This window comes from Micromonospora sp. DT178 (genome assembly GCF_049841695.1).
In the GTDB taxonomy this organism is placed as follows: Bacteria; Actinomycetota; Actinomycetes; order Mycobacteriales; family Micromonosporaceae; genus Micromonospora.
On sequence record NZ_JBNCKV010000016.1, the window covers coordinates 1 to 54,685 of the forward strand.

The window sequence follows — 54,685 nt, forward strand, 5'->3', positions numbered from 1 at the left end:
CCCCACCCGCGCGGCGCGCCCCGGGGGGTTTCTCTCGCCCCCCCCCTTTGGTCGGGGGGGGGGGGCCGTTTCCCGGCCCCCGCCCCTCGACGCGTTCCGCGCCACCGCGCCACCGCGCCACCGCGCCACCGCGCCACCGCGCGCCGGCCGGTCGGCCGCTCAGTCGACCCAGCCGCCGGCCGGGCCGCTCAGCCGCCCGCCGGGGGCCGCCCGGCCGACGGGGCGAAACCGGGCAGCCAGCGCTCCAGGATGCCCCGGTAGGGCGCCTTCGCCTCCAGCTGGCAGAGCACGCCGATCGAGCCGAGCGTCACCCGGTGGATGAGCAGGTACGACGGCGGCAGGTTGAGCTGCCGGCTCAACTGGTACGCGGGGGAGCGGGGGCTGGCCAACCGGGTCGCCTCCGTGCGCAGCCAGGCCCGGGTGAACCGGAACTCCTCGGCGGCGATGGGCTCCAGCATCGGACGCAGGAAGTCGAGCACCGCCTCGGCGTCGATCTCCTCGGTGGGGCCGATGAAGCCCTCCGAGCGCAGGCCCGCCACCACCTCGTCGGCGTCGCCCCGCAGCGCCAGCGCGGCGATGCGGCCGATCGGCTCGGGCGTGCCCTCCGGCATCCGGGCCACCGCGCCGAAGTCGATCACGCCGAGCCGGCCGTCCGCCAGCAGCCGGAAGTTGCCCGGGTGCGGGTCGGCGTGCAGCAGCCCGGCCCGCTGCGGCGCGGACAGGTGCAGGATGGCCATCAGCCGGCCGGCCTCGTCGCGCTGCTCCTCCGTGCCCTCGCGGATGATCTCCGCCAGCGGGGTGCCCTCCACCCACTCGGTGACCAGGACCCGGGGCGACGCCGAGACCACCGCCGGGATGTGGATCTCCGGATCGTCCGCGTACGCGGCGGCGAAGGCGCGCTGCGACTCGGCCTCCAACTCGTAGTCGAGTTCCTCGGTGATCCGTTCCCGCAGCTCCGCCAGGAGCGGCTTGACGTCCAGCCCGGGCTGGATCGCCCGGAACATCCCACCGAGGCGGGAGAGCTGCTTGAGGTCGGCGAGCAGGGCGTCGCCGGCACCCGGATATTGGATCTTGACAGCCACGTCGCGGGACTGCGGCGCGCCGGAAGGCCCGTAGCCCGGCTCCCGCCACACCGCCCGGTGCACCTGGCCGATGCTGGCCGCGGCGGCGGGGGTGTCGTCGAACTCCACGAACCGGTCCCGCCACTCCGGGCCGAGCTGCTCGGCGAGCACCTTGTGCACGCTGGCCGCCGGCAGCGGCGGCGCCGCTTCCTGGAGCTTGGTGAGGGCCTGCCGGTAGGGGGCGGCGATCTCCTCGGGCAGGGCGGCCTCGAAGACCGACAGCGCCTGGCCGAACTTCATCGCACCGCCCTTGAGCTGCCCCAACACGCTGAAGAGCTGCTCGGCGGTGCGTTGCTGGATCTCCGCGGAGATGACGTCGGAGGCGAGCCCCGTGACGCGCTTACCCATGCCGAGGACGGTCCGACCGGCGAAGCCGAGCGGCAGAGCGGCGAGCTTGGCGGTCCGGGACACGGCCCGGCGCGGGATGTCGGTCACCCGGCCATTGTTACCGACTCCGGGGGCCCACGGCTGCTCTGCCGCCGGGCTGGGTGCCCGTCCCCGCCTTCGGGGGCGTCACCGGCGTCGTCGCGAACATCCGCAGGAGGGGTGCGGCGGCCACATCCGGCGGCGGAACCGCCCCGCCCCGGTGATCTCCACCGCGCAGCCCAGGGTCTCCGGGGTGCCCCCGTCGAGTTGGGCCAGCGCCTCGGCCGCCGCGTACGCCCCGGCCGCTAGCAGGGTCGCGGTGGCGCACGCCTGCTCGCCGGCGCCCGTGGCGAGCTGGGCGGCCAGCGCCGGCCAGTCCGGGTCCCGGTCCGCCCGGTGCAGGTCGAGGCAGTTCAGGCAGGGACCGGCGGGCGGGCGGACGAGCGGGCCGACCACGGGCACGCCCTCCCGGAGGCCGAGCAGCAGGTGCGGCTGGCGGCGCTGGGCGTGACCGGCGGCGAGCAGGGCGGCCGGCCGGTCCGTGCCGAGCTGGACGACCAGGTCGACCCGGCCCCGCCGCAGAGGGCCCGTGCCCGTGCCGGGGGCGGCCCGCTCGACGGCGTCGCGTACCGCCCGGGCGAGCGGACGGCCGAGCGCGGCGGCCGGAATGCCCGTGCCGACCAGGTCCGCCGGCCGCACCGGGCCGGCCAGGTCCGGGTGCACGTGCCCCACCCCGGCCTGGGCCAGCGCCAGGGCGACCGGGGCGCCGAGGCGGCCGGCGCCGCTGACCACCACCCGGGCGGCCAGCCGCCGGCGCAGCACCTGGGCGGGCGTGCCGGGCAGCCGCGCCGCGGCCAGGGCGAGCGCCCCCGCCTCGGCGGTGAGCCGGGCCCGGGGTGGGCCGGCCAGGTCCTTCGGCAGCAGGGTGTGCGCGGGTACGACCAGGCCCGCGGCCCGCAGGGCGTCGAGCAGGGCGCGGGCCTCGTCGGGGGCCACCTCGGCGGCGACGGCGTGCGCCAGGACCAGCCGTTCGCTGCGGGTGCCGTCGAGCAGGTCGAGCAGGCGGGCGGCCCGGGGATCGGCGATCTCTAGTAGCACGGCGCGGCCCGGCTCGACGCCGAGTTGGAGAGTGTGGCGGTCCCGCCAGAGTCTGGTGAGGCCCGGCAGCAGGGTGGGACGGGGCAGCGTGGCACGGCGCATGACACCGATCGTGACCGTGTCCGTGCTCACCGTCGATCGTTGTCCACAGGTGCGCGGTGCCCTGTCCAGGGCTGTCCACAGGAAATTCCGGGATATCCACAACTTGCCGGTAACCATGTCGGCGAGCCGACAGTGCACGACCGGGTACGCCGGCGGATCAGGTGTGGTGATGCCGGAGGGGGCGGCCGACGGCCGCCCCCTCCGACGCATCCGTGCGGGTCAGACCTTCGCCTTGCCCAGGATGCGGTTCACTGTTGTGCCGCAGACCGGACACTTGCCCTTGGCCATGTTCATCCCGGTCTTCGAGACCTCGACGCGGCCCTCGAAATCCCGCTTCTCCTTGCACTTGACGCAGTAACCGTTGTAGGTCTGGGCCTGGTCGGCCACGGTGCCCTCCTCGTCTCGTCCGCCGGCCGATGCCGTCCCGGCGGGGGTTCCCGGCGGCGGGCCACTCGGGCACCGGCGCTGGGGTCGTTCTCCCACGGCCACGCTCGTGACCGCTGGTCCGCGGACCCTACCCAGGTGTGGGCGGTTCCATGTCAGCTGTGCTTCGTCACTGTGAGCAAGTCGACGTCGAGAGTGTGCATGGCGAATTACGTCGGATAAGTCAGTTTGGCGGGGACACGCCGACCGAATCCGGTCAGATGCCCCGTGCGGGGCACCCCGAGCTGCGCCCGCCACGGAGATCACCTAACGTGGAGGGGACGCCCAGCCGCATCCGACGGAGGCCACCGGTGCCACGCCCTCCGCACCCTCGGACGGCCGCCACGAAGGGTGACGGCGACGAATCGTCGTGACCCGGCAAAGATTTTTTGGGACTCCTCCCGACCAATCACCATTTTCCGGGCGAGTGTCGGGGTGTTGACCCTTGCGGACCCCTGGTCAGTACGCATTAGCTTTCCTTCGTGACAGGAATCCGAGGCTGCGCGGCCCGCTGATGGCAGGGGTGCGGAAGCCGGTCGTCGAGGTGCGGCGCAGCCAGCGTCGGCGACGCACGGTGTCCGCGTACCGCGACGGTGAACGGGTCGTCGTCCTCATCCCGGACCAGTTCTCCCGGGCCGAGGAGAGCGAGTGGGTCGACCGGATGCTCGCCCGGCTCGCCGCCCGGGAGGGGCGCCTCGCCCGGTCCGACGCCGAGCTGCTCGCCCGGGCCACCCGCCTGATCAAGCTCTACCTCGCCGAACACGGCACGCAGGCCGTACCGACGAGCGTCCGCTGGGTCACCAACCAGAACGGCCGGTGGGGGTCCTGCACCCCCGACGACGGCACGATCCGCATCTCGCACCGCGTCCGGGACATGCCCGACTGGGTCATCGACTACGTGCTCATGCACGAGCTCGCGCACCTCATCGTGCCCAGCCACAACGCCCGGTTCTGGGCCCTCGTCGCGCGCTACCCGAAGTCCGAGCGGGCGCGCGGCTACCTGGAGGGCGTCGCGGCGGCCTCCGGCACCCCGCTGACGGACTGACCCCTCGCCACCTCCTGCCGGCGCTGCCGGCGCCGTTGGCAAGATCTTGGTAGGAAACGGCCCATCCAGGGGCCCGTTCCTACCAAGATCTCGACGCCGCCTCCCCGCGCCCGTCGCTCGTGGCCCGTGGCTCGTCCGGTTAGGGTCGTGGGGTGGCCCGACGTGTGGTGGTGGCGTTGCTCGGACCGGTGACCTGGGCGCCGCCCGGTACCGACCCGGTGGACTGGCGGGCCGCGCTCGCCGAGGACGTGGTCGACCTGCTCGCCACGCTCAACGAGGTGGAGACGGCCGTCGCCGTCACCCCGGCGGACCGGGGGCTGGCCGACGCGGTGGTCTGGCCGGACACGGCCGTGTACGAGGTTCCCGAGGCGACCCCGAACGCCGTCTTCGCCGCCCTCGCCGACACCGGCTACGACCAGGTGGCCGTGATCGCCGGCGACGCGCCGGACGTGCCGGGCCTGACCATCGGCAAGCTGCTGCGCCCGCTCACCACCCGGCCGGTCGCGGTCGCCCCGGTCGAGGGCGGTGGACCGGGGCTGCTCGGCGTGGCAACGCGGCTGCCCGTACCGACGTGGCTGCCGGCGCTGGACCTGGACACCGCGCGGCCCGCGGCCGTGCGCGCGGCGGCGCCGCGACCCGGCGACCTGGCGGTGACCCCGGCCTGGCGACGCCTGCGTGGGCCGGACGACCTGGCCTTCCTCGACCCGGCGGTGGAAGGCTGGGAGACCACGCGCGCCCTGCTTTCCGGCACCGCACAGCCCCGCTGAGCTGCGGACGGCCAACCCGGCGGTCCGCCCGCGACGTCGACGGCGACCCGGTCGTGGCCGACGGCGACCCGGTCGTGGCGGCCGACCGCGCACCGGAAGCAACCCGCGCCGACCGGGACCTGGCCGGGCACCCGGCCACGACCCGTCGATCGCCGGCAGGGGCCGCCCGACCCGGGCGGGTCGAGCGGCCTCCGCCGTCGGGCAGGTCAGGGCGGGCGTCGCCGTCCTTGGGCAGGTCAGGGGCGGGCGTCGCCGTCCTCGGGCTCGTCGTCCGGGCGCCGCTGCTCCGGCTCGCCGGGGGCCTTCTCCTCCGGGCCGCCCGGCGCGCTGAAGTCGAAGCTCTCCAACTCGCCGAGGTCCCACTCGGACATCGCGAAGGCGACCGGGTCGGCGAAGTCGTCGTCGGAGGGGAGCAGGTCGGGGTGGCCCCACAGGGCGTCCCGGCCGGAGATGCCCCGGTGCTCGGTCAGCGCCGCCCAGAGGGCCGCCGCCTCGCGCAGCCGGCGCGGACGCAGCTCCAGGCCGACCAGCGCCGCGAAGGTCTGCTCGGCCGGGCCACCGGCGGCCCGGCGGCGGCGGAACGCCTCGCCGAGGCTCACCACGTTGGGCAGCCGGCCGCTCGCCGCGCTGTCGACCACGTGGCACACCCAGCCCTCGACCAGGGCCAGGGCGGTCTCGAGCCGGGCCAGCGACGCCTTCTGCGCCGGGCTGTCCTCCGGCGTGAAGATGCCCTCCAGCGCGATGGCCTGCATCGACTCCGGGTCGGTCGGGTCGACCCGGCCCATCGCCTCCTCGATCGCCTCCCGGTTGACCCGGATGCCGGCGGCGTACATCTCCACGGCGTTGAGCACGTGCCCGCGCAGCCATGGCACGTGCTGGAAGAGCCGCTGGTGGGCGGCCTCACGCAGGGCGACGTAGAGGCGCACCTCGTCCTCGGGCAGCTCCAGGCCCTCGCCGTACGCCCGGATGTTGGCCGGGATCAGCGCGGCCGTGCCGGCCGGGCCCAGCGGCAGCCCGATGTCGCCGGCGGAGAGCACCTCCGCGGCGAGCGAGCCGAGCGCCTGGCCGAGCTGACCGCCGAAGAGCGCGCCGCCGAGGGTGGCGACCATCGACTGCATCGGGCCGAGCTGGGCGCGCGCCTCCGGCGGCACCAGGTCGCCCATCGCGCCGACCATCCGGCTGGCGACCGGGTCGCAGAGCTTGCGCCAGACGTCGAGCGTCTTGTAGATCCACTCGTTGCGGTTCCAGGCCAGCGAGGTCTGGATGCCCGAGGGCAGGGCGGAGGCCGGCTCCAGCCAGAGGTCGGCGAGCCGCAACGCCTCCTCCACCGCGTTGCGCTCGAAGGGCGACACCGCCGGGTCGCCCGCGGCGGCGAGTTGGCTGGCGGCCACCTGCCGGGCCAGGTCCCAGTTGACCGGCCCGCTGCCCGACGCGGAGAGCAGGTGCTGCAACTGCGACATGAACTGCTGCATCTGCGCGGGATCGTTGGGGTCTGGTGGTTGCCCACCCGGGAGCGCGAAACCGAACGGAATATCAGGCACGACGTCTACGGTACGCGCGCCGCGCCCCAGGTAGCTGCCGCTGGCGTTGCGCTGAGGGCGAAGTCGCGATTCACCCGCCGGAGGCCCCGATCCCGGTCGGTACGCTCTGCCGCATGAGACGTCGCGGCGTGACCGTCCTGCTCGGTGCTCTGCTCACCGCTCTGCTCAGCATCGGCGTGCTCGGCGCGCCCATCCCGTACGTGGTGCTCGGCCCGGGGCCGACCGTCAACACGCTCGGCAAGGAGAACGGCAAGGAGGTCATCCAGGTCACCGGCCGGGAGACGTCCACCTCCGCCGGCCAGCTCCGGCTGACCACGGTCGGGGTGCAGCCCTCGGTCAAGCTGCGCTCGGCGATCCAGGGCTGGTTCTCCGACGACGAGGCGGTGGTGCCGCGCGAGCTGGTGTACCCGCCCGGGGAGACCCGCAAGGAGGTCGAGGAGCGCAACGCGGAGGACTTCAAGGTCTCGCAGACCAGCGCGGAGACCGCGGCGCTGCGCGAGTTGGGATACCCGGTGCAGGTGGTGGTCAAGACCGTCGCCGCGGACGGCCCGGCGGCCGGCGTGCTCAAGCCCGGCGACGTGCTGACCTCGGTCGACGGGGAGCCGGTCCCGTTGGCCGCGCGCCTCACGGAGCTGATCAGGGCGAAGCCGGCCGGGACCGCGTTGGAGATCGGCTACACCCGCGAAGGCGCCGCCGCGACGGCGAAGGTCACCAGCCGGGAGCAGGACGGGCGGCCCCGCGTCGGCGTCGAGATCGAGCAGCAGCAGCCGCACCCGTTCACCCTGAGCATCGACCTGGAGGACATCGGCGGGCCGAGCGCCGGCCTGATGTTCGCCCTCGGCATCGTGGACAAGCTGACCCCGGAGGACCTGACCGGCGGCAAGGTCATCGCCGGCACCGGCACGATCGACGACTCCGGCCGGGTCGGCCCGATCGGCGGCATCGCCCAGAAGCTGGTGGGCGCGAAGGAGGCCGGCGCGGTGGCGTTCCTGGTGCCGGCGGCGAACTGCGCCGAGGCCGTACGCAACCCGCAGCCCGGGCTGCCGCTGCTGAAGGTCGGCTCGCTGGACGAGGCACTGACCACGCTGGAGACGCTGCGCGCCGGGGGTCAGCCGACTCGCTGCTGACCACGGGCGCGGGCGTTCCCGGCGTACGTGGCGGGCCCGCACCGGCCGCCCGTCCGTCGACGCTTCCGCCGCGCGGCGCGACGCCGTGTGACCTTGGACCGACACGTTCAGGAACACCCCGTACTCTGGGTGCCTGGTCGGAGCCGATCACATCGAGCGTGCGGAGCCAACAGTGGTCATGAAGAGCAGCAGCCCCCTGCCGAGGATGAGCCGACGCGGACGCGTCACGATCGGTGTCCTGGTCGGGGTGTTCGTGCTCTTCACCCTGCTCGGCTGGGGTGTCCAGGCGTGGACGGACTGGCTGTGGTTCGACGAGGTCCGCTACACCGGGGTCTTCACGGGGGTGCTGACGACCCGGCTGCTGCTCTTCTTCGTCGTCGGCCTGGGCATGGCGTTGTTCGTCGGCGGCAACCTCTGGCTGGCCCAGCGGCTGCGTCCCCGGATGCGCCCGCACTCGCCGGAGCAGGCCACCCTGGAGCGTTACCGGATGCTGCTGAGCCCCCGGCTCGGCCTGTGGATCGCGCTGGTCGCCGCCGTGGTCGGCCTCTTCGCCGGGCTGTCGGCGCAGAGCCGGTGGAACCAGTGGCTGCTCTTCCGCAACGGCGGGGACTTCGGCGTGAAGGACCCGGAGTTCGGCATCGACGTCGGCTTCTACGTCTTCCAGTTGCCGTTCCTGCGCTACCTGCTCGGGGTGGGCTTCACCGCGGTGGTGCTGTCCGTGATCGGCGCGCTCGCCGTGCACTACGTCTTCGGCGGCGTCCGCCTCCAGGGCGTCGGCGACCGGATGACCAACGCCGCCCGGGCCCACCTGAGCACGCTCGTCGCGGTCTTCGTCCTGCTGAAGGCGCTCGCGTACGTGCTGGACCGGCGCGCGATGCTGCTGGAGTACGGCAACGGCCCCGTCTACGGCGCCGGCTACGCCGACGTCAACGCGCTGCTGCCGGCCAAGGAGATCCTCGCCTACATCTCCATCGTCGTGGCGATCGCGATCATCGTCTTCTCCAACGCCTGGATGCGGAACCTGGTCTGGCCGGGCATCTCGCTCGCCCTGCTGGGCGTCTCCGCCGTCGCCATCGGCGGCATCTACCCCTGGGCGGTGCAGACCTTCGAGGTCAAGCCCAGCGCGAAGGAGAAGGAGGCGCCGTACATCGAGCGGAGCATCAAGGCCACCCGCTCGGCGTTCGGCCTGGAGGCGGCCACCACCACGCCGTACGCGGCGAGCAACCTGACGCCCCCGGCGACCCTCGCCACGGACACCTCCGTGGTGCCGAACATCCGGCTGCTCGACCCGCAACTGGTCTCCGAGACGTACACCCAGCGCCAGCAGGTCCGGCAGTTCTACGACTTCGGCGAGAAGCTGGACGTCGACCGCTACGGGGTCAACGGCAAGGTGCAGGACTACGTGGTGGGCCTCCGCGAGGTCAACTACCGGCAGCTGACCCCCCAGCAGAACACCTGGATCAACCGGCACACCGTCTACACCCACGGCTACGGGCTCGTGGCGGCGCCCGGCAACCGGGTGGTCTGCGGCGGGCAGCCCTTCTTCGTCTCCGGCTTCCTCGGCGACCCGCAGGAGCAGCAGAAGGAGCAGGGCCAGCAGACGACCGAGCAGTGCGCCTCGCAGACCGAGCAGATCGCGGCGAAGCAGCCCCGCGTCTACTACGGCGAGCGGATGGACGCCAGCGACTACGCGATCGTCGGCCAGACCGACCCGGCGCGGAAGGCGGAGTTCGACCGCCCGGTCGGCGAGGGCGGCGAGTCCTACACCTACACCGGTGAGGGTGGCGTCGAGATCGGCTCGTTCACCCGGCGGCTGCTCTACGCGATCAAGGAGCAGGAGTCGAACTTCCTGCTCTCCGACGCGGTCAACGACAACTCGAAGCTGCTCTACGTGCGTAACCCCCGCGACCGGGTGGAGAAGGTCGCCCCGTTCCTCACCCTCGACGGCGACCCGTACCCGGCGGTGGTGGACGGCCGGATCCAGTGGATCATCGACGGCTACACCACGGCGGCGACCTACCCGTACGCCGAGCGCGTCAACCTCCAGGAGCAGACGGCCGACGAGCTGACCGGGCGGGGCACCTTCCAGCTCGCCCGCGAGAACGTCAACTACATCCGCAACTCCGTGAAGGCCACCGTCGACGCGTACGACGGCACGGTCCGGCTCTACGAGTTCGACGAGACCGACCCGGTGCTCAAGGCGTGGAACAAGGCGTTCGGCGGTGACCTGGTGGTGCCGAAGTCGGAGATCCCGGCCGAGCTGGCCGAGCACTTCCGCTACCCGGCCGACCTGTTCAAGGTGCAGCGCAACCTGCTGACCCGGTTCCACGTGACCGATCCCGGCGCCTTCTACTCGGAGACGGACTTCTGGCAGGTGCCGAACGTGCCGGACGCCCCCGACACCGGCCAGAAGCAGCCGCCCTACTACCTCTACACGCAGTTCCCCGGCCAGGAGTCGGCACGCTTCCAGCTCACCTCGGCGGTCACCCCCAACGGCCGGGAGAACCTCGCCGCGCTGATCTCCGGGTCGTACGTGGACGGGCAGCCGAGGCTGGAGGTGCTCGACCTGCCCGACCAGACGCGGGTCTCCGGCCCGGTGCAGGTGCACCAGTCGATGACCAACAACGCGAACATCCGGCAGCAGCTCAACCTGCTCCAGTCCCAGCAGGCCCAGGTGCAGTACGGCAACCTGCTCTCCCTGCCGTTCGGCGACGGCATGCTCTACATCGAGCCGGTCTACGTGAAGACCGCCGCGCAGAACGCGCCGCCGCTGTTGCAGCGGGTGCTGATGTCCTACGGCGACGGCGGCTCCTACGTAGTGCTGGCCAACAACGTGGCCGACGGCATCAAGCAGCTCGTCGAGCAGGGCAAGCAGGCCGCCGCCCCGGGTGCCCCGCCGCCCGCCGGTGGTACCCCGCCGCCGGCCGGGGGCACGCCGCCGGGTGGGACCGCACCTCCGCTGACCGGCGAGCTGGCCGAGGCGGCGAACCGCGTCCAGACCGCCATCGCGGAGGTTCGGGCCGCGCAGACCTCGGGCGACTTCGAGCGGTACGGGCGCGCGTTGAAGGCGCTCGACGAGGCGCTCACCGCCTTCCAGCAGGCCCAGCGGGCCGCCACCGGTGCCACCCCGGCCTCTCCGACGCCCGGCGCCAGCGCCCCGGTCTCCCCGGCACCGGGCGGCAGCGCCACACCCACCCCGGGCGGCTGACCCGCACCACCCTCGCGGCGCCCCCGGCCGACGGACCGATCCGGTCCCGACGCCGGGGGCGCTGTCGCGTTCGCGACCACCGGCCGGGCGCCCGCAACCCGCCACCCCGTGGCGCCGTCTCTCCTGCAAGATGCGGGTTCGACCGGGGAGCGTGGGTCGGAGACATGAGAGACGCGACGAGCTTCGACGAGTTCTACCGGAGCACCTCCCGACGGATGCTCCGCTACGGCTACGCCGTGGCCGGTGACCACACCGAGGCACAGGACCTGGTGCAGGAGGCGTACGCCCTGGTCGGCGGGCTGGCAACCGGCACCGGGCTGGTGCTCGCCGAGGAGCGCGACCCCCTGCCGCCGCCCGCCGCCGCCCCGCCGCCGGCGACCGTACCGGCCTCACGGACCGCGTCCGCCCCGCCGACTACGCGTACGCCGGCGGCCACGCCGGGACGCACCGGCGCCGCGCCGCCCCGGGCGCCCGGCAACGTCCCGGACCGGGCGTTCTTCGTCCAGGCGGCCGCGAACCGGACGGGCATGGAACCGGTCTTCCGGGACACCGACGCGCTGCCGGCGCTCTGCGACGCCCGCTACCGCAGCGCGACGCCGGGATCGTGCAGCGCCGCACCCGCAACCTGGCATACAAGCTGCCGCAGACCCCGCTGGGGTACGTCCCGGACGGCAGCTACACACACACCGTCACCCTCTACCGGCCGGGCCGGGCCGACGACTTCCTCCGCGAGCTGCGGGCGGCGGTCCGGGACTGCCCCGCGCAACCCGGGGTGGGCGGCGGCAACGCGTCGACCTCCCGACCGCGGCTGCTGGCCGACGACGGCTTCGGGGACGGGTCGGTGCTGTTCGAGATCCGCACGCCGGCCCGGGACGTCGACGGCAACCCCGCGGGCGGCGACGAGGTCCGGCTGGTCCGGGCGATCCGGGTCGGCGACGTGGTGACCGTGCTCTGGGAACAGGGCTGGGAGGGCACCTCCTCGACGCGGTCGCAGGTCGACGCCGACAGCCGGCGGGCGGTGGACGCGATCAAGGGTTGGCTGCGCTGAGGCGTACGCTCGCCCGGGCCCGCCGGACCCCGAACCCGTCCGGCCGGCGGGACGCGGGCCCGGGTGGCCGTCCCCGGGGTCGTTTTGCGGCGACGGGGGTCGGTGGGATACGGTATACGAACCGACGCGGGGTGGAGCAGCTCGGTAGCTCGCTGGGCTCATAACCCAGAGGTCGCAGGTTCAAATCCTGTCCCCGCTACCACATCGGAACGGCCCCGGACTTCAATCCGGGGCCGTTCCGCATTTCCGGGCCACCCACTGCCCGACGATCCTCCGCCTGGTTCTGGTTCTGGTTCTGGTTCTGGTTCCCGGCTCCTGGTGCCTGGTTTCTGGTTCCGGCTCCGGGTGCTGGCTCCCGGTCTCTGGCCGCCTGCCGCTGGGTTGTGTTGTAGCCGGACGGATCGCGTGACGCCGGTCACTCCGTCTGATCGCTGACACGGGTGGACGTCTGGGGCACGGCGCATCCACCGCCACAACCACGAGCGCCGGTCCAGCGAACGGGTGATCAGGACGTCATGGACCCTAAAAAGCCTGGATAAGGTCCATGACGTCCTGATCACCAGGCGCTCGCGCGAGAGAAGGCGACGCACTAGCGCCAAAGGAGGTAGCTCGGAAGCGGACCGAGATGTTTCATCACGGCCCCCGCGGTCGGACGCGGCGGGAGCCGGGCTGGGGCGTCGGTGCCGAGGTCGGGTGCCTCGCGCCGGCCTCCGGTGCAGGTTTACGCTGGTCAGGGCGGGATTCACTGTGGGATCGGGGGTCCGCTGATCATTCTGGCGCTGAGTGCGCTAGAGTTAACGAGCCGACGCGGGGTGGAGCAGCTCGGTAGCTCGCTGGGCTCATAACCCAGAGGTCGCAGGTTCAAATCCTGTCCCCGCTACCACGTCGGAGAGGCCCCGGAGATTGTCTCCGGGGCCTCTCCGCATCTCGGCCTCCGGCGTCGACGTGTTGCGCCGGTCGATGCCCCCGTCGACGTGCGCCCGGACGCGGACCGGCCGGTGGAACGGTGCCGGGGCGGGCCGGCCGGCCGGCGGGAGCGGCTGGCCCGGGACATCCAGGACTCCGTGCTCCAGGTGCTCGCGGCGCCGGGCGCAGGCCGGCTGGTGGAACGGCGCCGGGGGCGGACCGGCCGGCGAACGGCTCCAGGCCTGGGCTGGCCGGAGGAACGCTCCGGGCGCGCCTGGGCGCGGCGCGGGTTCCTCGTCGACCGACGTGCCGAGGTTGCGGTTGTCGGCGAAGATGTGGGCATGTCTGTTTTCGGTAAGTGGTGGGGCCGGTTCACCGCCGTCCTCGGTGCGGTCGTGTTGTCGGTGTTCGTGCCCGTCGCGGCCTGGGCGTCCACCGGTACGGGTGAGCTCGTGGTGGAGGCCGCACGGCGGCGACGCGGTGGCGGCTTCGGCTTCATCGGCCTGCTCTGCTGCCTGGTCGTGGTCGCCGGCGTCGTCTTCCTCCTGATGCGCATGATGCGCAACCGCCGGGGCGGCCCGCCGCGCTGACGCGGCCGCCAGCGCGACGGTGGCCCGCCAGCGCGACGGTGGCCCCGCCGCGCTGAGGTGGGGCGCCTGCGTGACGGTGGCCCGCCTCGGTCGAGGCGGAGCATCCGACCGGCATTCCTGTCGGGGCAGCCTCGCGGTGACCGGCCCTAGCCGGCCAGCGCCGCGTTCGCCTGGGCCATGAAGCGGGCCGTCGCCGCCCGGGGGCCGGTTTCGCCGCCGCGTATGCCCTCGGCGGCCTCCAGCAGCAGCGCCCGTACCCGGGAGTGGCCCTGCGGCGGTGGGCTGGGCGCGGGTCCCAGCCGGGCGGCCAGTGCGGTGCCGAGGGCCGCCGCGCGCCGCTGCGCCGGATCGGTGATGCTGCCCTCGACGTAGCTGCGTACGGCGAGGCTGGGGCTGAGCCCACGCTCGTGACCGAGCACGCTCCCCGCCTCGCCGTTGCCGGTCAGGAAGTTGATCACGTCCGCGACCAGGGCGGGGTGCCGGGTGCCCCGGAAGGCCGCCCAGTACATCGACGCCCGGTGCCACTGCGCCTCCGGGGGACCCGGCATGGCGGCCAGGCCGAGTTCGGCGTCGGTGAGGCGCTGGAGTTCCGGCAACTGGTGCGACCAGGCGAACGAGGCGGCCGTGGCGCCGGTGACCACGAGCTGCCGGGTCGGCTCGCCGCCGTCGGCCTGCTCCACCAGGGCGGCGCTCGGGGTCGCCCGGCCGGACCGGGCCCGCCGCCACAGCTCGAACCACTCGATCAACGCGTCGGCGTCGAAGCCGAGCTGTCGACCGCGGTAGAACTCGCCGCCCTGGCCGCGCAGCCAGAGCCAGAAGGCCCGGGAGTCGCCGGACGGGTCCATCGTGCCGGCCACCCGGCCCTCGCTCACCCGGGTGACCCGCCGCGCCCAGGCGACGTACTCCGTCCAGGACATTCCCGTGCTCGGCTCGGGCAGCCGCAGCCGGCGCAGCAGCGTGCGGTCGTAGACCACGGCGGCGGCGGTCTGTGCCGCGGCGACGCCGACCGTACGGCCGTCGACCTGCCCGTAGCGGACCAGGCCGGGGGGCAGGGTGCGCAGGTCGAGGCGGTGGTCGGCGACGTACCCACTGAGGTCCAGGACGATCTCGCGGCGGGCGTACTCGGTGAGCATGCTGTCGTCGAGCTGGATCAGGTCGGGCACGTTGCCGCCCGCGGCCTGGGTGGCCAGCCGGTCGTAGTAGCCGCCGGCGCCCTGCCAGGTGACCCGGAAACCGACGCGGGGATTGCGGTCGGTGTAGAGCCGCAGCACCCGTTCGGTGAGTTCGGCCCGCTTCGCCCCGCCGTACCAGAACACCGACAGCTCGACCGGTCCGGTCTCCACCGGGGCCGCGCGGCCCTCGGTGCACCCGGTGAGCCCGCCGGTCGCGAGCACCGGCGCGCCCAGCATCGCGGCGAGCACCCGACGCCGGCCCGGGTCCGCTCCGGCGCGGGACAGCGGGGATCGGGCGACGGGCACGAAGAACTCCTGGCGGACCGGTGGGGTGGGCGGCCGGATCATTCACGCAGGCGCGCGGAAGGGTGTCAACGTACGTCCGGCCACACCAGCACACCCCAGGCGTACGCATCGATGCCCGCAGCCACCGGCGGAGGCCGTACGCGGCCCGCATGGTGTACTAGGGCGCGTGGAACTTCTGCACTCGGGCAAGGTCAGGGACGTCTACGCCGACGGCGAGGACCTGATCCTGGTCGCCTCCGACCGCATCTCGATCTACGACGTGGTGCTGCCGACGCCGATCCCCGACAAGGGCAAGCTGCTCACCGCGCTCTCGCTGTGGTGGTTCGAGCAGCTGGCCGACCTGGTGCCGAACCACGTCATCTCCGCCACCGACGTGCCGGCGGAGTTCGCCGGTCGGGCGATCCGCTGCCGGCGGCTGGAGATGGTCGCGGTGGAGTGCGTCGCCCGGGGCTACCTGACCGGCGGCGGCCTGAAGGAGTACCAGCGCACCGGCGCGGTCTCCGGCGTCGAGCTGCCGCGCGGGCTGGTCGAGGCGTCCATCCTGCCCGAGCCGATCTTCACCCCGTCGACCAAGGCGCCGGTGGGTGAGCACGACGAGCCGATCACCTTCGCCGAGGTGGTGGACAAGGTCGGCGCCGAGACCGCCGAGCGGCTGCGCCGGATCACGCTCGACGTCTACCGCCGGGGCGCCGAGCTGGCCGCCGACCGGGGCATCCTGATCGCCGACACCAAGATCGAGCTGGGCTGGGCGCCGGACGGCACGCTGACCGTCGGCGACGAGCTGCTCACCTCCGACTCGTCGCGGTTCTGGCCGGCGGAGTCGTACCAGCCGGGCCGGGCGCAGTTCTCCTACGACAAGCAGTACGTCCGGGACTGGGCGGTGGAGAGCGGCTGGGACAAGCAGGCCCCGGCGCCCGAGGTGCCGGCCGAGGTGGTCGAGGCGACCCGGGCCCGCTACGTCGACGTCTACGAGAAGCTCACCGGCAACCGCTGGGACTGACCCCGGGGCCGCCACACCCGGGGGTGCGACGACGCGGCGGCGGAGACACAGAGGGCGGCCCCGCACACCCCGGCCGGGTCGTGGCGCCCGGCGGGGCGGTTCGCGGTCGGCCGGGCGGCGCGGCGGTCAGTGCGGGGCGGCGGTCAGTCCACCCAGTCGAGGGTCCGCTGGACGGCCTTGCGCCAGTTGCGCAGCTCCCGCTCCCGGTGCGCCGGTTCCATCGTCGACTCCCACTGCGCGTCGGAGCGCCACTGGGCGCGCAATGTCGCCAGGTCCGGCCAGAAGCCGACCGCCAGGCCGGCCGCGTACGCCGCGCCGAGGCAGGTGGTCTCGGTGATCCGGGACCGGACCACCGGCACGTCGAGCACGTCGGCGAGGAACTGCATCAGCAGCACGTTGGCCGTCATCCCGCCGTCGACCCGCAGCCGGCGCAGCGCCACGTCGGAGTCGGCGTTCATCGCGTCGACCACCTCGCGGGTCTGCCAGGCGGACGCCTCCAGCGCCGCCCGGGCCAGGTGCCCCTTGGTGATGTAACCGGTCAGCCCGGCGATCACCCCGCGCGCGTCGCTGCGCCAGTGCGGGGCGAACAGCCCGGAGAAGGCCGGCACGACGTAGCAGCCGCCGTTGTCGTCGACGGTGCGGGCCAGCTCCTCCACCTCGGGCGCGCTGGAGATCAGCCCGAGGTTGTCGCGCAGCCACTGCACCAGCGAGCCGGTGACCGCGATCGCCCCCTCCAGCGCGTACGCGGCGGGCTGGCCGTGGATGCGGTAGGCGACCGTGGTGAGCAGGCCGTGGGTGGAGGGGACCGGGCTGGCGCCGGTGTTGAGCAGCAGGAAGCTGCCGGTGCCGTAGGTGCACTTGGCCTCGCCCGGCTGGAAGCAGGTCTGCCCGAACAGGGCGGCCTGCTGGTCGCCGAGCGCGCTGGCGACCGGCACCCCGGCCAGGACGCCGGTGGCCTCCCCGTAGACCTCGGCGGAGCTGCGGATCTCCGGCAGCATCGCGGCCGGCACCCCCATCGCGTCGAGCAGCTCCGGGTCCCAGTCGAGGGTGGTCAGGTCCATCAGCAGGGTGCGGCTGGCGTTGGTGACGTCGGTGACGTGCCGGCCGGTCAGCTTCCAGACCAGCCAGCTGTCCATCGTGCCGAAGAGCACCTCGCCGGCCTCGGCGCGCCCGCGCAGCCCGTCGACGTGCTCCAGCAGCCACCGCAGCTTCGGCCCGGCGAAGTAGGTGGCCAGCGGCAGCCCGGTGCGGGAGCGGAACCGCTCCTCGCCGTACGCCTGATCCAGCTCGCGCAGCAGCGGCGCGGTGCGGGTGTCCTGCCAGACGACGGCGTTGGCCACCGGCCGGCCGGTGGCCCGGTCCCAGACGAGCGTGGTCTCCCGCTGGTTGGTGATGCCCACGGCGGCGAGCCCGGCGGCGTCGGTGCCGGCGGCGTGCAAGGCCTCCCGGACCACCCGCTGGACGTTGTCCCAGATCTCCTCGGCGTCGTGTTCCACCCAGCCCGGCCGGGGGAAGATCTGCCGGTGCTCCCGCTGGGCCACGGAGACGATCTCCCCGGCCCGGTCGAAGACGATGCACCGCGAGGAGGTGGTGCCCTGGTCGATGGCGGCGACGTACTGGGGGGTCACGGCAGCACCGTACCCGGCCCGGCCGCTCTTCGCCGGCCGGCGGCGGGCCCCGGCGGGGAACGGGTCCCGTTCCCGTCCGTACGATGTGCGGACGTGCGTGACATCGCCGTCTTCAGTGGTACCGCCCATCCCGAACTCGCCGCCGAGATCTGTGCCCACCTCGATGTGCCGCTGCACCCGGTGCGGGTCTCCCGGTTCGCCAACGACTGCCTGGAAGTGCAGTTGCAGGCCAACTGCCGGGAGCGGGACGTCTTCCTGATCCAGCCGTTGGTGCCGCCCGTGCAGGAGAACCTGGTCGAGCTGCTGCTCATGATCGACGCGGCCCGGGGCGCGTCGGCCGGCCGGATCACCGTGGTGCTGCCGCACTACGCGTACGCCCGGTCCGACAAGAAGGACGCGCCGCGCATCTCGATCGGCGGGCGGCTCGTCGCCGACCTGCTCACCTCGGCGGGCGCGGACCGGGTGCTGGCGATGACCCTGCACTCGCCCCAGGTGCACGGCTTCTTCAGCGTGCCGGTCGACCACCTGCACGCGCTGCGCGAGCTGGCCGACCACTTCACCCGCTACGACCTGAGCAACACGGTGGTGGTCTCGCCGGACCTCGGCAACGCCAAGGAGGCGGCGGCGTTCGCCCGGCGGCTCGGCACCCCGGTGGCCGCCGGGGCGAAGCAGCGGTTCAGCGACGACCGGGTCAAGATCAGCGCGGTGATCGGCGACGTGACCGACCGGGACGTGATCGTGCTGGACGACGAGATCGCCAAGGGCAGCACGGTGATCGAGCTGATGGAGCACCTGCGCGAGCTGAGGGTCCGCTCGATCCGGCTGGCCTGCACGCACGGCCTCTTCTCCAGCGGCGCGTTGCGGCGGCTGAGCGAGCAGGAGGGCGTGCTCGAGATCGTCTGCACCAACACCGTGCCGATCCCCGCCGACAAGCGGGTGCCGAAGCTGGAGATCCTGTCCGTGGCACCGGCCCTGGCCGAGGCGATGCGCCGGATCCACAACGGCGAATCGGTCAGCGCCCTCTTCGCCTGACCGGCCCCGGGCGCCAGGCCCCCACGTACCGTCGGCGCGGGGGTCAGTCGCGGCGGTGGCGGCCGGTGTGCTGGGGGGCCACGGCGGCGGCGCTGATGCGGACCGTCGTGCCGCGCGCGCCGGTCTCCACGTCCATGCTGTCGCTCAGTTCCCGGGCCAGCCAGAGGCCCCACCCGCCGGCGGTGTCGGCGGCGGGGCGGCTCCGGTCGCCCAGCCGCTGCGTGCTGATTCCCTGCCCGTGGTCGGCGACCTCGCAGAACAGGTGGCCCGACTGCCGCCACAGCCGCAGCCAGCCCCGGCCGCCGCCGTGCCGGACCGCGTTGGTGATCAGCTCGTTGACCGCGAGCACGAAGTCGTCCAGGCGCTGCCCGCTCAGCCCCGCCGCGTGCGCGCAGGAGGTGACCGAGTGGCGAAGCTCGGTCACCTGGGCCTGGTCGAAGGCCTCGGCGATGAGGAGGGAAGGTTCGATGGGCACAACCGTACGCTGTGCTCCGGGTTCCGCATTCGTCATGGCCCCGTCCCGACAGCGGATCGTGGATGTTTCGCGGCTTTTCCACCGTACGTCAGGGTTTCTCCGAGCGCATCCGGCGGCCCACGGGGCCGTCCTGACGGTTGTGGCATCGTGACGGGCGTGTCGACGCCGCCCGGTGGTTTCGAGGTCCCGCTCTGGCGGGCCATCGCCGTGTTCCGGGTGGCCTCCCTGGCGTACGTCTGCGTGCTGGCGCTCCGGGACGCCGACCGGTACGCCCACCCGCTCGCGGCCGGCGGCCTGGTCCTGCTGATGGCGGCCTGGACCGGCGTGACCGCCGTCGGCTACGCCGACCCGGCCCGCCGGGGCTGGCCGCTGCTCCTGGCGGACCTGGGGGTCGTCGTCGGCATCATGCTGGCCACCCCGTGGGTGATCGGGCGGACGGCGCTCGCCGCCGGCGTGCCCAGCCTCGCGGTGGCCTGGCTGGCCGGACCGGTGCTGGCCTGGGCGGTCTCCGGCGGCCGGCGCCGGGGCACGGTCGCCGCGCTGGTGCTCGGCGCGGCGGACCTCGCCACCCGCGAACGGATCGGCCAGTCGTCGCTCACCGGGGCGATCCTGCTGCTGCTCGCCGGCGTGGTCGTCGGGCACGTCGCCCGGCTGGCGGTGACCGCCGAGGAGCGGCTGCACCGGGCGGTGGAGCTGGAGGCCGCCACCCGGGAGCGGGAGCGGCTGGCCCGGGACATCCACGACTCCGTGCTCCAGGTGCTCGCGCTGGTGCAGCGGCGCGGCGCCCACCTGGACGGCGAGGCCGGGGAACTGGCCCGGCTCGCCGGGGAGCAGGAGGCCGCGCTGCGCGCCCTGATCGGCGGCGCCGCGCCGGTCGGGTCCGCCGCGCACGGCGGGTCCGTGGATCTGCGTGGGCTGCTCGGCCGGTACGCCTCGGCGACGGTCTCGCTGTCCGCGCCGGCCACCCCGGTGCCCCTGCCCGGGCGGGTCGCCCACGAGCTGGCCGCCGCGACCGCCGCCGCCCTCGACAACGTGGCCCGGCACACGGACGGGCGGGCCTGGGTGCTCGTCGAGGACGAGGGGGCGACGGTGACCGTGTCGATCCGCGACGAGGGTCCGGGTTTTCCGGACGGCCGGCTGGAGGAGGCCGCCGCCGAGGGTCGGCTCGGTGTCGCCCGGTCGATCCGGGGCCGCCTCGCCGACCTCGGCGGTACGGTGCGGATCACCTCGGCGCCGGGCGTCGGCACCGAGCTGGAACTGACCGTTTCGCGGGAGGGCCCGTGAGCGCGAGGAGTGAGCCGGGTTTGCGAGCCCCGCAGTCGCGAACGAGGGAGGCACAGCCGTGACAGGCGTACGGGTGATGGTGGTGGACGACCACCCGATGTGGCGGGAGGGGGTGGCCCGGGACCTCACCGAGGCCGGCCACGTCGTCGTCGCCGCCAGCGGGGAGGGCCGGCAGGCGCTGCGGGTCGCCGCCGCCGCCCGGCCGGACGTGGTGGTCCTCGACCTGCAACTGCCGGACGTCTCGGGAGTGGAGGTGGTCCGCGGATTGCGCGCCGTGCTGCCGGAGGTGCGGGTGCTGATGCTCTCGGCCAGCGGCGAGCAGCAGAGCGTGCTCGACGCGGTGAAGGCGGGCGCCACCGGCTACCTGGTCAAGTCGGCCGCCCCGGCGGAGTTCCTGGAGGCGGTGCGCCGGACGGCGGCGGGGGAGCCGGTCTTCACGCCCGGCCTGGCCGGGCTCGTCCTCGGCGAGTACCGCCGGCTCGCGGCCGACCCGGGCGGCGCCGACCACGCCGCCGGACCCGACGCCCGCGGCGCCGGCCCGGCACCCCGGCTCACCGACCGGGAGACCGAGGTGCTGCGCCTGGTCGCCAAGGGGATGTCCTACAAGCAGATCGCCGAGCGGCTCGGGTTGGCCCACCGCACCGTGCAGAACCACGTGCAGAACACGCTCGGCAAGCTCCAGCTGCACAACCGGGTCGAGCTGACCCGGTACGCGATCGAGCGGGGCCTCGACGACTGAGGGCCGCCGGGGAACCGCCCCCGAAGGGTTCCCCGACGGCCCCCGGGCCGGCTCAGACCGAGTGCGGCGGACGCGTCTCGTGGATGGCCAGCTCCTCGGCGCTCGCGCCGCCGCCGGCCGAACCGGCGTCGTACGCCACCGAGTCGGTCTCCTGGTCGGTGTGCGCCCCCTCGTCCGGTTCGACGAGCCGGCCGACCTGGCCGTCGCTGACGCCACCGAGCTTGCCGTGGTCGTAGAGGGACACCGGCGAGTCCGGGTCGGAGGTGGGGCCGGGGTCGAGCACGTCCGCGTCGAGCTGGGCCTGCGCCGCCGCCTCCTCGCTGTCGGCCTCGGCGGCGATGTCCGGGTCGACGGGGCCGGCGAGCGGGTCGTCGGCCGGGCGTTCGTGCTGCTCCCGGTCGAGCTTGTAGTCCAGCGACTCGCCGTCCAGCTGCTCCTCGGCGGTGTTCCCGTACCGGTCCACCGCGACCGGCGTCCGGTCGCCCGGCAGCTGGGCGGGGTCCGGGCCGTCCGCCTCGCGCCCGGTCAGGACGTCGTCGTTGGCGGTCGAGTCGTCGTCGGCGGTGTCGGGCAGGCCCTCCGCCTCGGGGTCGGACACGGGGGTCGGGTACTCGTCGTCGCGCATGGCTGATCACTACCCACTGCCCTCCCGGCATAACCGGTGCCGCCCGTGGCCATCCGGGCGGAAGCGGCACGTCGGGGGACGGCGGGGCAGGAATCGGTGCGGCGGTCAGCCGTGCGGGGCGGGGGTCTCGTCGTCGGCGTGCAGCACGCACCAGACGACCTTGCCGTCCGGCACCCGGCTGCTGCCCCAGCTGCGGGCGACGGTGTTGATCAGCAGCAGCCCGCGCCCGCCCGCGGTGTCCAGCGGCGCGTGCCCGGTGAACGCCGGCTGCCGCGGCGAGTGGTCGCGTACCGCCAGGTGCAGCGCGCCGTCGCGGGGGGCCAGGCGGACCGTCATTCCGGTGTGCGCGTGGGCGACCACGTTGTTCACCATCTCGGTGACCGCGATGCAGGCCGGCTCGGTCAACTCGGACAGGCCCCAACGCCCGCACCCCTCCGTGACGAGCTGCCGTGCCTGCCGGGCCGCCCCGACGACGGGGGGAAGGTAGGTCTCGACCACCGCGGCCGGCGGCGCGGCGGCCAGCCCGGCCAGCGCCCCGGCCAGGGTCGGCCAGGCCGGCACCCCCTCGACGTCGCCGGTCGGATCGCAGAGCAGCAGGTCGGCGGCGGGCCAGTCGCGCACCTCCCGGTGCACCTCGGCGAAGACGTCCCGGGCCGCCGGATCCGCCACCCGCAGGGCGGTGAGGTCGGCGACCACCGGGCCGGGCTGGCCGCAGAACCGGGCGAGCAGGCCGTCGCGCACCACGTCGACACCGGAGCGGTCGAGTGTCCCGGTCAGCCGGAGCACCCCGGATGTCTCGTCCGCATCCACCCGGCAGCGCGCGTCGGTCGCCATGATCGCCTCATTGTGCACCGTCGGCCCCGACCGCGCACCCGACCGCTCCGCCGCCGACATCAGCGGTCCGTTCGCGCGCGGCGGGTCATCGCCGCCACCGTCCCGACGGCCGTCCCCGCCGCCGCCAGCCCGAAGGCGGCGGTCATCCGCACCAGGTGCCGCCGCCGGCCGTGCCAGCCGCCCTCGCGCCGCGCCGCCGCGTCGGGGTGGAAGACGTTGCCGGTGCTCTCGGGCCGTGGGGCGGGCCCGAACTGGGTGCGGTGCGTGTACCAGCCGAGGACCCGCTCGGCGAACGCCGGGGCGAGCCGCCACTGGAGGCCGATCAGCCGGGCGGCCCCGCCGGCGTACGCCTCGCGTCTCGGGCGGCGCAGCAGCCGGACGATCGTCTCGGCCACCACCTCCGGCGGGTAGACCGGGGGTGGCGGCACCAGCTCCCGGCCGCTGTGGTTGGCGGCGTGCCGGAAGAACGGGGTGTCGATGGTGGCCGGCAGCACCGTGCAGATGGAGATGTCGCCCCGCCCGGTGACCCGCATCTCCTGACGGACCGTGTCGGCCAGCCCGCGGATGCCGTGCTTCGCGGCGTTGTACGCCGACTGGTAGGGCATCGCCACCTCGGCCAGCACCGAGGCGTTGTTGATCAGTACCCCGCCACCCGCCGCGCTCAGCTGGGGCAGGGCGGCCCGGATGCCGTACGCGGCGCCGAGCAGGTTCACCTCCAGCACCCGGCGGAACTCCTCCACCGGGATCTCGTCGAAGAGCCCGACCGCGCCGACCGCGGCGTTGTTGATCCAGCCGTCGATCCGGCCGAACTCGGCGACCGCGCGGGCGGCGAGCCGCTCGACGGCCGCCGGGTCGGTCACGTCGGTCGGCACCACCAGCGCCCGTCCGCCCAGCTCCCGGCACCGTACGGCGACCTCCTCCAGCGCCGTTTCGCTGCGGGCGGCCAGCACCACGGCGGTGCCGCGCCGGGCGAGGGCGTACGCGGTGGCCGTGCCGATGCCGCTGGAGGCACCGGTGAGCACGACGGTGGCGTCGGCGAGGCTGCGGGTCAGAGGCATTCTTCGCCCGTACCCCCGTCGGCAGGGGTCATGCGGCCGACGCCGGTCGGATAGTCGTGGCCCCGGGCACGGCCTGTCGGCGTCCCGGAACAGTTGCCGTCGCGCAAGCACCCGCCGGGCTCTTCCCGATCTGCCAGGTTTCGGCTCCCGGGGGTTCGGTTAATGGGACCCTCTGACCGAGGACCACCGCTTGAGAAGATCGCATGGAGGTGACCCATGCGCGTCGGCCTCGTCTGCGCGCACGCCGGCCCACCCAGGGGCACCGACGGCCTGACCGTCGGCACCCACCAGCACATCGCCCGGGTCGCCGCCGAACTCGCCGCGCGGGGCCACGACGTCCGGGTGTACGAACGCCGCGACGACCCCGGTCTGCCGGAGACGACGACGGTCGACGGTTACCGGGTGGAGCGGGTGCCGATCGGCCCGGCCGCCCCGCTGCCCACCGCCGAACTGGTGCCGCACGTGTCCGCGTTCGGCGCCTGGCTGGCCGACCGGTGGACGGGCGACTGGCATCCCGAGGTGGTGCACGGGCACTACTGGGTCGGCGGGCTGGCCGCCGCGCACGCGGTCCGCGAGACGGACATCCCGGTGGTGCAGACGTTCCACTCCCTCGGCGTCGAGCAGCTGCGTCACCTCGGCCGGCAGTACGACGGGCCGGGGGAGCGAATCCCGCTGGAGCGGGCGCTGACCCGGGCGGTGGACATCGCGGTCGCCCAGTGCAACGACGAGGTCGACGAGCTGACCCGGATGGGGCTGCAACGCGCCTCCGTGGCGATGGTGCCGGCCGGCGTAGACACCGCGCAGTTCCACCCCGACGGCGAGGCCGCCCCCCGCGACCAGCGGGCCCGGATCCTCTCCGTCGGCGGGCTCTCGCCCGGGCACGGTCAGGAGGACCTGATCCGGGCCATACGCCTGGTCGGCGACGCCGAGCTGGTGATCGCCGGTGGCCCACCCGTCGGGCAGCTCGGCAACCACGCCGAGGCCCGGCGGCTGCGCGAGCTGGCCGAGCGGAGCGGGGTGGCCGACCAGGTGAAGCTGGTGGGCGCGGTGCCGCACGAACAGATGGCCACCTGGTACCGCTCGGCGGACGTGGTCGCCTGCACCCCGCACTACTCCTCCGCCGGCCGGGTGTCGCTGGAGGCGATGGCCTGCGGGGTGCCGGTGGTCGGCTACTCCATGGGCGGGATCGCCGACGCGGTGGTCGACGAGGTCACCGGCCGGTTGGTGCCGCCGGGCGACGTCCGCGCGCTGGGCGTGACGCTGCGCCGGCTGCTCGCCGACAACGCCGGGCGGTTCGCGTACGGGCACGCCGCCGTGGACCGGGTGCGGTGCAGCTACACCTGGGAGCGGACGGCGGGCGCGCTGGAGCGCCTCTACGAGCGGGTGGTGACCCGCCGCAAGCCGGTCGAGGCGGCCTGACCCGGGTCGCCTGCGCTACCTGGAGCAGCTGGAGTTCCACCTGGTGCACGAGGCGCGGCCGACTCCGCCTGTGGCTCAGAGCGGGCGACCGGGCGCTCCGGCGCCCACCATGCCCCGGTCCCGTTCCCCGGCGACCGCGTGGTGGTGCTGAGGCTCGGCGTACCGGGTGAGACCGATGACCGCCGCCAGGGTGACCAGGAACCCGACCGCGGCGAGCCACTCCCGCCCGGGCCAGATCTTGTCGTTGAGCAGCAGCAGGCCGACGATCGCGGCGGGCACCGCCCCGGCGGCGTCCATCGCCGCCACGGCGGCCGTGGTCGAGCCGCGCTGCATGGCCAGGCCGAGCAGCAGCTGACCGACGATCGAGTGGACGATCAGCAGGTAGAGCAGCGGATCCTGGACGAACGCCTCCGGCGTCGGGGCGGAGGCGAGGGGCCGGGCGGCCACCGCGGCGGCGGAGAACGCCAGCCCGGCCAGCGCGCCGAGCGCCACCGAGCCGGGCGCCCCGTGCAGGCGTACGGCGAAGAAGCCGATCACGGCGATCACGCCGAGCGTCGCCGCCAGGGCGATCATGCCGGCGGTGCCGAGCGGCTTGGCGGGCGCGGGCTCGGCGGAGAGCACCAACGCGGTGATCCCGGCGAACAGCAGCACCAGCAGGGCCACCTCGGCGGCCGGTAACCGCCACTTCAGCACCAGCACGCCGAGCAGGGCGGTGACCCCCAGCCCGGCGGCGACGCTGGACTGGACCAGGAACAGCGGCAGGTCCCGGCGGGCGAGCAGGGCCAGCACGAACCCGGCCACCTGGCAGCCGAGCCCGACCAGATAGGTGCGGTGCCCCGCCAGCCGCAGCAGCAGCCCCGGGTCGAAGGTGTGGTGCACGGTGGTGCGGGCGGCGGCCACCGACTGGAGCAGGTTGGCGACGCCGTACGCGACGATCATGGCCGCGAGGAAGCACCAACCGGAGGAGACCACCTGGCGAGGATAGAGGCTGCCGGAGGTCAGTGCTCGGTTGGCCGACCCAGCCGGGCGAGGATGTCGGCGTGCAGCGCGCCGTTGCTGGCCACGGCGCTGCTCTCGGTCCCGGCGTCGCCCGAGGGGGCGGGTCGGCCGGCCAGGTCGGTGAACGTCCCGCCCGCCTCGGTGACGATCGGCACCAGCGCGGCGACGTCCCACAGCGACAGCTCCGGCTCCACCATCACGTCCAGCGCGCCCTCGGCCAGCAGCATGTAGCCGTAGAAGTCGCCGTACGCCCGGCTGCGCCAGGTGTCCCGCATGAGCTGGAGCATCGCGTCCAGCCGCCCGGCGGACTCCCACGCCGTCAGCGACGAGTAGCAGAAGCTCGCGTCCGCGAGGTCCCGTACCGCGGAGACCCGGATCGGCACGCCACCGGCGGCGTCCGGCCCCGCGTACGCGCCCTCGCCGAGCGCGCCCCACCAGCGGCGGCCGAGCGCCGGCGCGGAGACCAGCCCGACGACCGGGCGGTCGGACTCCATCAGCGCGATCAGGGTGGCCCACACGGGCACGCCGCGGATGAAGTTCTTCGTGCCGTCGATCGGGTCGACCACCCAGCGGCGGCCGTCCGGGCCGCTGGCGGGCTCCTCGCCGTACTCCTCGCCCAGCAGACCGTCGCCCGGCCGGTGCGCGGCCAGCAGCGCCCGGATCTCCCGCTCCACCGCGGTGTCCGCGTCGGAGACCGGCGTCAGGTCGGGTTTCGCCTCGACCCGCAGGTCGAGCGCGCGGAACCGGGCCGTCGAGACGGCGTCGGCGGCGTCGGCGAGCAGGTGGGCGAGGGCGATGTCGTCGGCGTACCCGGGCATGCCCCAGACGGTAGCGATGCTCGGGTCAGGACCCGGCGAGCGGGTCGCCCGGATTCCGCTGGTCGGGCTCCCGCGCGTCGCCCTCACCCGACCGGGAGGCCAGCAGCCGGCGGTACGAGGCCAGCCGCCGCGCGTCGGCCTTGCCGGCGGCGACCCAGGCGTCCAGCCCGCAGTCGGTCTCGTCCGGCGTGTGCGGGCAGTTGGCGGGGCAGTCGACGGTCCCCTCGACCAGGTCGGGGAAGCCGTGCAGCAGGCTGTCGGCGGAGACGTGCGCGAGCCCGAAGCTGCGCACCCCCGGGGTGTCGACGATCCAGCCGGCGGCGGCTCCGGGTCGCGGCGCGGCGGCGGACGCGCCGCGCCGGCGTCGCCGCGAGTCGTCCTCGTCGCCGGGTAGCCGGGGCAGGCGCAGCGCCACCGCGCTCGTGGAGGTGTGCCGGCCCCGGCCGATCGCGCTGACCGTGCCGACCGCCCGGGCGGCGTCCGGCACGAGGCGGTTGACCAGCGTCGACTTGCCCACCCCCGAATGCCCGACCATGACCGAGATCCGCCCGGCGAGCAGGCTGCGCAGGGCGTCGAGGTCGGACTCCGGGCGGATCAGCACGTACGGCAGTTCCAGCTCGGCGTAGTAGCCGAGCACCGCCTCGGGGCCGGCCAGGTCGGCCTTGGTGAGGCAGAGCAACGGCTCGATGCCGGCGTCGTACGCGGCCACCAGGCACCGGTCGATGAAGCCGGTGCGCGGCGGCGGGTCGGCCAGCGCGCTGACGATGACCAGCTGGTCGGCGTTGGCGACGACCACCCGCTCCAGCCGCCCCTCGGCGGTCGTCTCGTCGTCGTCGGCCGTGCGCCGCAGCACCGACGTCCGCTCGGCGATCCGGACGATCCGGGCCAGCGCCCCGGCCGCGCCGGAGGTGTCCCCGACCAGGCCGACGCGGTCGCCGACCACCACCGACTTGCGCCCCAGCTCCCGGGCCCGCATCGCGGTGACCAGGGGCGCGTCCGGCCCGGCGTCGGGCGGCACGCAGGTGTAGCGGCCCCGGTCGACGGCGATCACGAAGCCGTCCACCGCGTCGGAGTGCAGGGGGCGCGTGCGGGTACGCGGGCGCGACGACCTGCCCGGACGGACCCGGACGTCGTCCTCGTCGTACTCCCGCCGCTTGGTCGCCAGGACCCGCCCCCCTCGTGTCAGCTCTTGCCGGTCACCATCGCCGACCATAGTGCCGGAAACTCGGGCATGGTCTTCGAGGTGCACGCCACGTCGCTCAACTCGATGCCCGGCACGGCCAGGCCGGCCACGGCGGCGGCGTGCGCCATCCGGTGGTCGTGGTAGGTCTCGAACACCCCGCCGTGCAGCGGCCGGGGCCGGATCTCGAGCCCGTCGGGGGACTCGGTGATGTCGGCGCCGAGCGCGGCGAACTCCCGCGCCAGCGCGGTCAGCCGGTCGGTCTCGTGGCCCCGGATGTGGCCGACGCCGGTGAACACCGACGGCGAGTCGGCGAGCATGGCCAGCGCGGTGAGCGCCGGAGTCAGCTCGCTGACGTCGGAGAGGTCGGCCTCCAGGCCGTGCACCGTGCCGGTGCCACGGACCGTCAGCCCGGCGGTGGAGAGGGTCACCTCGCCGCCCATCCGCTGAAGCAGCGTGCGGAGCTGCTCGACGGGCTGGGCGCTGCTGCGCGGCCAGCCCTGGAGGGTCACCTCGCCGCCGGTGACCAGGGCGGCGGCGAAGAACGGCACGGCGCCCGACAGGTCGGGCTCGATCTGCCAGCCGCGCCCCGTGAGCGGGCCCGGCTCGACCACCCACACGTCGGGGGTGCCGTCGTCGACCGCCGCGCCGGCGGCCCGGAGCATCTGCACCGTCATCCGCAGGTGCGGCGCGGAGGGCACGGGCGGGCCCACGTGCCGGACCACCACGCCCCGGTCGAAGCGCGGCGCGGCCAGCAGCAGCCCGGAGACCAGTTGGCTGGAGGCGGAGGCGTCGATCACCACGTCGCCGCCGGCCACCCGCCCGGCGCCGAGCACGGTCAGCGGCAGGCTGCCGGTGGCGGGGGCGTCCACGCGCGCGCCGAGAGAGCGCAGCGCCCCGATCAGGGGGCCGAGGGGCCGGGTGCGGGCCTGCGGGTCGCCGTCGAAGGTGATCCGCCCGTCGGCCAGGCCCGCCACCGGCGGGACGAAGCGCATCACGGTGCCGGCGAGGCCGACGTCGACGTGCGCGGGGCCGACCAGCGGGTGGGGGCGGACCAGCCAGCGCTCGTCGTCGCTGATCGACATGTGCGCGCCCATCGCGCGCAGCCCGGCGGCCATCAGCTCGGTGTCCCGCGCGCGCAGCGGCCCGGCCAGGGTCGACGGGCCGCCCGCCAGCGCGCTCAGCACCAGGGCGCGCGCGGTCATCGACTTGGACCCGGGCAGGCGCAGCGTCGCCGCGACCGGGTCGGAGGCGGTCGGAGCGGTCCACGGCTGCGGCGGCCGGGTCGCGATCAGGTTCCCCACGGTTACATTCTGCCGCGTCCGTCGGCGGGCGACGCCGGCCGGCACGCGTCCTCCCGGTCAGCGGGACAGCCGGGCGGCGCGCGGCGGGCTAGCGTGTGCGGCATGTGCGGGAGGTACGCGACGACCCGGAGCGCGGGCGACCTGAGCGCGCTGTTCGAGTCCCAGGACGAGACCGGCGGCGGGGTCGGTCCCGACCACAACGTCGCGCCCACCGACCCGGTGCCGCTGGTGCGGGTCAGCCCGGAGGGGCACCGCGCGCTGTCGGTCGGCCGCTGGGGGCTGGTCCCGTCCTGGTCCCGGTCGCCCAAGGGCGCCGCCCGCATGATCAACGCCCGCGCCGAGACGGTCGCCACCAGCCGGGCGTACGCCGGGGCCTTCGCCCGCCGCCGCTGCCTCGTCCCCGCCGACGGCTGGTACGAGTGGGTCCGCTCGGCGGACGGGCGCAAGCAGCCCTACTACATGACCCCGTCGGACGGCTCGGTGCTCGCCTTCGCCGGCATCTGGTCGGTCTGGGACGGCTCCGGCGGTCCGCTGCTGACCTTCAGCGTGCTCACCACCGCCGCGCTGGGCGAGCTGGCCGAGGTGCACGACCGGATGCCGCTGCTGCTGCCCCGCGATCGCTGGGCGGCGTGGCTGGCCCCGACCGACGCGCCGGAGGGCCTGCTCGCGCCGCCCCCGCCCGACTGGCTCGCGACGCTGGAGATCCGCCCGGTGGGCACGGCGGTCGGCGACGTGCGCAACGACGGGCCGCAGCTGACCGAGAGGGTGCCGCCCGCCCGGCCCGCCGCGCCGGAGGAAATGACGCTCTTCTGACAGTCCGACACATTGTCGGGTGTGATTTGCCAGAGTTGCGGGCGAAACGTCGCCCTGGCGTTCACCCATATTCGCCGTGAAGTCTTGTCCCGGTGTCCGGAAGTGCGATACAACACAGCGCCGGTAGTGGGTGTCGATTCGCACGGGGCGGACGACGCGCACCGATCTTGCCGGTCCCACGGGGGAGGTGGGTGGATGACACGGGCACGTATGCCCCGGCCGCACGAGGTGGCCGCCGCACGACGGGATCCGCGGCTGTTGCGGGCGTTGCGGGAGCGGCGACAGGACGAGGCGTGGCGCACCAGGGGAACCTGCCAGAACGTCGACCCGGAAACGTTCTTTCCGGCGCCGAACGAACCGGCCGACGCGGCCGTCGCGCTCTGTCGCAGCTGTGACGTGCAGGGTTCCTGCCTGGCCTGGGCGCTTGACGTGGGGGACTGCCACGGCGTCTGGGGCGGCACCACACCGCGCGAGCGGCGGGCGATGCTGGTCGCCTGGCGCGACGAGGTGCAACCGGATCCGGACGCCGCCCGCGAGGCGGGTCCGCCGGTCCGGGACCGGCTGCTCACCCTGGTGCCGCTTAGCTGACCGTCGACTGAACCGGTCGCAGCCGGCCCGCCACCTCGGCGGGCCGGCTGCCCGTCGTGTCCCGGACGCCGCAGAATGGGCCGATGCCCCAGGACGACGACCTTTCCACCCCGCGCGGGCCCGCCCGGGTCGACACCGACCTGCCGGCGGGTGCGCCGAGCGCCCTGCTGGTGCTCGGCCACGGCGCGGGCGGTGACGTCGACGCCCCCGACCTGCGTGCGCTCCGGGACGCGGCGGTCGGCGCCGGGCTGGTGGTGGCGCGGGTGACCCAGCCGTACCGGGTCGCCGGACGGCGTGCGCCGGCGCCGGCGGGGCACCTCGACGAGGCGTGGACCGCCGTGCTCGCCGTGTTGCGGCAGCGGCATCCCGGCGTACCCGTGCTGGTGGGCGGGCGGTCCAGCGGCGCGCGGGTGGCGTGCCGCACCGCGCCGGCGGTGGGCGCCGCCGGGGTCGTCGCGCTCGCGTTCCCGCTGCATCCGCCGGGCCGCCCGGAGCGGTCGCGCGCGGCGGAGTTGGCGACCGGCCTGCCGACCCTCGTGGTCAACGGCGACCGCGACCCGTTCGGGGTGCCGGAGCCGGTGCCGGGGGTGCGGGTGGTGACCCGCCCGGGGGAGCGGCACGACCTGCGGGGGGACCCGGCCGGCACGGCCGCCGTGGTGCGCGACTGGCTGCGCGGGCAGGGCTGGGCGCGCCGCTGAGCCGCGCGGCGGGCCGTGTCCGCCTGCCGCGGCGGGTCGTTGCATCGGATGGCGCCGGACGCCCGGTTCGGGCGGGCGGCGCCGGTCCTCCCAGGCCCTTCCTGGTCCCAGCGTCGGCCTGCGCCGGCGCCGGGACCAGGAACGGGGAGGTCAGCGGAATGTCCCGCCCCGTCGGGGGCGTTGCACCCCCGGGGACGACATTTCTGGCGAGGGGGGAGACCGGTGCCGACCGAGACGCGGGTCCGGGAACGGGACGAGCGGGGAGCACGGCAGTTGCGACGGCTGCTGGGCGGCCCGGACTGGCCCGCGGTGGTGCCGCCGGTCGGCCCGGCCGCGGTGAGTACGAGCACACCCGCCGGAAGTGAATCTGCGGGCACGTCCGTACGCGTATCCTCGGCGGGACAGCATCCGACGCGAGGGGATGTGCGGTTGACCACCGAGAAGACGGACGAGCGCAGGGCCCGCTTCGAGCGGGACGCGATGCCCTTCGTCGATCAGCTCTACGCTGCCGGGCTGCGGATGACCCGCAACCCGGCGGATGCCGAGGACCTGGTCCAGGAGACCTACCTGAAGGCGTACGCCGCCTTCCACCAGTTCGAGCAGGGCACGAACCTGAAGGCCTGGCTCTACCGGATCCTGACCAACACCTACATCAACTCCTACCGCAAGCGGCAGCGTCAGCCCATCCAGGCGCCGACCGACGAGATCACCGACTGGCAGCTCGCCGAGGCCGAGTCGCACACCTCCAGCGGGCTGCGCTCGGCCGAGACCGAGGCGCTGGACCGGTTGCCGGACAGCGACGTCAAGGAGGCCCTCCAGCAGTTGCCGGAGGAGTTCCGCCTGGCCGTCTACCTCACCGACGTCGAGGGCTTCTCCTACAAGGAGGTCGCCGACATCATGGGCACGCCGATCGGCACGGTCATGTCGCGTCTGCACCGCGGCCGACGTAATCTGCGCAAGCTGCTCGAGCAGTACGCCGCCGAGCGGGGCTTCAGCGCCGCGGCGTCGAAGAAGGGCTCGACCGCTTCCGCCGGCCGGGAGGTCTGACATGAGCTGTGGAGATCCGCACGAGACGGATTGCCGCGAGGTCATCGCGGAGGTCTACCTCTACCTGGATCTGGAGTGCGCCGAGGAGCGGCGCACGCTGATCCGGCACCATCTCGACGAGTGCGGGCCGTGCCTGCGCGAGTACGGCATCGAGCAGGAGGTGCGGGCGCTGGTCGCCCGCTGCTGCGGCAACGAGACCGCGCCCGACCAGCTGCGGGAGCGGCTGCGGCTGCGCCTCACCGAGCTGGTCGTCTTCGAGAGCACCGAGTCGAAGGAGCTGGCCGACTGAGGTCGGGCGGATGCGGTTGGTGCCCGCTCAGAGACATCAAACGCCGGTGGCCCGGGTCGTGACGACCCGGGCCACCGGCGTCCGCGCTGACTGGTCGACGCCGGGCCGTGGGGCCCGGCCGCCGGTCAGGAGTTGGGGCGCTTGCCGTGGTTCGCGCCGCTCTTCTTGCGGGCCTTCTTCTTGCGGGCCTTCTTCGCCATGGTGACCTCCTCGTGATGGTCGGATCCCGCCTGCGCGCGATCTCGGCGCCGGTGCACGCACCGGTCCTCCCGGCGCCGGGGTCCGACCCGCTGATGCTAGTGCGGCCGGCACCCGCCGTCGTCCGCCGGGGCCGCCGCCGTACGCCACGCCGCACGACACGCCGGAGGACCGCCACCCGCCCCGCCGGATCGCCACCGGCCGGGGCGCCCGGGGTGGGTCCGACCCGGAGTCGATCATCCAGCCGGCCCGGGCCGCTCCACGCCCGCCGGAGGTCGCCCGCATGATTGGATACGTCGGCAGGCAACCGCGAGAGGGAGGGCCCTGAAGATGGCCGAGGAGATCCGCGCCGAGATGGTGGCGAACGTCTGGAAGGTCGTCGCGTCGGCCGGGGACACCGTGTCCGAGGGGGACACGCTGGTGATCCTGGAGTCGATGAAGATGGAGATCCCGGTCGTGGCCGAGTCCGACGGTGTCGTCAAGCAGCTCGCGGTCAACGAGGGCGACGTCGTGCAGGACGGTGACCTGATCGCGGTGATCGATTGACCGGCCTCTCGGTCCGCCGGGCCGGGCCGGCCGACTTCGCGGCGGTGGCCCGGCTGACGGTCGCCGCGTACGAGGCGGACGGCCAGCTCAAGGGCGAACACGGCTACGCCGCCGTGCTCGCCGACGTGGCGTCCCGGGCCCGCGACGGCGAGGTGCTCGTCGCCGTCGACGACGCCACCGGTGAGCTGCTCGGCTCGGTGACCTTCGTCCTGCCCGGCACCCGCTACGCCGAGCTGTCCCGGGCGGGTGAGGCGGAGTTCCGGATGCTGGCGGTGGACCCGGCCGCGCAGGGGCGGGGCGTCGGCGCGGCGCTGGTCGAGGCCTGCGTGTCGCGGGCGACCGAGCTGGGCTGTTCCGCCGTGGTCATCTGCGTCCGCAGCGGCTTCGCCGACTCCGCCCAGCGGCTCTACCGACGTCGCGGCTTCGTACGGACGCCCGAGCTGGACTGGGCGCCCCTGGACGGGGTGCGACTGCTCGGCCTCCGGCTGGAACTGACCGACGCCTGAGGCGCCGCCACCGCCGGCGACGACGGTTCACCGGCGCCTGAGGCGCTCCCAGAGGCGACGCAGGCGGGGCCGCGGCCGGGGGACCGGGGCGGTGGCCGTCAGTGCGGTGGCCAGGGCCGCCGTCTCCGGGTCCAGGGCCGGGCTCGCCAGGGACAGGTGCGCCAGCGACGGCGCGATCGGCACCGGGCGGGTCCGGGCGACCGCCGCCACGTCGGTCAACCGCTCGCTCACCACCCGCGCCACGTCGGGGCGTACCGCCGGGTCGACCCAGGCGGCGGTGACCAGGGCGAACAGGGCCGCCTCGGTGACCCAGTCCTCGACCCCCCAGACGAGGTCCAGCAGGACCCGGCGCCGGGTCGACTCCGCCCACGGCTCGTCGGTGCGGTGGTGCAGCAGGCCCAGGCACGCCCACACCTGGACGCAGCGCACCCAGAGCGAGGGGTCCTGCCCGAGTACCCGGCCCAGCGCGGTCGGCGGCGCCTCCGGCGGGTGCGCCAGCAGGCCGAGGAGGTCGGCCAGTTCCAGGGTGGCCAGGCCCACCGCCGCGTCGTACGCCGCCGGCGGGTGCGGCCACGCCGGGTGGGCGAGCTGCCGCAGCCGCGCCGCCGCCTCCGCCGAGGGCGCCGGCACGGCGGGCACGACCGTCGTCCCGTCGTGGCGCCAGAGCTGCCGGGCGGTCGCCCGCCGGGGCTCGCGCGGGTCCGGGTCGGGCACGTCGGCCACCTCGATGCGCAGCCCGGGCGCGGCCGTCGCGGCGGTACGCAGCGCGCTGGGCGGCGCGGGCGAGTCCAGCCGTACGGCGCCGAGGCCGACGCGCTCGTCGGTGACGGCCTGGCGCAGCGCGTCCACCACCGGCCCGGTCGCCGGGGTGACCTGCCCCAGCCAGGGCCGGCCCCGGCAGCTCTCGGCCAGGTCGCCGTGCTCGTGCGTGTCGTCGGGATGGTCCCGGACGAAGTCGGCGAGCGCGACCAGGTGCGCCACGTCGCCGTCGCGCTGGTGCCGCAGCCGGTGCGCGGTGTGCACGGCGCACTCGAAGGAGGGGTCCCGGGCGAGCGCCCGGTCTATCCAGTCGAGCGCCTCGTCGAGCCGTCCGTTGTCGGCGAGCGTGCCGGCGATGTCGGCGTAGACGGTGAGGTCGTCGGGGTCGTGCGCGACGGCGCGCCCGAGTGCCGCCAGCGCCTCCCGGGTGCGCCCGGCGCTGCGGTACGCGTACCCGAGCCACACCTCGCCGATCTTCGACGGCTCCGCGCGTACGCCCCGGGCGGCCCAGCGGATCGCCAGGTCGACCTCGCCGAGCCGCCGGGCCAGCGCGGACGCCGCGCCCAGCAGCAGGCCGTGCTCGGGGTGGACGGTGACCGCGTTGCGGGCCAGCGCCAGGTAGGGGGCCAGGGCGGCCCGGCCGGCCCGGGGCACCGGGTCGGCCACGGCAGCGCAGACCTGCATCAGGATCCGGGCGGCCCGGTCCGGTTCGAGGCGTTCGGCGAGTTCCGGGGCGGTCACCCACGGCACCCCGGCCCAGTCCGTCCCCGGTGCGTGGCCGGTCGCCGCGACCAGCAGGTCCAGCCCTTCGGCGGGCCGGCCGACGGCGGCGAGCAGGTGCGCGCGGGCCACGACGGCGCCGACGAAGGCGTGGCCCTGGAGCGGGAAGAGGTCGACGCCGCCCGCCCCGTCGGCGGCGGCGAGCCGGGCGAGGGTCTCGTGCACGTCGGGCAGCGTCGGGGCCTGGGCCAGCGCGGCGGCGACGTGACCGGCCGCGTGTGCCAGGTCGCCGTCGTCCATGGCGAGGCGGGCCAGGGCAAGTTCCTCCGCCGCGGACAGCGACCGGTCGTCCTCGGGCACGGCGTCCTCTCGCTGGTCGGTCGGTGGGGTCGGGCAAGCCTAGGTGATGTTGCGCCGAGATGGTGATCATCTGCGCACTACTGCTCGTTCAATTGCTCGGGCCAACTCAAACGTGCAAGACTGAGCAGGAAACGCGCGGCAATCGCGCAGTGGGAGGAGTTTCCGTGACGCGTGCAGGGGCTGGCATGGCGGCCGACATCGACGAGCAGCCGGCGGGCTACGAGCGGCTGCTCTCCGCCGAGCACGCCGGGGCGATCGCCCGGGTGGCGGCGGTCATCGCGGAACGCCGCCCGCGGCACGTGGTCTTCACCGCCCGGGGCACCTCCGACCACGCGGCCCTCTACGGGGCGTACCTGACCGAGATCCGCCTCGGCCTGCCCGCCGGCCTCGCCTCGCCCAGCGTCGTCACCCTCTACGGCGCCCGGCCGGACCTCTCCGACGCGCTGGTCGTCGGCGTCAGCCAGAGCGGCGGCTCGCCCGACCTCGCCGAGGTGCTGCGGACCGCCCGCGCCTCCGGCGCGCTGACCCTCGCGGTCACCAACGCGCCCGACTCCCGGCTGACCGGCGTCGCCGAGCTCAGCGTCGACATCGCCGCCGGGCACGAGCGCGCGGTGGCCGCCACCAAGACCTACACCGCCGAGCTGCTCGCCCTGCTGATGCTCGTCGAGGGCATCCGGGCCGGCGACGGCGCGCTGCCCGCCGACGAACGCGCGGCGCTCGCCGCCCTGCCCGAGCTGGCCGCGCGCACCCTGGAAGACCCGACCCCGGGCCAGCTCGCACCCCGCTACCGGTTCGCCGGCCAGCTCGTCACCACCGGTCGCGGGTACGCGTACCCGACCGCCCGCGAGGCCGCGCTGAAGCTGATGGAGACCTCCTACCTGCCGGCGCTCGCGTTCTCCGGCGCCGACCTGCTGCACGGCCCCCTCGCCATGACCGACCCGGACGTGCCGGTGCTCGCCGTGGTCGGCTCCGGGCCGGGCGGCCGGTCCATGGGCGAGGTGCTGCCCCGCCTCGGGGAACGCCGCGCCGACGTGGTGGTGGTCGGCTCCGCCGACGTCGAGGGCGCCACCCGGATGGCCGTCCCCGAGGTCGACGAGCGGTACGCGCCGCTGCTGGACATCCTGCCGTTGCAGCGCCTGGCGCTGGCGCTGGCGCTCGCCCGGGGCGAGGACCCGGACGCGCCGCGCGGGCTGAAGAAGGTCACCGCGACGATGTGACGCCCGTCGTGGCACGCTGGTCGACGTGTCCACGCTGCGCAACCTCGCCGAGGAGCACACCCGCCTCCGTCCGGCCGACATCGACCACCTGCACCGGATCGCCGGCGACTGGCAGTTGCTCTCCGATCTGTCCTTCGCCGACCTGCTGCTCTGGGTGCCCGTGGACGGTGACGGGGCGTTCCTCTGCGTCGCCCAGGTCCGGCCGACGACCGCGCCCACCGCGTACCTGGACGACCAGGTGGGGCGGATCGTCGGCGGGCCCGAGGTGGCGCACCTGGAGGTGGCCCACCGGCAGGGCCGGATCTGGCGGGAGGGCGACCCGGTCTGGTACGGCGACGTGCCCGCCCGGCACGAGGCGATCCCGGTCCGGCTGCGCACCACCGACGGCGAGGCCGGCGAGGTGATCGCCGTGGTGGGGCGGGACACCAACCTCTCCACCGCGCGCACCCCGAGCCAGCTGGAGCTGAACTACCTCACCACCGCCGACGACCTGGCCCAGATGATCGCCGACGGGACCTTCCCGCCGCCGCGGCATCCCGGGGAGACCACGTCGGCCCCGCGCGTCGGCGACGGGCTGGTCCGGCTCGACGCCGGCGGCAAGGTCACCTACGCGAGCCCGAACGCGCAGTCGGCGTACCGGCGGTTGGGCTACGCCTCCCACCTGGTGGGCGAGGACCTGGCGGCGCTGCACCGCCGGCTGGCGAGCGACCCGCTGGAGGGCACCGACGCGGCGAACGGCATCCTCGCCGCGCTGCGCGGCGAGGCGCCGCCCCGCCGGGAGATCGACGCGCGCGGCGCGACGATGCTCACCCGGGCGCTGCCGCTGATGCCCGCCGGGGTGCCGATCGGCGCGCTGGTGCTGGTCCGCGACATCACCGAGGTACGCCGCCGCGACCGCGCCCTGATCACCAAGGACGCCACCATCCGGGAGATCCACCACCGGGTGAAGAACAACCTCCAGACCGTCGCCGCCCTGCTGCGGCTCCAGGCCCGCCGGGTGTCCATGCCGGAGGCCCGGGTCGCCCTGGAGGAGTCGGTACGCCGGGTCGCCTCCATCGCGCTGGTGCACGAGACCCTCTCCATGTCCAGCGACGAGGCGGTCGAGTTCGACGGCATCGTCGACCGGGTGGCCAGCGCCGCGACGGAGGTGGCCGCGACGGAGGCCACGGTCGGCATGCGGCGCGAGGGCAGCTTCGGCGTACTTCCCGCCGAGGTCGCCACGTCGCTGGTGATGGTGCTCAACGAGCTGCTGCTCAACGCCGTCGAGCACGGCTTCCCGCCCGACACCGAGACGCCCGCCGGCCCGACCGGGCCCGGAACCCCCGCCCCGGGAACGCAGGCCCCGGCCGCGGCCGGGCCACCCGCCCGGCCCGCCCCGGAGGTGGTGTTGTCGGCGCACCGGTTCCGCAAGATGCTGCACGTCTCGGTCACCGACAACGGGCGCGGGCTGCCGCCGGACTTCGACGCCGAGCGGGGCGGCAACCTCGGGCTGCAGATCGTCCGGGCGCTGGTCACCGGCGAGCTGCGCGGCACCATCGAGCTGCGCGACGGCGCGAAGGGCGGCACCGAGGCGACGCTCGTCGTCCCGCTGGTGCGCAACGCCCCCGAGGGCCGCCCCGCCGGCTGACCCGGGGCACCGCTGCCGCCGCTGCCGCTGCTGCCGCTGCCGCAGCCGTAGCGGTCGGCGCCATGATCAGCTGCTGGGAAACCGGCCTGGGAGCGCCCGCGACACCGGCTCACCGTCGAACGATCGAGCCGGGACGGAGGCCAGGGGAACGCGGGGCGGGGGAGCAGGCCGGGGCGGGTGGGTCAGCGGGTGAGTAGGGCGACGGTCAGCCCGGGGCGCGGCCAGACCCGTACGACGGTGTAGTCGGCGCGCAGCGCGTCGCCCTTGGGGCCGGCGACGGCGGCCAGCGGATCGTCGCGGCGACCGGCCACGACCAGCCAGACCCGCTCCGCGCCGGCCAGGCACCCGGCCGGGCGGGCGCACTCGGCGGCCCACAGGTCGCCCCGGTGGGCCTGGTCCTCCGTCGCCAGCACGTCGCGGGGCCGACGGTCGCCCAGGTGGTACGCGAGACCCAGGTCGAGGAAGAGCCAGCTCTGGCGGGGGGAGTAGACGACGGCGTCGCCCGGCCGCTGACCGTCGGCGACGATCCGGGCCGCGCCCCGGTAGTCCACCGTCGCGCTGCGCGGCCACTCGTGGGTACGCCGCAGCGCCGCCTGGTCGGGCAGCCCGAGCAGCCCGGTCAGGGCGACGACGGCCAGCGCGGGCGGCAGTGGCACCGTCGCCAGCGCCGCCCCGGCGAGCAGGCAGCCGAAGGGCACCACGAAGACGAGGTACCGGGGCACCCAGAGCGGCACGACCAGCCCCGCGGCGAAGAGCAACAGCACAGGCAGCAGCACGGCGAGCCCGGGCAGCAGGGCGCGCCGGCCCAGCCGCGCCGCGCCGAGCGCCGCGAGGCCCACCAGCACCCCGCCCACCACGCCGCTCTGTGCCACCCCGCCCGCGAGGGCGGCCAGGTCGTCGGGGCGGGCGGTCGCGACCCAGCCGAGCTGTCGGGAACGCTGTTCCCTGGCGAGCAGCACCAGCGGTGTCAGCAGCAACACGGTGGGCAGCAGGGCGAGCGCCCAGCGCAGCGGGCGGTTCGGCGGCCCCGTACGGCGGCTGGCGAGCACCGCCACCGCGTGTGCGGCGAGCAGGGTGAGCGCGACCAGGTGGGTGAGCCCGAGCGCGGCCACGGCGGCGGCGTACCCGGCCCAGCGCGTCCACCGGGGCCGGGCCGTCGCCTCGACCAGCAGCAGGGTCGCCAGCACCGCCAGGAGGGTGGCCAGCGCGTACGGGCGGGCCTCCTGGCCGTACCGCGAGGTGCCCGGGAGCACCGCGAGGAGCAGCCCGGCGAGCAGCCCGGCCCGGGCACCGAGCAGGCGCTGCCCGAGGAGCGCGGTCAGCCCGGCCGTGGCGGCCATGGCCAGCGCGGCGGGCAGCCGCAGCGCGGTCACCGAGTCGCCGAAGACGGCCACCCAGGCGTGCATGAACAGGTAGTAGGGGCTGGTGGCGGCGTCGATGGTGCCGGCGAGCCGGACGAGCTCCCCGGGCGACCGGCTCGCCGCGCTCCAGGTGGCCAGCTCGTCGCGCCACGGCTGCGCGTGGTCGATCCCGGTCAGCACGACGGCCAGGGTGGCCAGTGTCGGCGCGATCCAGATCAGCTGGCCCGTGCGATCCGGCCCGCCCACCGCCTCGCGCACCGGCGGGACGCGGTCGCCGGGCGGGTCAGCGGAACCGGTCACATACCGCAGCGTCACACAGTCCGGCCGTCCGGTGCGCCGATCCGCCGATCGCGCGCCGGCGTCGGCCCCCGACCGTGACCCGTGCCTCCCGCCGGCTCACGCTGATCCGCAAGGCGACCGGCCACGCGGCGCGAGGGCGGTTGGCGCCGGCCGGTGGGACCCGGCCCCCGACCGGTCTCGCCGCGTCCCCGTGGCGTGGCCCGTGATGTGGGATCCCGCACGCGGTCTTTGGCCGGCCCCCACCAGGTGTGGCAGCATGACTTCCATGACCGCCGCTGTCGTCCGCCGCTTCGTGGCCCGTCGCCACGTCGACTACGGCCGCGTGCGCAGCGCGATCTGTCCGGCCCACTGACGACGCCCGACCAATCTGTCTCGGGCGCGCCTCGCGCCGGCTGTTCCGACACCGTTGTCGCCAGCCCGTTCCGACGGGCCGGCCGTGCGCCTTGCGTGTACCCGAGGCACCGCAGACAACGGAGGACGCCGCCATGGCGGTCAGCAGCATCCCGGCCCGGGCCGGGGACCCGACGTCCCCCCGACCGGCCCGGACCCCCCGCCGGCCCCGAGGTGAAGGTCAGTGGGCGCTCGGTCACCGCGAGCCGCTCAACCCCAACGAGCGGATCAAGAAGGACGACGACCCGCTGAACGTACGGGCCCGGATCGAGAACATCTACGCCCACCACGGGTTCGCCTCGATCGACCCGCAGGACCTCCGCGGCCGGTTCCGCTGGTGGGGCCTCTACACCCAGCGCAAGGCGGGCATCGACGGCGGCCGTACGGCCGTGCTGGAGCCGCACGAGCTGGAGGACGAGTTCTTCATGCTCCGGGTCCGGGTGGACGGGGGCGAGCTGAGCCTGGCGCAGCTGCGGGTGGTCGCGGACATCTCCCGCGAGTTCGCCCGGGACACGGCCGACATCACCGACCGGCAGAACATCCAGTACCACTGGATCCGGGTCGAGGACATGCCGGAGATCTGGCGTCGCCTGGAGTCCGTCGGCCTGCAGACCACCGAGGCGTGCGGCGACTGCCCCCGGGTGGTGCTGGGCAGCCCGGTCGCCGGGGTGGCCCGTGACGAGCTGCTCGACCCGACGCCGGCGGTCGACGAGATCGTCCGGCGGTACGTGGGCGACAAGGCGTACTCCAACCTGCCGCGCAAGTTCAAGACCTCCATCTCCTGGCTGGTCGACACCCCGTACGAGGCGAACGACATCTCCTTCCTCGGGGTGGACCACCCGGACCACGGGCCCGGTTTCGACGTCTGGGTCGGCGGCGGCCTGTCCACGAACCCGATGCTGGCCCAGCGGCTCGGCGTCTGGGTGTCGCTGGACGAGGTGCCGGACGTCTGGGCGGGAGTGGTCGGCATCTTCCGCGACTACGGCTACCGCCGGCTGCGCAACCGGGCCCGGCTGAAGTTCCTGGTCGCCGACTGGGGCGTGGAGAAGTTCCGCGAGGTGCTGGAGAAGGAGTACCTGGGCCGGGCGCTGCTCGACGGCCCGGCCCCGCAGCTGCCCGATCGGCCGGTGGACCACATCGGGGTGCACCCGCAGCGCGACGGCCGCAACTACGTGGGCGCCGCCCCGGTGGTGGGCCGGGTCTCCGGCGGGCAGCTCGCCCGCCTGGCCGACGTGGTCGAGGCGCACGGCAGCGGGCGGGTGCGGCTCACCCCGTACCAGAAGCTGCTGGTGCTGGACGTGGCGCCGGAGCGGACCGACTCGCTGGTGCGCGAGCTGCGCGGGATCGGTCTGGAGGCGCAGCCGTCGGCCTGGCGGCGCGGCACGATGGCCTGCACCGGCATCGAGTACTGCAAGCTGGCCATCGTCGAGACCAAGGCGCGCGGCGAGGAACTGGTGGCCCGGCTGGAGGAGCGGCTGCGCGACTTCGACGCCGACATCTCCATCCACCTCAACGGCTGCCCCAACGCCTGCGCCCGCACCCAGGTCGCCGACATCGGCCTCAAGGGCCAGCTGGTGGTCGGCCCGGACGGCCGCCAGGTGGAGGGCTTCCAGGTCCACCTCGGCGGTGGGCTCGGCATGGCCGAGGGACAGACGGCCGGGTTCGGCCGCAAGCTGCGCGGTCTGAAGACCACCGCCGATGAGCTTCCGGCGTACGTGGAGCGGCTGGCCCGGCGTTACCTGGCGGGCCGGGAGGCCGGCGAGACGTTCGCCAACTGGGTGATCAGGGTCGACGAGGAGGAACTCCGATGAGCGAAACCCGTTCCGCGCCGCTGTACTGCCCGTACTGCGGCGAGGAGGACCTGCGGCCGAGCGAGGCCGGCCACGGCGCCTGGGAGTGCCACGCGTGCGCCCGGGTGTTCACGGTGAAGTTCACCGGCCTGCTCGGCCGGGCGGTGGCCCGGTGAGCGGGGGCACGGGCGAGCGGCCCGGCCTCGTCTCGGCGGCGGGCCTGGGCCTGGTCGGCCTGGGCGCCCCGGCACCGGCCGACGCGGTCCGGCGCGATCCCGACGAGCTGCGCGCGCTGGCCGAGCGGGCCGGCCGGGAGCTGGAGGGCGCGCCCGCGCTGGAGATCGCGCGCTGGGCGGCCGAGACCTTCGGCGACCGGTTCTGCGTCACCAGCTCGATGGCCGACGCCGTGCTGGCCCACCTGGTCTCCCGGGTCGCCCCGGGCGTGGACGTGGTCTTCCTCGACACCGGACTGCACTTCCCGGAGACGCTGCGGGTCCGCGACGAGGTGGCCCGGACGCTGCCGGTGAACGTGCGGTCGATCCGGCCGCGCCTCACCGTGGGCCAGCAGGACGGCCAGTACGGCCCGCGCCTGTTCAACAAGGCCCCGGACGACTGCTGCCAGCTGCGCAAGGTGGAGCCGCTGGAGCGGGCGCTCGCCGGCTACGACGCCTGGGCCGCGGGGCTCCGCCGGGACGAGTCGCCGACCAGGGCGAACACGCCGGTGGTGACCTTCGACGCGCGCCGGGGCAAGGTCAAGGTCAACCCGATCGCGGCCTGGCGGCAGGCCGACGTGGACGCCTACGTCGCCCGCTGGAACGTGCCGGTCAACGAGCTGTTCAAGCAGGGCTACGGCTCGATCGGCTGCTGGCCCTGCACCCGCCGCACGAAGGCGGGGGAGGACCCCCGGGCCGGCCGCTGGGCCATGTTCGAGAAGACCGAGTGCGGACTGCACGTCTGACCGGGCCGGTCCCGGGCTCTCCCGCGCCGGGGGCGCCCGGGCCGTGGGGTCCGGTCGGGCTGTCGCGACCGCCCGGGCTGGCGGGGCTGCCCGGGTCGCCGGGGGCGGCCGACCCGGTGGTCCTGGTCGCCCACGGCAGCCGGGACCCGAGGGCCGCCGAGGCGACCCGGGCGCTGGCCCGGGCCGTGTCGGCCGCCCGGCCGGGCACGCCGGTGCTGGCGAGCTGGCTGGACCACACCGAGCCGGGACCGGCGACCGTGCTGCGCGACCTGGCCGCCGCCGGGCACCCGCGCGCCGTGCTGGTGCCGCTGCTGCTCACCGCGGCGTACCACCGGCGGGTGGACGTCCCGGCGGCGGTCGCGGCCGCCCGGGAGGCGGGGCCACCGATCGCGGTACGGGTGACCGACGTGCTCGGCCCGGCCGACGGGGAGGTGGACGCCGGTCTCCTGGCGGGTCTGCGCCGGCGGCTGGGTGAGGCGGGGCCGGGGCGCTTCGACGGGCTGGTGCTGGCCGCGGCGGGCACCAGGGACGCCCGGGCGCGCGGGTCGGTGGGCCGGGTGGCCGCCGCGCTGAGCGCCGGTCTCGGCGTGCCCACCCGCGTGTCGTACGCCTCGGCGGCCCCGCCGGCCGTCGCGGCGGCGGTGGCGCGGCTGCGGGCCCGGGGCGCCGGGCGGGTGGCGGTGTCGGCGTACTTCCTGGCTCCGGGCCTGTTCCACGACGCCGTCGCCACGGCTGCCCGGGACGCCGGGGCGGTGGCGGTGTCCGCCCCGCTGACCGACGCGCCGGAGCTGGCCGATCTGGTCCTGCGGCGCGTGGATGCCGTGAGCCGGGTGGCCGGGCTCACGGCCGGTCCATGATCGGAGGTCGAATCCGCCGGGTACGGCAGACGGCGGGTGGACAGCAGTACGCCCCGGCGGGCGTACCCGGCCGGGGCGTATCGCTGGTGCGTGGGGATCAGGCGGAGTGAGCGCGCAGCACCCGGAGGCCACCGCGGCGCTTGACAGCCCGCCGCTCCTCCTCGCTCATCCCGCCCCAGACGCCGGCGTCCTGACCGGACTCCAGCGCCCACTGCAGGCACTGGTCGGTCACGGAGCAGCGCCGGCAGACGGCCTTGGCCTGCTCGACCTGCAGGAGAGCCGGCCCGGACGTCCCGATCGGGAAGAACAGCTCCGGGTCCTCGTCGCGGCAGACAGCATGGTGACGCCAGTCCATGGCGGCAACACTCCTCATTCTGGGTGGGTGGCAGATATTGCTTCTGTTGCTTTTCCTATATGCATCCGCAGCGCCGAATGGTGACGGTTCGCGTACGCCTATTCGGCAGTGCGTGAGCAGGCTGTGTCGGCCCTGCGGACCTGCTGGAACAGCTCAACCTGACGAGCATATCCAGGCAATGTCCCGGTAACTCAAGTTCGCTTGTGAATACTTTCACGAACGCCCGGGATGTCAAGGGTGACGCTCGGAAAAACTCCGGGCGGTGAGCAAGCCCACAACCCCTTTGTCCGGATTCCAGCGCCTTCCTGGTTACCCGGCGTACCACTGTCGAGGATCAATATAGTACAGTCCGCGTGACATTGCTGACATTTCCGGCACCTGCCCCTCGGTGTGGCGGCCGTCGCATCGGTCCGGTGTCGCGACCGCGTCGACCTACGGCAGTACCCGAGACCTAGCAGATTACTCTCAGTGCGGCGGGAATGGATGTGAATCTGACTTTTTCCCGCTCGCCAAGGTAGTCGCCGTCGAGCTGGAACGCCTGCGGACGGGCCGAGACCAGGGTGAACTCCGCGACATCGTGCAGCCGCAGCACCTGGCGGCCGTGCGGATCCGGCGTCCGGGAGAAGAACTGCGTCACCGTGCGTGTCGTGCTGGCCACCCGGAGCTGCCGCAGCGCGAGCACGTCCAGGCCCAGATCGAACGACGCCTCCGGGTTCGGGTTGACCTCGCGGTCGCCCAGGTACGTCCACGGCGCGGTGTTCTGGATGATGACCGTCGCCAGCTCGCCCTCCGCCGGCTCGCCCGGGCGCTCCAGGCTGATCGCCGGATGGCGGCGGTCGGAGTTGAGGAAGTACTGGGCCACGGTGGACCGGAAGTAGAGGGAGGGGGTCGAGACCCGGCCCCGCCGGCGGGCCTGCTCCACCCGGTGGATGACCGCCGCGTCGACGCCGAAGCCCGCGCAGAAGGTGAAGTAGCGGTCGTCGGCCCGGCCGAGCCCGATCGTCCGGTACCGGCCCAGCCGCAGGCCCTCCAGGATCATGCTGGTCCCGTCCGGCCAGTCCCGGGGCAGGCCCAGCGCCCGCGCGAAGACGTTCGTCGAGCCTCCCGGCACGGTCGCGAGGGCGGGCAGCCGCTCGGCCGGCGTGGCGCCGTTGGGCAGGGTCGGCGGCTGCGCCGTCATCAACCCGTTCACGACCTCGTTCACCGTGCCGTCGCCACCCAACGTGACGACGACGTCGACGCCCTCCTCGGCCGCCTCGCGCGCCAGGTCGGTCGCGTGCCCCCGCCGCCGGGTGTAGCGCACGGAGAGGTCGACTTCGCTGCGCAGTGCCCGGACCAGGACGTCCCGGCTGCGCTCGCTGGTGGTGGTGGCCTTGGGATTGACCACCAGGACGGCCCGCATGGGCGGCACTGTACCGCGCGCCACCACGGGTATCGTGGCGCGCGTGACCATCGACTCCGACCCGATCCCCGTCACCCTCCGCTGGGCGGTCCGGTTGCTGCGGGCCGAGGCGGTCGCCGTGGGACTGGTCGCCGCGTGGCTGCTCTGGGCCGATCTCACCGCCACCACCACCGACCTCACGTCGGCGTTGCTCGTGACCGCGTTCGCCATCGGCGCGGCGGCGGCCCTCTGGGCGCTGGGCGGCGCGCTGACGCGCCGGAGGGCGGGAGCCCGGGCCCCGGCGATCGTGCTCCAGCTGATGCTGCTGCCGATCGGCTGGTTCATGGTCCAGGGCGGGATGGCGTGGCTCGGCGTACCGCTGATGGCGCTCGGCCTCGGCATGACCGCTCTGCTGGTCAGCACCCCCACCACCCGGGCCCTCGGCTTCGAGTGACCCGGCCGGGCCGCGCGGGCGCGGCGCCGGGCGGACGGTCAGTATCCGGAGGCGCGGCGGGTGAGCAGCGAGATGGTGGCCCGGCCGTCGGCGGCCGTCGCGGCCGCCGAGGTGGTCAGCGCGGTGAGCACCTTCCAGGCGAAGGACGACTCGGCGGGAAGCGTGGCGCCACGGACGGTCGGCACGGTCACCTCCACGGTGAGCGCGTCGTCCGTGACCGCGAAGCGGCAGTCGAGTTCCGCGTCGCGGGTGGCGATGGCGAGCAGCATCGCGCACGCCTCGTCGACGGCGATGCGCAGGTCCTCGATCTCGTCGAGGGCGAACTGCAGTCGCGCCGCGAGCCCCGCGGTGGCGGTACGTAGCACCCCGAGGTAGCCCCCGTCCGCGGGCACGGTGAGGTGCACGACGTCGTCGTCGGTCGTCGGCTGCCCGGTCAGTTGAGTCACCACTCATCCCCCCGGTCGGGGACTCTACCCGCTCGGTCGCCCGGACGTGTGGGGACCGCCACGTTCCTGTGCGGCGAGGGCGGTCAGGGCGTCCCCGCTGAGCCGGTAGGGGACCCACTCCTTCATCGGCTGCGCGCCGATCGAGGCGTAGAAGCTGGCGGCCGGGTTCCAGTCGATCATCCACCACTCCAGCCGCTGGTAGCCCCGCTCCACGCAGATCGCGGCCAGGGCGGCCAGCAGCGAACGACCCGCCCCGGTGCCGCGCGCGGCCGGGCGGACGTAGAGATCCTCCAGGTAGATGCCGTGCACGCCGGCCCAGGTGGAGAAGTTGAGGAACCAGAGCGCGAACCCGATCGGTTGGTCCCGGCCGTCCACCGCCACGTGGCCGTGCAGCGCCGGGGCCGGGCCACGACTGCCCCGGCCCGGCGCGTCCGACGCCGCGCCGCGTGGGGCGGTCCCGAACAGGGCGGCGGTGAGCTGCTCCTCGGTGAGGTGGCACTGGTCGGCGGCGCGTTCGTACTCCGCCAGCTCGTGCACCATGGCGACGACGGCCGGCACGTCCTCGGGACGTGCCGGCCGGATCGTCGGCGGACCGGTGAGGGTCACGCCTTCTTGGTCTCCCAGAAGATCTTGGAGATCTCGTCGATCTTCTGGAGCAGCTCGTCGGCCTTGGACGGGTCGGTGCCGCCCTTCGCGCCGGCGGCGCCGGCCAGCTTGGTGGCCTCGTTGAACAGCTGGTGCAGGTGCGGGTACTTCTCGAAGTGGGCCGGCTTGAAGTAGTCGGTCCACAGCACCCACAGGTGGTGCTTCACCAGGTCGGCGCGCTGCTCCTTGATCAGGATGGCGCGGGTGCGGAACTCGGGGTCGGTGTTGGCCTGGTACTTCTCGCAGATCGCCTTCACCGACTCGGCCTCGATCCGGGCCTGGGCCGGGTCGTAGACGCCGCAGGGCAGGTCGCAGTGGGCGCTGGCGGTCACGCGGGGCGTAAGGATGCGCGGAAGTCGCATCAGGATCCTCCATGGGAAGTTTGCGATGATCCAAGACGACATTACTCCTGGACGCGCTCCGGGGAGGCCGGGTGGAGGGGAAACCGATGGGGACCGATTACCCGGCGGTGGGCCCCCGGTTGCGGTGGCCGCTGACCGCCGTCCTGGTGACCGGTCCGTCCATGTCGCCCACGCTGCGGCACGGCGACGCGGTGCTGGTCCGCCCCGGCGGCCGGGCGGTCCGCCCCGGCGACGTCGTGGTCGCGGTCTTCCGCAGCCGCCCCGACCTGCTCGTGGTCAAACGCGCGGTCCGCGCCCAGGACGGCGGCTGGTGGCTGCGCGGCGACAACGACCTGGTCACCGACGATTCCCGGGCGTACGGGGTGGCCGACGTGCGGGGCCGCGTGGTGGCCCGCTACTGGCCCCGGCCCGCGCGGGTGCGCCCGCATCGGATATGACCCCGCTCACACCGGTGTGACGGTGGCGACACTATGCTCCACACGTGCCCGGGTGACCCCCGCACCGCGTGCCGCCGCTCGGCGCCTCACCTCGCGTCCGCGCCGGCCGCCCCGTCTGCTCGACAGATCCTGGAGTCACCATGTCATCGTCCACCGTGGACCCCGCTGATCCCGTCTTCCGGCTGCACCGGGGCGGCAAGATGGCCGTCGCCTCGACCGTCCCGCTGACCAGCCGCGAGGACCTCTCCCTCGCGTACACCCCGGGCGTGGCCCGGGTCTGCGAGGCGATCGCCGCCGACCCGAGGCTCGCCGACGACTACACCTGGGCGTCGCACACCGTCGCGGTCGTCACCGACGGCTCGGCCGTACTCGGGCTCGGCAACATCGGCCCGCGCGCGGCGCTGCCGGTGATGGAGGGCAAGGCGGTGCTGTTCAAGCAGTTCGCCGGGGTCGACGCGGTGCCGGTCTGCCTGGACACCCAGGACGTCGACGAGATCGTGGCCGTGGTGCGCGCGCTGGCCCCGTCGTTCGGCGGGATCAACCTGGAGGACATCAGCGCCCCGCGCTGCTTCGAGGTGGAGCGCCGCCTCGACGAGGCCCTGGACATCCCGGTCTTCCACGACGACCAGCACGGCACCGCGATCGTCGTGCTCGCCGCCCTGCGCAACGCCGCCAGGCTGCTCGACCGCAAGCTCGGCGACCTGCGGGTGACGGTCAGCGGCGCCGGCGCGGCGGGGGTCGCGGTCACGAAGATGCTGATCGCCGGCGGCGTGAACCCCGACCAGGTGGTGGTCTGCGACTCCAAGGGGATCATCGGCCGGCACCGCTCCGAACTGACCGGCACCAAGGCCGAACTGGCGGCGAGCACCAACGCCGGCGGTCGCGAGGGCGACGTCACCGAGGCGCTGCGCGACGCGGACGTGCTGATCGGCGTCTCGGGCGGGCAGATCCCGGAGGCGGCGGTCGCCGGCATGGCGCCCGGCGGCATCGTCTTCGCGCTGGCCAACCCGACGCCCGAGGTGCACCCGGAGGTGGCCGCCCGGCACGTGGCGGTCGTCGCCACCGGCCGCAGCGACTACCCCAACCAGATCAACAACGTGCTGGCCTTCCCGGGCGTGTTCCGGGGCGCGCTGGACGCCCGCGCCACCCGGATCACCGAGGGGATGAAGGTCGCCGCCGCCGACGCCATCGCCGGCGTGGTGGCCGAGTCGCTCACTGCCGAGGCGATCGTCCCGTCCCCGCTCGACCCCCGGGTCGCCCCCGCGGTGGCCGAGGCGGTGGCCGAGGCCGCCCGCCGCGACGGCGTCACCCGCTGACGGTGTGAGAAGGGCCCTTTCCCGCCGCCCGGCGGCGGGAAAGGGCCCTTCCTCGCGTCGGTGCCCTTCTTGTCGGGGGCCCGGCTTGTTACCGTGCCGATCATGCGTGCCGCCTTCGTCTCCCGCTTCGACGACGCCAACCCGCTCGCCGCGCTCGCCGTCGGCGAGCAGCCCGAGCCGACCCACCCGGCCGACGACTGGGTGACCGTGCAGGTGCGGGCCAGCTCCCTCAACCACCACGACCTCTGGTCCCTGCGGGGGGTGGGGCTGCGCGCCGAGCAGCTCCCCATGATCCTCGGCTGCGACGCCGTCGGGGTGGACCCGGACGGCAACGAGGTCGTCGTCTACCCGGTGATCCCCACCCCGGGCGACCCGCGCGGCGTCTCCATCCTCTCGGAGCACTTCCCCGGCACGCTGGCCGAGCGGGTCGCCGTACCCCGGTCGAACCTGCTGGCCCTGCCGGCGGGCCTGGCGGCGGCGGACGCGGCCTGCCTGCCGACCGCCTGGCTGACCGCCTGGCGGATGCTGACCACCGTGGGCCGCGTCGACGACGCGGACGCCGTGCTGGTGCAGGGCGCCGGCGGGGGCGTGGCCACCGCGGCCGTCGCGCTCGCCGCCGCGATGGGCAAGCGGGTGTACGCGACCAGCCGCGACGCCGCCAAGCGGGAGCGGATCGCCGAGCTGGGCGCGACCGCCGTCGAGCCCGGCGCCCGGCTGCCGGAGCGGGTCGACGTGGTCGTCGAGACGGTCGGCGCGGCCACCTTCGACCACTCGCTGAAGTCCGCCGCGCCGATGGCCCGGATCGTGGTCTCCGGCGCCACCGCCGGGCACGAGCCGAAGGTCAACCTGCGCCGGGTCTTCGCCATGCAGCTGGAGATCCTGGGCACCTCGATGGGCACCCCCGACGAGCTGGCCGCGCTGCTCGCGTTCTGCGCCGAGCGCGGCGTGCGCCCGGTGGTGGACACCGTGGTCCCGTTCAGCGAGGTCGCCGACGCCTTCGCCCGCCTGCACTCCGGCGACGTCTTCGGCAAGGTGGTCGTCGACCACACCGCCTGACCGGCGCAGCGGCTGGCCGCCCGGGCCGGGTGTCGTCGTGCCCGGGCGGTCGTCGCGCTCCGACGGTGGGTGCCCGGGTGGTCGGTGCCCGGGTGGCAGGTGCCCGGGTGGTCGACGCCCGGGTGGCCGGCGTGCGCGGGTGTCCCCTCCGCCGGGGTCAGAGGCGGTTGTCGAGGGTGGCGATGTCGTCGCGGGCGGCGTCGGCGGGGATGCGGCCCTTGGCGGCCGGGTCGCCGTAGAGCGACCAGCGCAGGAACTCGACAGTGGTGTCCGAGACCACCCGCAGCGCGGCGCCGTCGCTGAGCAGCGCCCGGCCGTGGTCGCCCTTCGGCAGGCTCAGCATCGCCTTCGGCCAGGGCACCCTGTCGTAGGCGGCCTTGCCGGCGGCGTACTCGACCACCTCGTCGGCCTCGCCGTGCACGAAGAGCTGCGGGGCGGCGGCGCCCGCGAAGGCGGTACCGACGCCGAGCGCCGTGCCGGCGAAGACGACCCCGGCGTCCAGCCGCTCGTCCCGGCCGGCGGTGAACAGGCCGATGGTGGTCACCCCGCCGGCCGAGTGCCCGGCCGCCGCCACCCGGTCCGTGGCCAGCCGGCCGCGCAGCGGGTCGCCGGCGCGGGCGTCGAGGGCGAGCACCTGGGTCAGCACGTACGACACGTCGGCCGGCTGGTTGAGCACGTCGAGCACGTTGCCGTCGCCACCCCGGGCGGTGTGCGGGAAGGTCGGCGCGGCCACCACGAACCCGGCCGCCGTCCAGCGGGTGAGCAGCGTCTCGTAGTCGGCCGGCCGCCCGTTCAACCCGTGGCTGAACATGACGACGGGGAACTTGCCCGTGGCGGCGTCCGCCGACCGCTCCGGCTGCCCACCGGGCTTCCCGGCCGCCGGGTACCAGACGGTCACCGGCAGCGGGCGCTTCCCGTCGCGGTTCAGCTTCAGCTGGCGTACGCCGACGGCGAAGGCCTTGTCGGGCGCGGTGCCGGCGGGCACCTGCGGGGTGGGGGCGGCCGCCTGCGCGGGCGGCGCCGGGGCCGTCACCTGCGGAGCCGCCGCCTGCGGGGCCGGCCCGGCGTCGTCGGAGCAGCCGACCAGACCGGCGGTGAGCAGTGCGGAGGCGAGCAGGGCGGGGGTGACACGACGCGGCATAGGACCGATTGTGCCTCGCGACTCGCCCCCGCCCCCCAACGATCGCCACCCAACCCGCCACACCCACATCGCAGCCACCTCGGCCTTGCACCCGCAGCGCCGCCACCTCGGCCTTGCACCTGCAGCGTGGCCACCCTGGCCTTGCACTTGCAGCGCTGCCACCCTGGCCTTGCACCCGCACCGCGGCCACCCTGGCCTTGCACCTGCAGCGCCCGCTTGCAGTCCGAAGCACCCCGGAGCGCCCGAGCCACCTCGTGGCGCCCGGTGATCAGGACGGCATGGACGTATCCCGGCCTGTTTGAGGTACATGACGTCCTGATCACCGCTGGTCCGTCCGGCGGCGCCTGTTCAGGGGCCCGTTGCCGGGATGGGGCCGGGGGAGGGGACGGGAGCGTCAACCGATCATGGGCGCGGCTCGGGGGCGACGCGGGCGCGGAGGCGGGCGAGGTCGGCGGCGTCCTTGTCTCGCCGGGGCCGGTCCGGCATCCAGACGGGGAACATCTCCTTGAACTCGATCTGGGCGGCCACGGAGATCATCGGGACGGTCAGCGCGCCGATGCGACCGGGCGGGCCGGCCAGCATCCCGTCCGGCAGCGCCGTGCCCGCCCAGGGCCCGGCACCCACCACCACCTGCCCCGTCGCGTCCCGCGACAGGTACGCGACGCTCATCTCGACGTCGTCGCGGACGAGGTCGAGCTGCACGTCGACGGGCATCCGGGGGTCGGGCCGCCAGCCGTGCCCGCGCAGCAGGCCGGCCAGCCGGTCGGCGTCGGCTCGCCAGCAGTACCAGTCGACGTCGACGTGCGGCCGAGTGATCTCACCCAGGTGGAAGTCCATCGCCCAGCCGCCCCGCAGCCACACCCCGATGCCGGCCGCCGTCGCCAGCCCGGACAGCTCCGCGATGCCGTCCAGTTGCCGCCCCGCGAGATCGTCCACGGCGGCACCGTAGCCGGATGGCCCCTCCCCGCGCACGCGCCTTTGCACGCTCAGCCCGTGGCTCCGGGCCGGCGCGGGCGGGTCAGCGGGCGGGGTGGGTCTCGAACGCCGTCACGCCGGGGCGGCGGGCGTCGCCGGGTAGGCGGCGGCCGGCGGCCGGGTCGCCGTAGAGCGTCCAGCGGAGGAAGTCCGTGGTCGTGGCCAGGACCTGGTCGAAGCCGGGCAGTCCCGGGGTGAGGTATTCGCCGTGGCCCTGCCCGAGCAGGCTCAGGAAGGCGGTCGGGCCGGCCGTGCGGTGGTATGCGGCACGGCCGACCGTCACCGGCACGATCTTGTCCGCCGTGCCGTGCACGAAGAGCAGCGGCGCTGCCGGCCCGGCGAAGCTGCCGGCCGTTCCGCCACCGGCGATCACGATGCCGGCGCGCAGCCGCCCCGAGCGCCCGGAGGTGAACATGCCCGCCGTGGTGAAGCCGCCCGCCGAGTGGCCGGCGGCGGCGACCCGGGCGACGTCGAGGTGGCCGGCGAGCGGGTCCCCGGCCCGGGTGTCGAGCCGCACCAGGTGCCGGATCAGCCGCCAGCCGTCGGCGGGCTGGTGGCGTACGTCGGCACGGCTGAACCGGGCGGCGCCGCGCCGGGTGTGCGGGTAGGCCGGGGCGGCCACCACGAACCCGGCGGCGGCCCAGCGCGCGGTCAACCCGGCGTGCAGCTCGGGCAGGCTGTGCAGCCCGTGGCTGTAGACCACCAGGGGGAAGCGCCCGGCGGCCACCGCGCCGCCGTCGGCCGGGTACCAGACGGTCACCGGCAGGGGGCGGGCCGAGGTCGGGTCGACGGTGAACGTGCGTACGCCGACGGCGTAGGCGGCCACGGGCGCCGGACGGGCCGGCGGCGGTGCGCCGGGCGCGGCGGCTCCCGCCGGGGCGCAACCGGCCAGCAGCGTCGTCATCAGTACGGCGACCAGCCGCTTGATCCCCACCGTTTCACGGTAGGTGCCCGACGGCCCGCAGCGGCCCCGCCGTCCGGACCGGACGCCCCGCCACCCGGCCGGATCGCCTCCACCGGCCGGCTCGACCTGACCCCGACGCGGGCGCGGAGGACGGCGGCGTGGGACCGGCTTGGCTAGGGTCACCGCCATGCCTGAGAACCGCACCGACCCGAGCGGCAACACCGAGGCGTTCCGCGCCTACGCCCACACCCCCGAGCCCGAGGCGCCGGCCGGCGCGTCCCGGACGCCGCTGCTCGTCGGCGCGGCGGCGGTCGTGGTCGTGCTGGTCGCCCTGCTCGCCTGGCTCGCGCTGGGCTGAACGCGTGGAGCCACCAGGCGGCCCGGGCCCGGGGGCGGCCCATCCGTCACCCGGTGCCGGCGTCGCCGATGACGGCGGCACCGGCCCTGCCGAACGGGCTGCGGAGCGTGCTCCGGGACGGTGGAGGAGGCTCCGCTCCGGTCTTCGCGGCATCCACCGGGGCAGCGCCGTCCTCGGCCTGGTGCTGCTGCTCGCGGGGCTGACGAACGCGGTGGCCACCGGTGCGTACAAGTGGCACCTGCACGCCAAGGCGGAGCGGTTGCGGGCGGACGGCGTCCCGGTGCGGGCCACGGTGACCGACCGGCGCGACAACGTCGGACGCGGCGGCGGCACCGACACCGTCCAGGTCTGGTACGACTACGAGGGCGTCCAGCACAACGAGCGCATCCTCTGCGGCTCGGCCGGTGGCTGCCTGCGGGATCCACCCGAGGCGATGACGCTCTGGGTCGACCGGGAGCGCCCCGAGGAGTTCGTCGCCGCCAACGGCAACACCGACGACTCGGTCTTCTTCCTCAACTCCTGGGGCGGCATCCCGTTCGGGCTGCTGGTCGCCGTGGCGGGCGGGGCGCTCGTCTTCGCGGCCCTCGTCCCGACCGGGATGTTCGACCGGCCCGCA

At 74.7% G+C, this 54,685-nt stretch carries 55 protein-coding genes, 2 tRNA genes and 2 pseudogenes (1 of these 59 cut by a window edge); 33 read left to right on the plus strand and 26 right to left on the minus strand.

From position 1 onward, the window contains the following. Nucleotides 1-188: 188 nt before the first annotated feature. The 3 genes from ACLQ22_RS24530 to ACLQ22_RS24540 all read right to left on the minus strand — a co-directional run bounded on the left by ACLQ22_RS24530 (nt 189) and on the right by ACLQ22_RS24540 (nt 3,074). A complete protein-coding gene (locus ACLQ22_RS24530; protein WP_425694394.1) occupies nt 189-1,556 on the minus strand; it encodes an ABC1 kinase family protein in 1,368 nt (455 codons plus the stop codon). A gap of 78 nt (nt 1,557-1,634) precedes the next feature. Then, the gene (locus ACLQ22_RS24535; RefSeq protein ID WP_425694513.1) at nt 1,635-2,687 is read right to left on the minus strand and encodes a TOMM precursor leader peptide-binding protein; all 1,053 of its coding nucleotides are present in this window, start codon (nt 2,685-2,687) and stop codon (nt 1,635-1,637) included. A gap of 219 nt (nt 2,688-2,906) precedes the next feature. Further along, complete coding sequence (locus tag ACLQ22_RS24540) at nt 2,907-3,074, minus strand: DUF5679 domain-containing protein (protein ID WP_012014940.1); 168 nt, start codon at nt 3,072-3,074, stop codon at nt 2,907-2,909. A 550-nt stretch (nt 3,075-3,624) separates the two neighbouring features. Between ACLQ22_RS24540 and ACLQ22_RS24545 the strand changes: the two genes are divergently transcribed. Beyond that, the gene (locus tag ACLQ22_RS24545; protein ID WP_416605970.1) at nt 3,625-4,155 is read left to right on the plus strand and encodes a M48 metallopeptidase family protein; all 531 of its coding nucleotides are present in this window, start codon (nt 3,625-3,627) and stop codon (nt 4,153-4,155) included. A gap of 152 nt (nt 4,156-4,307) precedes the next feature. After that, nucleotides 4,308-4,922, plus strand: a complete 615-nt coding sequence (locus ACLQ22_RS24550) for a hypothetical protein (protein WP_425694395.1) — start codon at nt 4,308-4,310, stop codon at nt 4,920-4,922. A gap of 236 nt (nt 4,923-5,158) precedes the next feature. Here the strand turns inward: ACLQ22_RS24550 and ACLQ22_RS24555 are convergent, their stop codons facing one another. Further along, the gene (locus ACLQ22_RS24555) at nt 5,159-6,394 is read right to left on the minus strand and encodes a zinc-dependent metalloprotease (protein ID WP_425694396.1); all 1,236 of its coding nucleotides are present in this window, start codon (nt 6,392-6,394) and stop codon (nt 5,159-5,161) included. A gap of 182 nt (nt 6,395-6,576) precedes the next feature. Here ACLQ22_RS24555 and ACLQ22_RS24560 point away from each other — a divergent pair, with 182 nt between their 5' ends. From ACLQ22_RS24560 to ACLQ22_RS24570, 3 genes and pseudogenes are all read left to right on the plus strand, one after another. Continuing rightward, nucleotides 6,577-7,590 (plus strand): YlbL family protein, encoded by a 1,014-nt coding sequence (locus ACLQ22_RS24560; protein ID WP_425694397.1) that lies wholly within the window; start codon nt 6,577-6,579, stop codon nt 7,588-7,590. 178 nt (nt 7,591-7,768) lie between these two features. Further along, complete coding sequence (locus ACLQ22_RS24565) at nt 7,769-10,798, plus strand: UPF0182 family protein (protein WP_425694398.1); 3,030 nt, start codon at nt 7,769-7,771, stop codon at nt 10,796-10,798. Nucleotides 10,799-10,962: 164 nt separating this feature from the next. Next, nucleotides 10,963-11,085 (plus strand): annotated as a pseudogene (locus tag ACLQ22_RS24570) (SigE family RNA polymerase sigma factor); the annotation flags it as partial. On the opposite strand, the gene ACLQ22_RS24575 reads toward ACLQ22_RS24570, so the two are convergent. Next, a complete protein-coding gene (locus tag ACLQ22_RS24575) occupies nt 11,028-11,327 on the minus strand; it encodes a hypothetical protein (RefSeq protein ID WP_425694530.1) in 300 nt (99 codons plus the stop codon). The pseudogene ACLQ22_RS24570 and the gene ACLQ22_RS24575 overlap by 58 nt on opposite strands. Nucleotides 11,328-11,402: 75 nt before the next feature. On the opposite strand from ACLQ22_RS24575, the gene ACLQ22_RS24580 reads away from it, so the two are divergent. From ACLQ22_RS24580 to ACLQ22_RS24595, 4 genes are all read left to right on the plus strand, one after another. Further along, nucleotides 11,403-11,846, plus strand: coding sequence for a hypothetical protein (locus ACLQ22_RS24580; RefSeq protein ID WP_425694531.1), 444 nt, complete (start codon nt 11,403-11,405; stop codon nt 11,844-11,846). A 125-nt stretch (nt 11,847-11,971) separates the two neighbouring features. Continuing rightward, nucleotides 11,972-12,048, plus strand: a tRNA-Met gene (locus tag ACLQ22_RS24585). Nucleotides 12,049-12,652: 604 nt separating this feature from the next. Further along, a tRNA-Met gene (locus ACLQ22_RS24590) sits at nt 12,653-12,729 on the plus strand. 364 nt (nt 12,730-13,093) lie between these two features. Further along, nucleotides 13,094-13,342: a hypothetical protein gene (locus ACLQ22_RS24595; RefSeq protein WP_425694399.1), complete on the plus strand. Its 249-nt coding sequence runs from the start codon at nt 13,094-13,096 to the stop codon at nt 13,340-13,342. 146 nt (nt 13,343-13,488) lie between these two features. Here ACLQ22_RS24595 and ACLQ22_RS24600 read toward each other — a convergent pair whose 3' ends face one another. Next, nucleotides 13,489-14,820 carry an ABC transporter substrate-binding protein gene (locus tag ACLQ22_RS24600; RefSeq protein WP_425694400.1) on the minus strand — a complete coding sequence of 444 codons (1,332 nt, stop codon included), beginning with the start codon at nt 14,818-14,820 and terminating at the stop codon, nt 13,489-13,491. A 166-nt stretch (nt 14,821-14,986) separates the two neighbouring features. On the opposite strand from ACLQ22_RS24600, the gene ACLQ22_RS24605 reads away from it, so the two are divergent. Then, complete coding sequence (locus ACLQ22_RS24605) at nt 14,987-15,820, plus strand: phosphoribosylaminoimidazolesuccinocarboxamide synthase (RefSeq protein ID WP_366639462.1); 834 nt, start codon at nt 14,987-14,989, stop codon at nt 15,818-15,820. A 143-nt stretch (nt 15,821-15,963) separates the two neighbouring features. On the opposite strand, the gene glpK is transcribed toward ACLQ22_RS24605, so the two are convergent. Then, nucleotides 15,964-17,448, minus strand: coding sequence for a glycerol kinase GlpK (gene glpK, locus ACLQ22_RS24610; protein WP_425694401.1), 1,485 nt, complete (start codon nt 17,446-17,448; stop codon nt 15,964-15,966). A 93-nt stretch (nt 17,449-17,541) separates the two neighbouring features. Here glpK and ACLQ22_RS24615 point away from each other — a divergent pair, with 93 nt between their 5' ends. Continuing rightward, nucleotides 17,542-18,480 (plus strand): ribose-phosphate diphosphokinase, encoded by a 939-nt coding sequence (locus tag ACLQ22_RS24615; RefSeq protein WP_425694402.1) that lies wholly within the window; start codon nt 17,542-17,544, stop codon nt 18,478-18,480. Nucleotides 18,481-18,523: 43 nt separating this feature from the next. On the opposite strand, the gene ACLQ22_RS24620 is transcribed toward ACLQ22_RS24615, so the two are convergent. Further along, nucleotides 18,524-18,991, minus strand: coding sequence for an ATP-binding protein (locus tag ACLQ22_RS24620; RefSeq protein ID WP_425694403.1), 468 nt, complete (start codon nt 18,989-18,991; stop codon nt 18,524-18,526). 120 nt (nt 18,992-19,111) lie between these two features. On the opposite strand from ACLQ22_RS24620, the gene macS reads away from it, so the two are divergent. Both macS and ACLQ22_RS24630 read left to right on the plus strand, forming a co-directional pair. Next, nucleotides 19,112-20,239, plus strand: coding sequence for a MacS family sensor histidine kinase (gene macS, locus ACLQ22_RS24625; protein WP_425694404.1), 1,128 nt, complete (start codon nt 19,112-19,114; stop codon nt 20,237-20,239). Nucleotides 20,240-20,315: 76 nt separating this feature from the next. Next, nucleotides 20,316-20,978 carry a response regulator gene (locus ACLQ22_RS24630; RefSeq protein WP_425694514.1) on the plus strand — a complete coding sequence of 221 codons (663 nt, stop codon included), beginning with the start codon at nt 20,316-20,318 and terminating at the stop codon, nt 20,976-20,978. Between the two features lie 52 nt (nt 20,979-21,030). On the opposite strand, the gene ACLQ22_RS24635 is transcribed toward ACLQ22_RS24630, so the two are convergent. From ACLQ22_RS24635 to ACLQ22_RS24645, 3 genes are all read right to left on the minus strand, one after another. After that, a complete protein-coding gene (locus tag ACLQ22_RS24635; RefSeq protein WP_425694405.1) occupies nt 21,031-21,603 on the minus strand; it encodes a DUF5709 domain-containing protein in 573 nt (190 codons plus the stop codon). A gap of 105 nt (nt 21,604-21,708) precedes the next feature. Further along, nucleotides 21,709-22,437 (minus strand): ATP-binding protein, encoded by a 729-nt coding sequence (locus tag ACLQ22_RS24640; protein ID WP_425694406.1) that lies wholly within the window; start codon nt 22,435-22,437, stop codon nt 21,709-21,711. Nucleotides 22,438-22,496: 59 nt separating this feature from the next. Next, nucleotides 22,497-23,495 (minus strand): SDR family oxidoreductase, encoded by a 999-nt coding sequence (locus tag ACLQ22_RS24645; RefSeq protein WP_425694407.1) that lies wholly within the window; start codon nt 23,493-23,495, stop codon nt 22,497-22,499. 216 nt (nt 23,496-23,711) lie between these two features. On the opposite strand from ACLQ22_RS24645, the gene ACLQ22_RS24650 reads away from it, so the two are divergent. Next, the gene (locus ACLQ22_RS24650; RefSeq protein WP_425694408.1) at nt 23,712-24,914 is read left to right on the plus strand and encodes a glycosyltransferase; all 1,203 of its coding nucleotides are present in this window, start codon (nt 23,712-23,714) and stop codon (nt 24,912-24,914) included. On the opposite strand, the pseudogene ACLQ22_RS24655 reads toward ACLQ22_RS24650, so the two are convergent. The 4 genes and pseudogenes from ACLQ22_RS24655 to aroA all read right to left on the minus strand — a co-directional run bounded on the left by ACLQ22_RS24655 (nt 24,869) and on the right by aroA (nt 29,215). After that, nucleotides 24,869-25,853 (minus strand): annotated as a pseudogene (locus ACLQ22_RS24655) (hypothetical protein). The gene ACLQ22_RS24650 and the pseudogene ACLQ22_RS24655 sit on opposite strands and share 46 nt — an antisense overlap. A gap of 59 nt (nt 25,854-25,912) precedes the next feature. Next, nucleotides 25,913-26,731, minus strand: a complete 819-nt coding sequence (gene hisN, locus ACLQ22_RS24660; RefSeq protein WP_425694409.1) for a histidinol-phosphatase — start codon at nt 26,729-26,731, stop codon at nt 25,913-25,915. Between the two features lie 25 nt (nt 26,732-26,756). Then, nucleotides 26,757-27,944, minus strand: coding sequence for a ribosome small subunit-dependent GTPase A (gene rsgA, locus ACLQ22_RS24665; protein WP_425694410.1), 1,188 nt, complete (start codon nt 27,942-27,944; stop codon nt 26,757-26,759). After that, nucleotides 27,914-29,215 (minus strand): 3-phosphoshikimate 1-carboxyvinyltransferase, encoded by a 1,302-nt coding sequence (gene aroA, locus ACLQ22_RS24670; protein WP_425694411.1) that lies wholly within the window; start codon nt 29,213-29,215, stop codon nt 27,914-27,916. The genes rsgA and aroA overlap by 31 nt, the downstream gene beginning before the upstream one ends. A 102-nt stretch (nt 29,216-29,317) precedes the next feature. Between aroA and ACLQ22_RS24675 the strand changes: the two genes are divergently transcribed. The 5 genes from ACLQ22_RS24675 to rsrA all read left to right on the plus strand — a co-directional run bounded on the left by ACLQ22_RS24675 (nt 29,318) and on the right by rsrA (nt 32,650). Beyond that, nucleotides 29,318-30,028, plus strand: a complete 711-nt coding sequence (locus ACLQ22_RS24675; RefSeq protein ID WP_425694412.1) for an SOS response-associated peptidase — start codon at nt 29,318-29,320, stop codon at nt 30,026-30,028. A gap of 195 nt (nt 30,029-30,223) precedes the next feature. Then, nucleotides 30,224-30,616 carry a WhiB family transcriptional regulator gene (locus ACLQ22_RS24680; protein WP_366639444.1) on the plus strand — a complete coding sequence of 131 codons (393 nt, stop codon included), beginning with the start codon at nt 30,224-30,226 and terminating at the stop codon, nt 30,614-30,616. Between the two features lie 83 nt (nt 30,617-30,699). Next, on the plus strand, nt 30,700-31,314 hold the full coding sequence (locus ACLQ22_RS24685) for an alpha/beta family hydrolase (protein ID WP_425694413.1): 615 nt from the start codon (nt 30,700-30,702) through the stop codon (nt 31,312-31,314). A gap of 222 nt (nt 31,315-31,536) precedes the next feature. Continuing rightward, nucleotides 31,537-32,361 (plus strand): sigma-70 family RNA polymerase sigma factor, encoded by an 825-nt coding sequence (locus tag ACLQ22_RS24690; RefSeq protein WP_121399691.1) that lies wholly within the window; start codon nt 31,537-31,539, stop codon nt 32,359-32,361. Nucleotide 32,362: 1 nt separating this feature from the next. Then, nucleotides 32,363-32,650 carry a mycothiol system anti-sigma-R factor gene (rsrA, locus tag ACLQ22_RS24695; protein ID WP_121399690.1) on the plus strand — a complete coding sequence of 96 codons (288 nt, stop codon included), beginning with the start codon at nt 32,363-32,365 and terminating at the stop codon, nt 32,648-32,650. Between the two features lie 125 nt (nt 32,651-32,775). Here the strand turns inward: rsrA and ACLQ22_RS24700 are convergent, their stop codons facing one another. After that, nucleotides 32,776-32,850 carry a 50S ribosomal protein bL37 gene (locus ACLQ22_RS24700; protein ID WP_369700219.1) on the minus strand — a complete coding sequence of 25 codons (75 nt, stop codon included), beginning with the start codon at nt 32,848-32,850 and terminating at the stop codon, nt 32,776-32,778. A 322-nt stretch (nt 32,851-33,172) separates the two neighbouring features. On the opposite strand from ACLQ22_RS24700, the gene ACLQ22_RS24705 reads away from it, so the two are divergent. Both ACLQ22_RS24705 and ACLQ22_RS24710 read left to right on the plus strand, forming a co-directional pair. Further along, complete coding sequence (locus ACLQ22_RS24705; RefSeq protein ID WP_199729539.1) at nt 33,173-33,394, plus strand: biotin/lipoyl-binding carrier protein; 222 nt, start codon at nt 33,173-33,175, stop codon at nt 33,392-33,394. After that, nucleotides 33,391-33,900, plus strand: coding sequence for a GNAT family N-acetyltransferase (locus ACLQ22_RS24710; protein ID WP_425694414.1), 510 nt, complete (start codon nt 33,391-33,393; stop codon nt 33,898-33,900). Before ACLQ22_RS24705 ends, ACLQ22_RS24710 begins: the two co-directional genes overlap by 4 nt. A 27-nt stretch (nt 33,901-33,927) precedes the next feature. On the opposite strand, the gene ACLQ22_RS24715 is transcribed toward ACLQ22_RS24710, so the two are convergent. Continuing rightward, nucleotides 33,928-35,679: a tetratricopeptide repeat protein gene (locus ACLQ22_RS24715; protein ID WP_425694515.1), complete on the minus strand. Its 1,752-nt coding sequence runs from the start codon at nt 35,677-35,679 to the stop codon at nt 33,928-33,930. Between the two features lie 245 nt (nt 35,680-35,924). Between ACLQ22_RS24715 and ACLQ22_RS24720 the strand changes: the two genes are divergently transcribed. Beyond that, a complete protein-coding gene (locus ACLQ22_RS24720) occupies nt 35,925-36,956 on the plus strand; it encodes an SIS domain-containing protein (RefSeq protein ID WP_425694516.1) in 1,032 nt (343 codons plus the stop codon). Between the two features lie 25 nt (nt 36,957-36,981). After that, on the plus strand, nt 36,982-38,583 hold the full coding sequence (locus ACLQ22_RS24725) for a histidine kinase N-terminal domain-containing protein (protein WP_425694415.1): 1,602 nt from the start codon (nt 36,982-36,984) through the stop codon (nt 38,581-38,583). Between the two features lie 182 nt (nt 38,584-38,765). Here ACLQ22_RS24725 and ACLQ22_RS24730 read toward each other — a convergent pair whose 3' ends face one another. Beyond that, on the minus strand, nt 38,766-40,190 hold the full coding sequence (locus ACLQ22_RS24730; RefSeq protein ID WP_425694517.1) for a glycosyltransferase family 39 protein: 1,425 nt from the start codon (nt 40,188-40,190) through the stop codon (nt 38,766-38,768). Between the two features lie 539 nt (nt 40,191-40,729). On the opposite strand from ACLQ22_RS24730, the gene ACLQ22_RS24735 reads away from it, so the two are divergent. From ACLQ22_RS24735 to ACLQ22_RS24750, 4 genes are read left to right on the plus strand one after another with little or no spacing between them, the layout of a single operon-like run. Continuing rightward, entirely contained in the window at nt 40,730-42,445 is a 1,716-nt protein-coding gene (locus ACLQ22_RS24735) for a nitrite/sulfite reductase (protein WP_425694416.1), read from the plus strand. Continuing rightward, nucleotides 42,442-42,600, plus strand: a complete 159-nt coding sequence (locus ACLQ22_RS24740; RefSeq protein WP_121399684.1) for an IS1 family transposase — start codon at nt 42,442-42,444, stop codon at nt 42,598-42,600. The genes ACLQ22_RS24735 and ACLQ22_RS24740 overlap by 4 nt, the downstream gene beginning before the upstream one ends. Continuing rightward, complete coding sequence (locus ACLQ22_RS24745; protein WP_425694417.1) at nt 42,597-43,382, plus strand: phosphoadenylyl-sulfate reductase; 786 nt, start codon at nt 42,597-42,599, stop codon at nt 43,380-43,382. The genes ACLQ22_RS24740 and ACLQ22_RS24745 overlap by 4 nt, the downstream gene beginning before the upstream one ends. Before the next feature lie 59 nt (nt 43,383-43,441). Next, on the plus strand, nt 43,442-44,239 hold the full coding sequence (locus ACLQ22_RS24750; protein ID WP_425694518.1) for a sirohydrochlorin chelatase: 798 nt from the start codon (nt 43,442-43,444) through the stop codon (nt 44,237-44,239). A gap of 97 nt (nt 44,240-44,336) precedes the next feature. On the opposite strand, the gene ACLQ22_RS24755 is transcribed toward ACLQ22_RS24750, so the two are convergent. Both ACLQ22_RS24755 and ACLQ22_RS24760 read right to left on the minus strand, forming a co-directional pair. Beyond that, the gene (locus ACLQ22_RS24755; protein WP_007072794.1) at nt 44,337-44,594 is read right to left on the minus strand and encodes a WhiB family transcriptional regulator; all 258 of its coding nucleotides are present in this window, start codon (nt 44,592-44,594) and stop codon (nt 44,337-44,339) included. A gap of 451 nt (nt 44,595-45,045) precedes the next feature. Next, nucleotides 45,046-45,996 (minus strand): diacylglycerol/lipid kinase family protein, encoded by a 951-nt coding sequence (locus ACLQ22_RS24760; protein ID WP_121400126.1) that lies wholly within the window; start codon nt 45,994-45,996, stop codon nt 45,046-45,048. Between the two features lie 43 nt (nt 45,997-46,039). On the opposite strand from ACLQ22_RS24760, the gene ACLQ22_RS24765 reads away from it, so the two are divergent. Beyond that, complete coding sequence (locus ACLQ22_RS24765; protein ID WP_121400127.1) at nt 46,040-46,429, plus strand: hypothetical protein; 390 nt, start codon at nt 46,040-46,042, stop codon at nt 46,427-46,429. Between the two features lie 38 nt (nt 46,430-46,467). Here ACLQ22_RS24765 and ACLQ22_RS24770 read toward each other — a convergent pair whose 3' ends face one another. Genes ACLQ22_RS24770 through sodN form a run of 3 tightly spaced genes read right to left on the minus strand, consistent with a single transcriptional unit; the run spans nt 46,468 to nt 47,882 of the window. Next, nucleotides 46,468-46,875, minus strand: coding sequence for an ATP-binding protein (locus ACLQ22_RS24770; protein ID WP_121400125.1), 408 nt, complete (start codon nt 46,873-46,875; stop codon nt 46,468-46,470). A 24-nt stretch (nt 46,876-46,899) separates the two neighbouring features. Continuing rightward, nucleotides 46,900-47,481: a GNAT family N-acetyltransferase gene (locus ACLQ22_RS24775; protein WP_425694418.1), complete on the minus strand. Its 582-nt coding sequence runs from the start codon at nt 47,479-47,481 to the stop codon at nt 46,900-46,902. Continuing rightward, on the minus strand, nt 47,478-47,882 hold the full coding sequence (gene sodN / locus ACLQ22_RS24780; RefSeq protein WP_091103276.1) for a superoxide dismutase, Ni: 405 nt from the start codon (nt 47,880-47,882) through the stop codon (nt 47,478-47,480). Before sodN ends, ACLQ22_RS24775 begins: the two co-directional genes overlap by 4 nt. 86 nt (nt 47,883-47,968) lie before the next feature. Here sodN and ACLQ22_RS24785 point away from each other — a divergent pair, with 86 nt between their 5' ends. The 3 genes from ACLQ22_RS24785 (at nt 47,969) to ACLQ22_RS24795 (ending at nt 50,691) form a co-directional block, all read left to right on the plus strand. Then, the gene (locus ACLQ22_RS24785) at nt 47,969-48,319 is read left to right on the plus strand and encodes a S24 family peptidase (RefSeq protein WP_366639427.1); all 351 of its coding nucleotides are present in this window, start codon (nt 47,969-47,971) and stop codon (nt 48,317-48,319) included. A 140-nt stretch (nt 48,320-48,459) separates the two neighbouring features. Then, nucleotides 48,460-49,635 carry an NAD(P)-dependent malic enzyme gene (locus ACLQ22_RS24790; RefSeq protein ID WP_425694419.1) on the plus strand — a complete coding sequence of 392 codons (1,176 nt, stop codon included), beginning with the start codon at nt 48,460-48,462 and terminating at the stop codon, nt 49,633-49,635. A 93-nt stretch (nt 49,636-49,728) separates the two neighbouring features. Next, entirely contained in the window at nt 49,729-50,691 is a 963-nt protein-coding gene (locus tag ACLQ22_RS24795; protein WP_425694420.1) for a zinc-binding dehydrogenase, read from the plus strand. Nucleotides 50,692-50,848: 157 nt separating this feature from the next. Here the strand turns inward: ACLQ22_RS24795 and ACLQ22_RS24800 are convergent, their stop codons facing one another. From ACLQ22_RS24800 to ACLQ22_RS24810, 3 genes are all read right to left on the minus strand, one after another. Next, entirely contained in the window at nt 50,849-51,832 is a 984-nt protein-coding gene (locus ACLQ22_RS24800) for an alpha/beta hydrolase family protein (RefSeq protein ID WP_425694421.1), read from the minus strand. Nucleotides 51,833-52,234: 402 nt separating this feature from the next. Further along, complete coding sequence (locus tag ACLQ22_RS24805; RefSeq protein WP_425694422.1) at nt 52,235-52,768, minus strand: nucleotidyltransferase domain-containing protein; 534 nt, start codon at nt 52,766-52,768, stop codon at nt 52,235-52,237. Between the two features lie 82 nt (nt 52,769-52,850). Continuing rightward, nucleotides 52,851-53,711 carry an alpha/beta hydrolase family protein gene (locus ACLQ22_RS24810; RefSeq protein WP_425694519.1) on the minus strand — a complete coding sequence of 287 codons (861 nt, stop codon included), beginning with the start codon at nt 53,709-53,711 and terminating at the stop codon, nt 52,851-52,853. Nucleotides 53,712-53,898: 187 nt separating this feature from the next. Here ACLQ22_RS24810 and ACLQ22_RS24815 point away from each other — a divergent pair, with 187 nt between their 5' ends. Continuing rightward, nucleotides 53,899-54,069 (plus strand): hypothetical protein, encoded by a 171-nt coding sequence (locus ACLQ22_RS24815; RefSeq protein ID WP_425694423.1) that lies wholly within the window; start codon nt 53,899-53,901, stop codon nt 54,067-54,069. Between the two features lie 181 nt (nt 54,070-54,250). After that, on the plus strand, nt 54,251-54,685 hold the 5' portion of the coding sequence (locus ACLQ22_RS24820; RefSeq protein ID WP_425694424.1) for a hypothetical protein. It continues 84 nt past the right edge of the window; only the first 435 of its 519 coding nucleotides appear in the window; it begins with the start codon at nt 54,251-54,253; its stop codon lies beyond the right edge, outside the window.

Excerpts from the sequence above, each read along its gene's own strand:
- ACLQ22_RS24535 (WP_425694513.1), bottom strand. The coding sequence starts at position 2,687 with ATGCGCCGTGCCACGCTGCCCCGTCCCACCCTGCTGCCGGGCCTCACC.
- ACLQ22_RS24810 (WP_425694519.1), bottom strand. The coding sequence starts at position 53,711 with ATGACGACGCTGCTGGCCGGTTGCGCCCCGGCGGGAGCCGCCGCGCCC.
- ACLQ22_RS24555 (WP_425694396.1), bottom strand. The coding sequence starts at position 6,394 with ATGCAGCAGTTCATGTCGCAGTTGCAGCACCTGCTCTCCGCGTCGGGC.
- sodN (WP_091103276.1), bottom strand. The coding sequence starts at position 47,882 with ATGCGACTTCCGCGCATCCTTACGCCCCGCGTGACCGCCAGCGCCCAC.
- ACLQ22_RS24545 (WP_416605970.1), top strand. The coding sequence starts at position 3,625 with ATGGCAGGGGTGCGGAAGCCGGTCGTCGAGGTGCGGCGCAGCCAGCGT.
- ACLQ22_RS24680 (WP_366639444.1), top strand. The coding sequence starts at position 30,224 with ATGACACGGGCACGTATGCCCCGGCCGCACGAGGTGGCCGCCGCACGA.
- rsgA (WP_425694410.1), bottom strand. The coding sequence starts at position 27,944 with ATGGTCGGCGATGGTGACCGGCAAGAGCTGACACGAGGGGGGCGGGTC.
- ACLQ22_RS24635 (WP_425694405.1), bottom strand. The coding sequence starts at position 21,603 with ATGCGCGACGACGAGTACCCGACCCCCGTGTCCGACCCCGAGGCGGAG.
- rsrA (WP_121399690.1), top strand. The coding sequence starts at position 32,363 with ATGAGCTGTGGAGATCCGCACGAGACGGATTGCCGCGAGGTCATCGCG.
- ACLQ22_RS24760 (WP_121400126.1), bottom strand. The coding sequence starts at position 45,996 with ATGCGGGCCGTCCTGGTGGTCAATCCCAAGGCCACCACCACCAGCGAG.
- ACLQ22_RS24595 (WP_425694399.1), top strand. The coding sequence starts at position 13,094 with ATGTCTGTTTTCGGTAAGTGGTGGGGCCGGTTCACCGCCGTCCTCGGT.
- ACLQ22_RS24785 (WP_366639427.1), top strand. The coding sequence starts at position 47,969 with ATGGGGACCGATTACCCGGCGGTGGGCCCCCGGTTGCGGTGGCCGCTG.
- ACLQ22_RS24565 (WP_425694398.1), top strand. The coding sequence starts at position 7,769 with ATGAAGAGCAGCAGCCCCCTGCCGAGGATGAGCCGACGCGGACGCGTC.
- ACLQ22_RS24720 (WP_425694516.1), top strand. The coding sequence starts at position 35,925 with ATGGCGGCCGACATCGACGAGCAGCCGGCGGGCTACGAGCGGCTGCTC.
- ACLQ22_RS24790 (WP_425694419.1), top strand. The coding sequence starts at position 48,460 with ATGTCATCGTCCACCGTGGACCCCGCTGATCCCGTCTTCCGGCTGCAC.
- ACLQ22_RS24650 (WP_425694408.1), top strand. The coding sequence starts at position 23,712 with ATGCGCGTCGGCCTCGTCTGCGCGCACGCCGGCCCACCCAGGGGCACC.
- ACLQ22_RS24685 (WP_425694413.1), top strand. The coding sequence starts at position 30,700 with ATGCCCCAGGACGACGACCTTTCCACCCCGCGCGGGCCCGCCCGGGTC.
- ACLQ22_RS24645 (WP_425694407.1), bottom strand. The coding sequence starts at position 23,495 with ATGCCTCTGACCCGCAGCCTCGCCGACGCCACCGTCGTGCTCACCGGT.
- ACLQ22_RS24560 (WP_425694397.1), top strand. The coding sequence starts at position 6,577 with ATGAGACGTCGCGGCGTGACCGTCCTGCTCGGTGCTCTGCTCACCGCT.
- ACLQ22_RS24715 (WP_425694515.1), bottom strand. The coding sequence starts at position 35,679 with ATGGACGACGGCGACCTGGCACACGCGGCCGGTCACGTCGCCGCCGCG.
- ACLQ22_RS24755 (WP_007072794.1), bottom strand. The coding sequence starts at position 44,594 with ATGGACTGGCGTCACCATGCTGTCTGCCGCGACGAGGACCCGGAGCTG.
- ACLQ22_RS24575 (WP_425694530.1), bottom strand. The coding sequence starts at position 11,327 with ATGCCCGTCCGGTTCGCGGCCGCCTGGACGAAGAACGCCCGGTCCGGG.
- ACLQ22_RS24815 (WP_425694423.1), top strand. The coding sequence starts at position 53,899 with ATGCCTGAGAACCGCACCGACCCGAGCGGCAACACCGAGGCGTTCCGC.
- ACLQ22_RS24740 (WP_121399684.1), top strand. The coding sequence starts at position 42,442 with ATGAGCGAAACCCGTTCCGCGCCGCTGTACTGCCCGTACTGCGGCGAG.
- ACLQ22_RS24640 (WP_425694406.1), bottom strand. The coding sequence starts at position 22,437 with ATGGCGACCGACGCGCGCTGCCGGGTGGATGCGGACGAGACATCCGGG.
- ACLQ22_RS24675 (WP_425694412.1), top strand. The coding sequence starts at position 29,318 with ATGTGCGGGAGGTACGCGACGACCCGGAGCGCGGGCGACCTGAGCGCG.
- hisN (WP_425694409.1), bottom strand. The coding sequence starts at position 26,731 with ATGCCCGGGTACGCCGACGACATCGCCCTCGCCCACCTGCTCGCCGAC.
- ACLQ22_RS24620 (WP_425694403.1), bottom strand. The coding sequence starts at position 18,991 with ATGACGAATGCGGAACCCGGAGCACAGCGTACGGTTGTGCCCATCGAA.
- ACLQ22_RS24630 (WP_425694514.1), top strand. The coding sequence starts at position 20,316 with ATGGTGGTGGACGACCACCCGATGTGGCGGGAGGGGGTGGCCCGGGAC.
- ACLQ22_RS24800 (WP_425694421.1), bottom strand. The coding sequence starts at position 51,832 with ATGCCGCGTCGTGTCACCCCCGCCCTGCTCGCCTCCGCACTGCTCACC.
- ACLQ22_RS24735 (WP_425694416.1), top strand. The coding sequence starts at position 40,730 with ATGGCGGTCAGCAGCATCCCGGCCCGGGCCGGGGACCCGACGTCCCCC.